At 57.5% G+C, this 57,671-nt stretch carries 49 protein-coding genes and 1 tRNA gene (2 of these 50 cut by a window edge); 21 read left to right on the forward strand and 29 right to left on the reverse strand.

The features are described from left to right. From GOX21_RS10585 to GOX21_RS10595, 3 genes are all read right to left on the reverse strand, one after another. Positions 1 to 699, reverse strand: partial view of a peptidoglycan -binding protein gene (locus tag GOX21_RS10585; protein WP_170374219.1) — the beginning only. Its footprint begins 939 nt before the window's first position; only the first 699 of its 1,638 coding nucleotides appear in the window; the start codon lies at positions 697 to 699; its stop codon lies beyond the left edge, outside the window. Positions 700 to 702: 3 nt separating this feature from the next. After that, positions 703 to 1,881, reverse strand: coding sequence for a biopolymer transporter ExbB (locus GOX21_RS10590; protein ID WP_170347812.1), 1,179 nt, complete (start codon positions 1,879 to 1,881; stop codon positions 703 to 705). A 69-nt stretch (positions 1,882 to 1,950) separates the two neighbouring features. Beyond that, positions 1,951 to 2,481, reverse strand: coding sequence for a gamma-glutamylcyclotransferase (locus tag GOX21_RS10595; protein ID WP_170374217.1), 531 nt, complete (start codon positions 2,479 to 2,481; stop codon positions 1,951 to 1,953). Positions 2,482 to 2,548: 67 nt separating this feature from the next. Here GOX21_RS10595 and GOX21_RS10600 point away from each other — a divergent pair, with 67 nt between their 5' ends. Further along, the gene (locus GOX21_RS10600; RefSeq protein ID WP_170374215.1) at positions 2,549 to 3,550 is read left to right on the forward strand and encodes a DUF2125 domain-containing protein; all 1,002 of its coding nucleotides are present in this window, start codon (positions 2,549 to 2,551) and stop codon (positions 3,548 to 3,550) included. Here GOX21_RS10600 and GOX21_RS10605 read toward each other — a convergent pair. The 4 genes from GOX21_RS10605 to GOX21_RS10620 all read right to left on the reverse strand — a co-directional run bounded on the left by GOX21_RS10605 (position 3,547) and on the right by GOX21_RS10620 (position 7,857). Next, complete coding sequence (locus tag GOX21_RS10605) at positions 3,547 to 4,377, reverse strand: extensin-like domain-containing protein (protein ID WP_170374213.1); 831 nt, start codon at positions 4,375 to 4,377, stop codon at positions 3,547 to 3,549. The two genes, GOX21_RS10600 and GOX21_RS10605, sit on opposite strands and share 4 nt — an antisense overlap. Next, on the reverse strand, positions 4,374 to 5,294 hold the full coding sequence (locus tag GOX21_RS10610; RefSeq protein WP_170374211.1) for a prephenate/arogenate dehydrogenase family protein: 921 nt from the start codon (positions 5,292 to 5,294) through the stop codon (positions 4,374 to 4,376). Before GOX21_RS10610 ends, GOX21_RS10605 begins: the two co-directional genes overlap by 4 nt. Continuing rightward, on the reverse strand, positions 5,291 to 6,376 hold the full coding sequence (gene hisC / locus GOX21_RS10615) for a histidinol-phosphate transaminase (RefSeq protein ID WP_170374209.1): 1,086 nt from the start codon (positions 6,374 to 6,376) through the stop codon (positions 5,291 to 5,293). Before hisC ends, GOX21_RS10610 begins: the two co-directional genes overlap by 4 nt. A gap of 65 nt (positions 6,377 to 6,441) precedes the next feature. After that, the gene (locus GOX21_RS10620; RefSeq protein WP_170374206.1) at positions 6,442 to 7,857 is read right to left on the reverse strand and encodes an aminotransferase class V-fold PLP-dependent enzyme; all 1,416 of its coding nucleotides are present in this window, start codon (positions 7,855 to 7,857) and stop codon (positions 6,442 to 6,444) included. 102 nt (positions 7,858 to 7,959) lie between these two features. Here GOX21_RS10620 and GOX21_RS10625 point away from each other — a divergent pair, with 102 nt between their 5' ends. After that, on the forward strand, positions 7,960 to 8,421 hold the full coding sequence (locus GOX21_RS10625) for an Lrp/AsnC family transcriptional regulator (protein WP_170347805.1): 462 nt from the start codon (positions 7,960 to 7,962) through the stop codon (positions 8,419 to 8,421). A gap of 124 nt (positions 8,422 to 8,545) precedes the next feature. Here GOX21_RS10625 and rpsD read toward each other — a convergent pair whose 3' ends face one another. The 3 genes from rpsD to GOX21_RS10640 form a co-directional block, all read right to left on the reverse strand. After that, a complete protein-coding gene (gene rpsD / locus GOX21_RS10630; protein ID WP_170374204.1) occupies positions 8,546 to 9,166 on the reverse strand; it encodes a 30S ribosomal protein S4 in 621 nt (206 codons plus the stop codon). Positions 9,167 to 9,369: 203 nt separating this feature from the next. Further along, entirely contained in the window at positions 9,370 to 9,747 is a 378-nt protein-coding gene (locus GOX21_RS10635; protein WP_170374202.1) for a hypothetical protein, read from the reverse strand. Between the two features lie 315 nt (positions 9,748 to 10,062). After that, the gene (locus GOX21_RS10640) at positions 10,063 to 12,345 is read right to left on the reverse strand and encodes an adenosylcobalamin-dependent ribonucleoside-diphosphate reductase (protein ID WP_170374200.1); all 2,283 of its coding nucleotides are present in this window, start codon (positions 12,343 to 12,345) and stop codon (positions 10,063 to 10,065) included. Between the two features lie 129 nt (positions 12,346 to 12,474). On the opposite strand from GOX21_RS10640, the gene GOX21_RS10645 reads away from it, so the two are divergent. Then, positions 12,475 to 12,906 carry a DUF1489 family protein gene (locus GOX21_RS10645; protein ID WP_170347801.1) on the forward strand — a complete coding sequence of 144 codons (432 nt, stop codon included), beginning with the start codon at positions 12,475 to 12,477 and terminating at the stop codon, positions 12,904 to 12,906. Here the strand turns inward: GOX21_RS10645 and hisG are convergent, their stop codons facing one another. The 3 genes from hisG to hisS are packed head-to-tail and all read right to left on the reverse strand — an operon-like array spanning position 12,907 to position 16,172. After that, positions 12,907 to 13,596, reverse strand: coding sequence for an ATP phosphoribosyltransferase (gene hisG, locus GOX21_RS10650; protein ID WP_170374198.1), 690 nt, complete (start codon positions 13,594 to 13,596; stop codon positions 12,907 to 12,909). It lies immediately after the preceding gene. After that, on the reverse strand, positions 13,593 to 14,681 hold the full coding sequence (locus tag GOX21_RS10655; RefSeq protein WP_170374196.1) for an ATP phosphoribosyltransferase regulatory subunit: 1,089 nt from the start codon (positions 14,679 to 14,681) through the stop codon (positions 13,593 to 13,595). The genes hisG and GOX21_RS10655 overlap by 4 nt, the downstream gene beginning before the upstream one ends. A 3-nt stretch (positions 14,682 to 14,684) precedes the next feature. After that, the gene (gene hisS / locus GOX21_RS10660; protein WP_170374194.1) at positions 14,685 to 16,172 is read right to left on the reverse strand and encodes a histidine--tRNA ligase; all 1,488 of its coding nucleotides are present in this window, start codon (positions 16,170 to 16,172) and stop codon (positions 14,685 to 14,687) included. A gap of 126 nt (positions 16,173 to 16,298) precedes the next feature. Here hisS and GOX21_RS10665 point away from each other — a divergent pair, with 126 nt between their 5' ends. After that, positions 16,299 to 16,493: a SlyX family protein gene (locus GOX21_RS10665; RefSeq protein ID WP_170360583.1), complete on the forward strand. Its 195-nt coding sequence runs from the start codon at positions 16,299 to 16,301 to the stop codon at positions 16,491 to 16,493. A gap of 105 nt (positions 16,494 to 16,598) precedes the next feature. Next, the gene (locus GOX21_RS10670) at positions 16,599 to 17,357 is read left to right on the forward strand and encodes an SDR family NAD(P)-dependent oxidoreductase (RefSeq protein ID WP_170374192.1); all 759 of its coding nucleotides are present in this window, start codon (positions 16,599 to 16,601) and stop codon (positions 17,355 to 17,357) included. 44 nt (positions 17,358 to 17,401) lie between these two features. On the opposite strand, the gene GOX21_RS10675 is transcribed toward GOX21_RS10670, so the two are convergent. The 3 genes from GOX21_RS10675 to dnaE form a co-directional block, all read right to left on the reverse strand. Then, a complete protein-coding gene (locus GOX21_RS10675; protein ID WP_170374190.1) occupies positions 17,402 to 17,770 on the reverse strand; it encodes a YmgD family protein in 369 nt (122 codons plus the stop codon). A 5-nt stretch (positions 17,771 to 17,775) separates the two neighbouring features. Further along, positions 17,776 to 17,997 carry a YMGG-like glycine zipper-containing protein gene (locus GOX21_RS10680; RefSeq protein ID WP_170347795.1) on the reverse strand — a complete coding sequence of 74 codons (222 nt, stop codon included), beginning with the start codon at positions 17,995 to 17,997 and terminating at the stop codon, positions 17,776 to 17,778. A gap of 85 nt (positions 17,998 to 18,082) precedes the next feature. Then, on the reverse strand, positions 18,083 to 21,583 hold the full coding sequence (gene dnaE / locus GOX21_RS10685; RefSeq protein ID WP_170374188.1) for a DNA polymerase III subunit alpha: 3,501 nt from the start codon (positions 21,581 to 21,583) through the stop codon (positions 18,083 to 18,085). Positions 21,584 to 21,926: 343 nt separating this feature from the next. On the opposite strand from dnaE, the gene xdhA reads away from it, so the two are divergent. From xdhA to GOX21_RS10730, 9 genes are all read left to right on the forward strand, one after another. Continuing rightward, complete coding sequence (gene xdhA, locus GOX21_RS10690) at positions 21,927 to 23,288, forward strand: xanthine dehydrogenase small subunit (RefSeq protein ID WP_170374186.1); 1,362 nt, start codon at positions 21,927 to 21,929, stop codon at positions 23,286 to 23,288. After that, a complete protein-coding gene (gene xdhB / locus GOX21_RS10695) occupies positions 23,285 to 25,699 on the forward strand; it encodes a xanthine dehydrogenase molybdopterin binding subunit (protein ID WP_170374184.1) in 2,415 nt (804 codons plus the stop codon). The genes xdhA and xdhB overlap by 4 nt, the downstream gene beginning before the upstream one ends. Continuing rightward, entirely contained in the window at positions 25,699 to 26,634 is a 936-nt protein-coding gene (xdhC, locus tag GOX21_RS10700) for a xanthine dehydrogenase accessory protein XdhC (RefSeq protein WP_170374182.1), read from the forward strand. The genes xdhB and xdhC overlap by 1 nt, the downstream gene beginning before the upstream one ends. Next, positions 26,631 to 28,148 (forward strand): ABC transporter ATP-binding protein, encoded by a 1,518-nt coding sequence (locus tag GOX21_RS10705; RefSeq protein ID WP_170347790.1) that lies wholly within the window; start codon positions 26,631 to 26,633, stop codon positions 28,146 to 28,148. Before xdhC ends, GOX21_RS10705 begins: the two co-directional genes overlap by 4 nt. 36 nt (positions 28,149 to 28,184) lie before the next feature. After that, a complete protein-coding gene (locus GOX21_RS10710) occupies positions 28,185 to 29,270 on the forward strand; it encodes an ABC transporter permease (protein ID WP_170347789.1) in 1,086 nt (361 codons plus the stop codon). Continuing rightward, positions 29,267 to 29,578: a hypothetical protein gene (locus GOX21_RS10715; protein ID WP_170347788.1), complete on the forward strand. Its 312-nt coding sequence runs from the start codon at positions 29,267 to 29,269 to the stop codon at positions 29,576 to 29,578. Before GOX21_RS10710 ends, GOX21_RS10715 begins: the two co-directional genes overlap by 4 nt. A gap of 3 nt (positions 29,579 to 29,581) precedes the next feature. Beyond that, on the forward strand, positions 29,582 to 30,502 hold the full coding sequence (locus tag GOX21_RS10720; protein WP_170374180.1) for an ABC transporter permease: 921 nt from the start codon (positions 29,582 to 29,584) through the stop codon (positions 30,500 to 30,502). A gap of 31 nt (positions 30,503 to 30,533) precedes the next feature. Beyond that, positions 30,534 to 31,607: a BMP family ABC transporter substrate-binding protein gene (locus tag GOX21_RS10725; protein WP_170347786.1), complete on the forward strand. Its 1,074-nt coding sequence runs from the start codon at positions 30,534 to 30,536 to the stop codon at positions 31,605 to 31,607. Between the two features lie 63 nt (positions 31,608 to 31,670). Continuing rightward, complete coding sequence (locus GOX21_RS10730; RefSeq protein ID WP_170374178.1) at positions 31,671 to 33,104, forward strand: MFS transporter; 1,434 nt, start codon at positions 31,671 to 31,673, stop codon at positions 33,102 to 33,104. A 19-nt stretch (positions 33,105 to 33,123) separates the two neighbouring features. Here the strand turns inward: GOX21_RS10730 and GOX21_RS10735 are convergent, their stop codons facing one another. After that, on the reverse strand, positions 33,124 to 34,356 hold the full coding sequence (locus tag GOX21_RS10735) for an HlyD family secretion protein (protein WP_170374176.1): 1,233 nt from the start codon (positions 34,354 to 34,356) through the stop codon (positions 33,124 to 33,126). Positions 34,357 to 34,359: 3 nt separating this feature from the next. Beyond that, positions 34,360 to 34,764: a hypothetical protein gene (locus tag GOX21_RS10740; RefSeq protein WP_367647892.1), complete on the reverse strand. Its 405-nt coding sequence runs from the start codon at positions 34,762 to 34,764 to the stop codon at positions 34,360 to 34,362. A 128-nt stretch (positions 34,765 to 34,892) separates the two neighbouring features. Here GOX21_RS10740 and GOX21_RS10745 point away from each other — a divergent pair, with 128 nt between their 5' ends. After that, positions 34,893 to 35,966: an NAD(P)/FAD-dependent oxidoreductase gene (locus tag GOX21_RS10745; protein ID WP_170374173.1), complete on the forward strand. Its 1,074-nt coding sequence runs from the start codon at positions 34,893 to 34,895 to the stop codon at positions 35,964 to 35,966. Beyond that, positions 35,963 to 36,616 carry a DUF938 domain-containing protein gene (locus GOX21_RS10750; RefSeq protein WP_170374171.1) on the forward strand — a complete coding sequence of 218 codons (654 nt, stop codon included), beginning with the start codon at positions 35,963 to 35,965 and terminating at the stop codon, positions 36,614 to 36,616. The genes GOX21_RS10745 and GOX21_RS10750 overlap by 4 nt, the downstream gene beginning before the upstream one ends. A 42-nt stretch (positions 36,617 to 36,658) precedes the next feature. Here GOX21_RS10750 and GOX21_RS10755 read toward each other — a convergent pair whose 3' ends face one another. The 5 genes from GOX21_RS10755 to GOX21_RS10775 form a co-directional block, all read right to left on the reverse strand. Further along, positions 36,659 to 39,166 carry a GcvT family protein gene (locus GOX21_RS10755; RefSeq protein ID WP_170374169.1) on the reverse strand — a complete coding sequence of 836 codons (2,508 nt, stop codon included), beginning with the start codon at positions 39,164 to 39,166 and terminating at the stop codon, positions 36,659 to 36,661. 136 nt (positions 39,167 to 39,302) lie between these two features. After that, on the reverse strand, positions 39,303 to 40,577 hold the full coding sequence (locus GOX21_RS10760; RefSeq protein ID WP_254428522.1) for a hypothetical protein: 1,275 nt from the start codon (positions 40,575 to 40,577) through the stop codon (positions 39,303 to 39,305). A 66-nt stretch (positions 40,578 to 40,643) separates the two neighbouring features. Further along, complete coding sequence (locus tag GOX21_RS10765; RefSeq protein ID WP_170347780.1) at positions 40,644 to 42,065, reverse strand: FAD-binding oxidoreductase; 1,422 nt, start codon at positions 42,063 to 42,065, stop codon at positions 40,644 to 40,646. A gap of 12 nt (positions 42,066 to 42,077) precedes the next feature. Beyond that, on the reverse strand, positions 42,078 to 43,871 hold the full coding sequence (gene ggt, locus GOX21_RS10770) for a gamma-glutamyltransferase (RefSeq protein ID WP_170347779.1): 1,794 nt from the start codon (positions 43,869 to 43,871) through the stop codon (positions 42,078 to 42,080). Positions 43,872 to 43,910: 39 nt separating this feature from the next. Continuing rightward, positions 43,911 to 44,897, reverse strand: a complete 987-nt coding sequence (locus tag GOX21_RS10775) for a 2-hydroxyacid dehydrogenase (RefSeq protein WP_170349330.1) — start codon at positions 44,895 to 44,897, stop codon at positions 43,911 to 43,913. A gap of 170 nt (positions 44,898 to 45,067) precedes the next feature. Here GOX21_RS10775 and GOX21_RS10780 point away from each other — a divergent pair, with 170 nt between their 5' ends. Further along, the gene (locus GOX21_RS10780) at positions 45,068 to 45,556 is read left to right on the forward strand and encodes an SH3 domain-containing protein (RefSeq protein ID WP_425081164.1); all 489 of its coding nucleotides are present in this window, start codon (positions 45,068 to 45,070) and stop codon (positions 45,554 to 45,556) included. Between the two features lie 27 nt (positions 45,557 to 45,583). Here GOX21_RS10780 and GOX21_RS10785 read toward each other — a convergent pair whose 3' ends face one another. Then, the gene (locus tag GOX21_RS10785; RefSeq protein ID WP_170374167.1) at positions 45,584 to 46,090 is read right to left on the reverse strand and encodes a ferritin; all 507 of its coding nucleotides are present in this window, start codon (positions 46,088 to 46,090) and stop codon (positions 45,584 to 45,586) included. Positions 46,091 to 46,520: 430 nt separating this feature from the next. On the opposite strand from GOX21_RS10785, the gene GOX21_RS10790 reads away from it, so the two are divergent. Next, positions 46,521 to 46,595, forward strand: a tRNA-Gln gene (locus GOX21_RS10790). A 148-nt stretch (positions 46,596 to 46,743) separates the two neighbouring features. Here the strand turns inward: GOX21_RS10790 and GOX21_RS10795 are convergent. Beyond that, positions 46,744 to 48,456: an adenylate/guanylate cyclase domain-containing protein gene (locus GOX21_RS10795; protein ID WP_170374165.1), complete on the reverse strand. Its 1,713-nt coding sequence runs from the start codon at positions 48,454 to 48,456 to the stop codon at positions 46,744 to 46,746. 938 nt (positions 48,457 to 49,394) lie between these two features. Between GOX21_RS10795 and GOX21_RS10800 the strand changes: the two genes are divergently transcribed. Next, complete coding sequence (locus GOX21_RS10800) at positions 49,395 to 51,893, forward strand: arylsulfatase (RefSeq protein WP_170374163.1); 2,499 nt, start codon at positions 49,395 to 49,397, stop codon at positions 51,891 to 51,893. 354 nt (positions 51,894 to 52,247) lie between these two features. On the opposite strand, the gene GOX21_RS10805 is transcribed toward GOX21_RS10800, so the two are convergent. From GOX21_RS10805 to GOX21_RS10820, 4 genes are all read right to left on the reverse strand, one after another. Beyond that, positions 52,248 to 53,009: an integrase gene (locus GOX21_RS10805; RefSeq protein ID WP_170374161.1), complete on the reverse strand. Its 762-nt coding sequence runs from the start codon at positions 53,007 to 53,009 to the stop codon at positions 52,248 to 52,250. Positions 53,010 to 53,059: 50 nt separating this feature from the next. Further along, positions 53,060 to 53,479, reverse strand: a complete 420-nt coding sequence (locus tag GOX21_RS10810) for a hypothetical protein (protein ID WP_170374159.1) — start codon at positions 53,477 to 53,479, stop codon at positions 53,060 to 53,062. 108 nt (positions 53,480 to 53,587) lie between these two features. After that, complete coding sequence (locus tag GOX21_RS10815; RefSeq protein ID WP_170374157.1) at positions 53,588 to 53,779, reverse strand: hypothetical protein; 192 nt, start codon at positions 53,777 to 53,779, stop codon at positions 53,588 to 53,590. Continuing rightward, the gene (locus GOX21_RS10820; RefSeq protein WP_170347773.1) at positions 53,772 to 53,945 is read right to left on the reverse strand and encodes a hypothetical protein; all 174 of its coding nucleotides are present in this window, start codon (positions 53,943 to 53,945) and stop codon (positions 53,772 to 53,774) included. The genes GOX21_RS10815 and GOX21_RS10820 overlap by 8 nt, the downstream gene beginning before the upstream one ends. A 257-nt stretch (positions 53,946 to 54,202) precedes the next feature. Here GOX21_RS10820 and GOX21_RS10825 point away from each other — a divergent pair, with 257 nt between their 5' ends. Together GOX21_RS10825 and GOX21_RS10830 are read left to right on the forward strand one after the other, a co-directional pair. Further along, positions 54,203 to 55,585 (forward strand): amidase family protein, encoded by a 1,383-nt coding sequence (locus tag GOX21_RS10825; protein WP_170374155.1) that lies wholly within the window; start codon positions 54,203 to 54,205, stop codon positions 55,583 to 55,585. A 237-nt stretch (positions 55,586 to 55,822) separates the two neighbouring features. After that, positions 55,823 to 57,671, forward strand: the 5' portion of a protein-coding gene (locus tag GOX21_RS10830) for a DUF3604 domain-containing protein (RefSeq protein WP_254428523.1). 74 nt of this gene lie beyond the right edge of the window; only the first 1,849 of its 1,923 coding nucleotides appear in the window; the start codon lies at positions 55,823 to 55,825; its stop codon lies beyond the right edge, outside the window.

The raw sequence follows: 57,671 nt of genomic DNA on the forward strand, positions 1-57,671 counted from the left end.
GGTCTCTTCAGCCTCTTTCCGCTGCGCTTCCAGCGCCAAGGTCATGGCCGTCAGTTCAGCATCCGCGTTCAGCAATCGGTTGCGCAGATTTTCGGCGGCGGCGGCCTCAGCCAGCTTGGCAGCCTCTTCGGTGCTCAGTTGTTCTTCTAGCTCAGAAATCCGCGTGGACTGCGCCGCATCGCTTTGTTCTAGATCAGCAACCAAGGCTTCCAGCGCCTCGCGTTGCGCTGCAGCCAGACGCGCGGCTTCGGTCTGTTCATCGATCTCAGCGCGGCTTTGCGCCAAGGCCAGATTCAACGCGCCCTGCTCATCAACCAACTCGGCGATTTGACCCTGTGCACGCTCCTGCTCTACCAGTAGGGCCGCGACCTGAGCCTCAAAATCGGTCAGTTGGATCTGCGCTTGCACCAGTTCGTTCTCTACCTGCGACAGAGTCGAGTTCAACACACCTAACCGCGCTTGCAACCGGCTGTTTTCCCGTTCTTCCAGCCCCAACGCTCCGGTCAGCGCCGCAACCTCATCCGACAAGGCGGTCAGTTCGTCCTCTTGCCCGGAAATAGTCTCACGCAGCACAAACTGCACGACCATGAAGATCGTCAGCACAAATGTCAGCACCATCAAAAGTCCGGTGATCGCATCCACGAAACCGGGCCAGACCGAACCTTGAAACCGTTGACCGGTGCGTCGGGACAGGGCCATGGATTACTCTCCTTCCGGAGCAGTACGCACGGCGCCTCGGGGTAAGGTCAGGGCTTTGACCAGCAATTCGATATCCTTGCGCAACTCGCTCATGCTTTCCTGACGGCCAGCCGAGATTTCTTCGAGGATGCGCAGCAACTGTACATCCATCGAACGCAGGCGCATACGGCTTTCGGCATCTATCCCGTCTCCAGCGCCCTGTTCGCGCATGTGATCCAGCAGGGCGTCCTGCCCAAGCGCAACCCGTTCCAAGGCAGCTGTCACGCCCTCGGTATCGGACTGTCGCACGTTCATTTCGCCGATCGAATCCGCCAATTGGCCCAGTTTGGACGACACCGCAGCGCGATCAGCCTCTTGCGCTGAAAACAGATCCTGCAGCGCGTTCATCTGTTCGGACATGGCATCCAATACTGGCGTCAGAACCGCCAGTTCAGCGCCACCTTCATCGCTGGCCCCGAAGCCAACGCGGGTGATCGAGGATAACCATTCCTCAAGCTCGCGGTAGAACCGGTTCTGTCCATGGCCCGCAAACAATTCCAGCAGACCAACGATCAGCGAGCCAGCCAGACCCAACAACGAAGACCCGAAAGCCACGCCCATGCCCTGCAGCTGCGATTCCAGCCCGACCATAAGGCGATTGAACACGGCCAGCCCCTCTTCACCTTCCTGCGGGTTAAGGCTGCGGATTGTGTCCACGATGGCGGGAACCGTGGTGGCCAGCCCGAAGAACGTACCCAAAAGACCCAGATAGATCAGGACGTTGGTGATATAACGGGTGATCTCACGTTCTTCCTCGACCCGTTCTGCGACTGAATCCAGAATGGACCGTGTCGAGGTTGAGCTGATCTGAGACCGCGCGCCCCGTTCGCGCAGCAGGGATGCCAACGGTGCCAGCAATTGCGGTGTGCGGGCATCTTCGCGCACAACACCGCCCACAAACGCCTCGATCCATCGGACAGAGCCGATCAGTTGGGTCACCTGAAAAAAACAGGCGAAAACACCGATGATGAACACCAAGATAATAAAGCCGTTCAGGTATGGGTTGGCCTCAATCACCGGCATCACATAGGGCAAGGCCATAAAGACGCCCAACCCGGCCAGACCTATTGCGACCAACATCATCACAATCTGTCGAATGGGATGCGAGAAATGAGGTCTCGCGCCCTGATGTGCCTGCGCCATGCGCGTGGTTCCCGGTTTTTGCCTGCTCTACGCTGAATCTAGCGAACTTATACCGGTGACGCCAAGGGTTTATGCGGTGATATCACGCACACGTTGCGCCAACCACTCAAGATCGGGGTCGCGCAGGTCGATCTCGGCCAAATGTTCGGCGGTGTTATAGAGGTATTCGGTGTTTGGCCCCCGCCCGCCGACCGCATGGGCGATTATCTGGGCCTGCTCTTCCAGAGGGATACCGCCGCAATACTGCACATGATGGGCGTCGATCACGTAAGTCACGGCATTCACAACCTCGCCGCTGTCCAGGTGCAGGTCCAGCATTTTCTCGACATAGGCCGACGAGATCAGCTCGCGCTCGCGCAATTCATGCAGGGTGCGGTCTTCGTGTCCTGCCTCAACCGCCAGAGCCAGCCCCTTGCAATTGGCGTCGGCCTGTTCGTCCAGCGCCAGAACCAGACCAGGATGGTCTTCAGTACCGCGATGGTGGATCGAGCTCATGCAAAAGGACCGCGCATAACCGTTCAGTGTGGCGCGTTCGCTGCGGGCCACCGGAAAACCCGGATTCCACAGCAGCGATCCATATCCGAAAACCCACATCGTCATAGCACTGGTCCTTGCCCGTTTGCGTCTATAAACATCAATTCCGAGGTGGGAAAAAGGGCGAACTGCCATGCGCGGTCTGATACGGGTAATCATTTTCATCGCTGTAATCTGGAGCGTCTATTGGTTCGTCGCCGGCTTCGGCCTGCGCAACGCGATCACCACATGGTTTGACAAACAGCAGGAACAGGGCTGGCAGGCTGATTTTTCAGACGTTGAAACTGCCGGGTATCCACTGAACCACATGACGCGCCTGAATAACCCGGCGCTGGCCGATCCGGTCAATGGCACCGCCTGGAGCGCGGACTGGATCGAATTCCAAAGCCCGGCAATCTGGCCTGGTAGACAAGTGCTGCGTTTTGCCGGCACACCGCAGCGCCTGTCCTATTTCGACCAGACCGCAACCATTCAGGCCACCGACCTGCAGGCCGAACTGGAACTGCAACCCGGCGTGGCGCTTATGTTGGAAAAGATGGCTCTGACTGCCGGGCCGTGGTCGATCACCGATGATTCCGAGGCTTTGGCCGGGGGCAACACATTGGCCCTTGTGATGGAACAGACCGCCACCCCCGAGGCATATGTGATCAGCGCGCAGGCAGACGGCTTCACCCCCGGCGATGACCTGCGCGAACTGATGCGTTCGGCCACTACCCTGCCGCAAGCGTTTGAAACGCTGGAGCTGGACCTGACGGCCACTTTCGACAAGGCATGGGATCGATCCGCGCTGGAACAAAGCAGACCGCAACCGGTTAAGCTGGACTTGCGCCTGGCAGAAATGAAATGGGGCGCGCTGCGCCTGTTCGCAACCGGAGAGCTGGACGTAGACCCGCAGGGCATTCCCACCGGAGAAATCGCGATCCGGGCCGAAAACTGGCGCGACATGATCGCCATGGCCAATGCAGCGGGCGCCCTGCCCGATCAGGCGGTGGACCCTGTGACCACGACACTGAATTTTCTGGCAGGGCTTGGTGGCAACCCCAATGCGTTGGACGTGCAGCTGAATTTCCGCGATGGGTTTGTCGCCTTGGGCCCTATCCCTTTAGGCCCCGCGCCGCGTCTGATCCTGCGTTAACGGCAATACGGCCCACGACGGTGACGTGCCGTATCCAGGTGGAAATGATCGCGGTGGTACCGGTCCGCATTCGGCCCCAGAACCGTGCCAAACGGACCGCACGCCCCGCGCCAGACTTTGGTCAACTGACGTTTTGACGGGTTCTTGCGCCAGCCGTTCAGAACGGTCACGACCTCTCCGTCTGCCATCTTAAAACCAGAAATGTCGATTGCCCGGCCTTTGCCATGCTCCGAAATTCTGGCCCCTTTTTGATTGTTTCGGGTCCGACAGGCGTAATGGGCAGCAATCTGAAGCTCGGCCACCGGACCGCGCCGCTTAAAGGTGGGTTTAACCGTTTTGTCGACCCATTTGTTCAATGCTATAGCCGTCCCACAATCCATCGTCGACGGGCGGCTGAGCACCACACCTGAAACCGAGGTGATTTGCACAGCATCCTTGATGCCGCAGGCCTTGATACGACCGGGCACATTTCCGACAGGCTTGCCCTGAATAGCGATATCCCCACAGACCGAAGTTTTGCGCAGTTTGCGTTTCTTGAACAACGCCTCCTGTTCCAATTCCTTGGGTCGCAGATACGGCATCAACGAGGTATCCGGCCCCAGCAACGGCAATTCCGAGGGGCGTGCCGCCACGGCCAATAATTGCGGAGACTTAGGGCGTAATGCAGGACGGGTCTTTGCGCTGGGTAGAGGGCTGGCAAAGGCAAACACCGGGGTCGCCGAAGGCCGCGCAACCGGAACCAGCGACTGTTCAGGAGGCGCCGCGTTGGACACTGTGGCGCAGACCGCCAAATATCCAATCGCAAGGAACCTCCAGCCGCGTTTCATGGGTTCGCCTTCCCCCGTCCGAAATCAGGCGCATCCGTATCCTGCCCCGCATCGATAATCCCACGCCGGATCGCGCGGGTACGAGTGAAATAGTCAAACAGATGTTCGCCATCGCCGGTGCGAATAGCACGTTGCAGCGCAAAAAGCTCCTCGGTAAAGCGCCCGAGGATTTCCAGGGTCGCGTCCTTGTTGGTCAGGAACACATCGCGCCACATGGTCGGGTCCGACGCCGCGATGCGGGTGAAGTCCCGAAAACCAGCGGCCGAATACTTGATGACCTCGCTATCGGTGACGCGGCGCAGATCGTCTGCAACCCCCACCATCGTATAGGCAATCAGGTGCGGCGCATGTGAGGTCACGGCCAGAACCAGATCGTGGTGGTCCGCGTCCATCTCATCCACATTCGCGCCCATTCCTTCCCAAAGCGCACGCAAACGGGCGATGGCGTCCGGGTCCGAACCTTCAACCGGCACCAGCAGGCTCCAGCGATTATCGAACAGTTCGGCAAACCCGGATTCGGGGCCGGAATGCTCGGTCCCTGCCAGCGGGTGCGCCGGGATGAAATGCACTCCTTCGGGAATATGGGGCGAGACCGCCTCTATCACGTGCCGCTTGACCGAGCCCACATCGGTCACTGTCGCGCCCGGTTTCAGGAGCGGTGCGATTTCTTGCGCGACCGTCCCCATTGCGCCGACGGGTACGCAAAGCACTACCAAATCCGCACCCTCAACCGCCTCTTGCACCGTGTCACAGACGCGGTCGCACAGGCCTATCCGACGGGCAGTATCGCGTGTGGCCTCGGACCGGGCATAGCCGGTGACCTCACCCGCAAGGCCCGCGCGTTTGATGGCCCAGAACATGGACGACGCAATCAGGCCCAGCCCGATCAGTGCGACGCGGTCGTATACCTGGCTCATGCGGCGCCCCCTTTGAATGCGGTGATGGCCGCAACGACACGGCGGCATGCCTCTTCATCGCCCACGGTAATCCGCAAGGCGTTGGGCAGGTTGTAACCCGCCACACGGCGCACGATCAAACCCTGCGTCTTGAGGTAATCGTCACATGCCTCGGCCTCGGCCTGATCGGTGAAACGGGCCAGTATGAAATTGGTGCAAGACGGGTCTGTAGGCACGCCAATCTTGGCAAGTTCTTCCGAAAGCCAAACGCGCAGCCGGGCGTTTTCGCCGTGACAGAAGGTCAGGTAGTCGTCGTCTTTCACCGCCGCTTCGGCCGCAGCCAACGCGGTCAGAGACAGGTTGAACGGCTGGCGCACACGATTCAGCACGTCGATGATCGATTGCGCGGCAAAGCCCCAACCGACCCGCATCCCGCCCAGCCCGTAGATCTTGGAAAACGTACGTGTCATGATGACGTTTTCGAACCGATCCACTAAAGACGCACCACCATCGAACCCATCGACGAATTCTGCATAGGCTCCGTCAATGACCATCAGACAGCTTTGCGGCAAAGCTTCGGCCAACCGCACAAGGTCCGCCTCGCCGATCATAGTCGAGGTCGGATTGCCCGGATTGGTGACAAACACGATGCGCGTTTGCTCGGTAACCGCGGCAAGGATGTTGTCCACGTCCACGTGACGATCCCGTTCCGCCACCATGACCGGCGTTGCCCCGGCCATGCGGGCGATAATCGGGTACATGGAAAACCCGTGCTCGGTGTAAATGACCTCATCCCCCGGCCCGGCATAGGCTTGCGCCACGAATTGCAGCACCTCGTCACTGCCCACACCGCAGATGATCCGCGCGGGGTCCAGCGCGTGACGTTCCCCGATCGCGGCACGCAGGCTAGCGTGGTCGGTGCTGGGATAACGATGCAAGGTCACGGCACTGTCGCGCACCGCCTCAATCGCCTTGGGGCTGGGCCCGAACGGGTTTTCGTTAGAGCTGAGCTTGATCACATGCTCGACCCCGGCCACATGCGACTGGCCGCCCTGATACAGCGCGATGTCCATAATGCCGGGTTGAGGGGTGATCTTGGTCATAAGAGGCTCCGTTAATTGGAGCCTCTCATACCCGTCTCAACGCGTTGAGAAAAGCGGCAATTCCGTCACGCCGCTTTGAAGCGGGCCGTTGCCGGGTCAGCGTTGTAGAATGGTACGAACTCTTCGGTCCGGTGGGACAGGTCATTAACACTGTCGATGATGAACTGAACGGTCTCTTCGCTCATCAAATACGAGAAGTTCAGCCGCACCCAGCCGGGTTTCTTCATCTCTTCCCCCGCGGACAGGGCCGCGTGCAATTCATCCGAGGTTGCGCGGTCGATCCCCAGAAGACGGTGCGCATATGGCCCCGCACAGGCACAGCCGCCGCGCGCCTGAATGCCATAAATATCGCTAAGCATCCGGGTGAACAGTTGCTGATGAACCGGCTGGCCAGAGTTATCCCGCACAAGGAAGGAATAGATCGGCAGGCGATGCGGGTTATCGACGCCCAGCAAGGTCAGGTTCGGGTTGTCACCCCACCCGTCCAGCGCCATACGGTTAAACTGCGCCTCTTTTTCGGCGATCTCATCAGTGCCGACAACATCCTTGACGATAAAAGCCAGCGCCGCGCGGATGTCTCCGACCACGTTGGGTGTTCCGGCCTCTTCGCGCGTGGCCAGGTCCTCGCTGTAGTCGTGCCGCCAGGGCGAAACAAAACTGACCGTGCCACCACCGGGCCAACTGGGGCATGTGCGGCGCACGGCGGTCTGATTGACGATCAGAACACCCGACGCGCCCGGCCCGCCCGGAAACTTATGCGGAGACACAACGATAGCATCCTTGCGCGCATCCTCTGGCCCCATGTCCATCGGCAGATAAGGACCACCGCCTGCGTAATCCCAGACCGAAACGGCGCCATGCGCCTTGAGCAGTCGGGTGATCGGATCCGGGTCGGTAATGATTCCGGTTACATTCGACGCAGCCGAAAACGACCCGATGATCAGATCCGATGCAGCATTGTCGATCAGAACCTGCTCCAGCGCCGCCAGATCAACCCCACCCTCTGCGGCCTCTGGAATCTCGATCACCTGTGCCTTGCTTTCACGCCACGGCAAAATGTTCGAATGATGCTCGTACGGCCCAATCAAAACGACCGGCCGGTCAGCTGCATCCACACCCAACAAGCTGACCAGCCGGTTCAGACCCGCAGTAGCGCCGGACCCGGTGAATATCACCGCGTCTTCTCCCCTCGCGCCAACGATGCGGGCAATCTCTGCACGCGCCCCGCGGCGCAACCGAGTCATGTATGAACCGCAATAGGAGGCCTCGGTGTGGCTGTTGGCATAAAAAGGCAGCACCTGTTCGGTGACAAAATCCTCAACCTGCCGCAGCGCACGGCCCGAAGCGACGTAATCCGCATAAACCAGCGGCACGTCCCCATGCAGACCCGGGATCAGAACGTTCTCTCCGATCAGCCCGTCGCGCAGGCTTGAATTGCGAGTGGTGGACAGGATGTCTGCGCGAAATTTGGACAGGGTCATGGCATAGTCTCCGTATTGCCCTACCAATGTGATTGCTTTTGCCTGAGTAAACTTCACCGTTCTTTTGATAGATTTTTAAAAATTTGTGTCATATGATCAGGAATGGCGGAAAAAATAGATCAAATTGATAAACGCATCCTGCGTGAGCTGCAAACAGACGCGACCTTGTCCCAACGCGAACTGGCCGATCGGGTCGGGCTGTCGCAGAACGCCTGTTGGCGGCGGTTGAAGGCACTGAATGAGGATGGCGTGATCACCGGCTCAACTGCACGGATTGCCCGCGAGAAGTTGGGGCTAAGCCTTGTGGTTTTTGTTATGCTGCGCACCCGGCATCACTCGGCCGACTGGTTGCAAGCATTTCGCAGCCACGTACTGACCATCCCCGAAGTGGTGGATTTCCACCGGATTGGTGGCGACTATGACTATCAATTGAAGGTCGTGACCGAGGACATGGCGTCATATGACAAGGTCTATCAGCGCCTGATCGAAAAAGTCGAGCTGGACAGCGTGACCTCGTATTTCGCGATGGAAGCAATCGCCGAAGGTCGCCCCTTGCCGATCTGATCCGCTTTTTCATCTGGCCAAAAATACCTCGAGGGAGTCGCGCATCGACTGGGGCAGAGCCCCTACAAACAAAAAAAGACCGCGCTGAAAGCGCGGCCCTTTAAATTTTGCGTCTCGGCGAAGATTAGTTCTTCGCGTAGAATTCGACGACCAGGTTCGGCTCCATCATGACCGGGTACGGCACATCGCCCAGACCCGGTGCGCGCACGAAAGTCGCGGTCATTTTCGAGTGGTCTGCGTCGATGTAGTCAGGCACATCACGCTCGGCCAAAGCAACAGCCTCCAGAACAACAGTCAGTTGCTTGGACTTGTCACGCACTTCGATTACGTCGCCTTCTTTGACGCGGTAGCTGGGGATGTTGACCCGCTTGCCGTTCACTTTGACGTGTCCGTGGTTCACGAACTGACGTGCAGCAAACACGGTCGGCACGAACTTGGCGCGGTAAACAACAGCGTCCAGACGGCGCTCCAGCAGACCGATCAGGTTTTCACCAGTATCACCGTTCACACGGACGGCTTCTGCGTAGATGCGGCGGAACTGTTTCTCGGTCAGGTCGCCATAGTAGCCTTTCAGCTTCTGCTTGGCGCGCAGCTGCAGACCGAAGTCCGACAGTTTACCCTTGCGGCGCTGACCGTGCTGGCCGGGGCCGTATTCGCGGCGGTTGACCGGGGATTTCGGACGACCCCAGATGTTTTCGCCCATCCGGCGGTCGATTTTGTGCTTGGCAGACGTGCGTTTGGTCACGGCTGATCTCCTTCTTAAGGTCGAGGTCCAGACGGACCACTATGAAGGGCGTTGTCCTCTTGAGGTTTCCCCCATGACAGGCATCCCCTTGCGGGGGCCACCAACACCAATGAAGCCGCGCTTATATCCGCGAAACCGGCAGAGTCAACACACCATGCCATGCTACATTGGAATTTCCATTGAATTCGAGGTTTACCTGCGGATCAGTCAGCTCTGCGTCCGACAGAAACCGCCCTCTGCTGATCTTGATCATCCAGGACCGGAGTGGATCGGGATGGGAACGCTATGACAGTCTCATCCATCCCGGTTGCTTCGTTCCCTTGGCCCGCAGATTCGGCGAATTCACTAATCCAGAAATCCTGATCCCGCTCTGGGCAATCCCCTTCGAAGACCAGCATCGGGGCTGATTCGCCAGCAACTGGGAACAACGCCGCTGTGAAAGTTTGCGCACCGTTGGTCAACACAAGCAGGCCACTCGCTTCCTCTGAAAGGTTTTGAACATGCACGCAATGGCTCAGCGTCGCTAAGTCGGAACCAATGTCTTCGGCTCCTTCCAGCATCTGCACAGAGGAATTCTTCAAAAATCGTGCCTGTCCGCGCCACGACCAGGCAGCTCCGACGCTCAAAAAGGACAAGGGCGCTGCCTCAAGTCCATCGATTTCCGTTTGCCTCCAAAAAATGGCTATACGACCGCTTTGTCCGGTTCTCATATTACCGCCTGTACCCTTAAACCCATCACTGCGTACTGGGCTACCCTTATCAACGTAAATTAAGGCGGAAAAGAGACGTTAATGTAATGTTAACGAAATTGTGGCCTTTGAGATTCAACTATTGACTTCTGGCGGGGTATTTTCCCGCCAGAATCGATCAACTTTTGTTGATTTAGGATTTCTAACTCAGCCACACTTGGAATGCCCACAACTGCGGCAGGTCATGCAACCTTCGATCATCACCATATCGAATTGACCACAGGACGGGCAGGCTTTGCCGCGTGGCGCATCCATATTGACCACCTGCGCCTGAGGGTCGGATTTCAGCCCCATGCCTTCCCCTTCAAGAAAGCCGATATTGATCAGGTGCTGCTCGATCACGCCACCAATCGCGGCCAGGATCGACGGGATGTATTTGCCCTGAACCCAGGCTCCGCCGCGCGGGTCAAACACAGCCTTCAACTCTTCGACCACAAAGGACACATCCCCGCCCCGCCGGAACACAGCCGAGATCATCCGGGTTAGCGCCAGCGTCCAAGCGTAGTGTTCCATGTTCTTCGAGTTGATGAACACCTCGAACGGGCGACGCCGACCGCCGATGACAATGTCATTGATGGTCAGATAGATCGCGTGCTCGCTATCGGGCCACTTCAGTTTATAGGTCGACCCCTCCAACGCCTGCGGACGATCCAAAGGCTCGGACATGTACACGACTTCGCCTCCATCGACCTCATGCGGCGCAGCGGCGCTTTCGCCCGGCGCAGTGTCGGCACTTTCCGAAACGGTCAGCACCGACCCGGTCACGTCATTCGGTCGATAGGTGGTGCAGCCTTTGCACCCCTGATCCCACGCCTGCATGTAAACATCCTTGAACGCGTCAAAGCTGATGTCCTCGGGGCAGTTGATCGTCTTGGAAATCGAACTGTCGATCCATTTCTGCGCCGCGGCCTGCATCTTGACGTGATCGGACGGTGGTAGCGTCTGCGCATTGACGAAATAGTCGGGCAATTCCGCGTCCCCGAACTTGTCACGCCACATCTGCACGGCATAGTCCACCACCTCTTCCTCGGTGCGCGAGCCGTCTTTCTGCAGAACTTTGCGCGTATAGGCATAAGCAAAGACCGGCTCGATTCCCGATGACACGTTCCCAGCGTAAAGGGAAATCGTCCCTGTGGGCGCAATCGAGGTCAGCAATGCATTGCGGATGCCATGTTCACGGATCGCATCGCGCACATCCTCGTCCATTTGCTGCATCGTGCCGCTGGCCAGGAATTTCTCGGCATCGAACAAGGGGAACGCCCCTTTTTCCTTCGCCAAGTCCACCGACGCCAGATACGCGGCGCGGGCGATCGCGTGCAGCCAGCGCTCGGTCTGACGCGCCGCCTCGTCCGAGCCATAGCGCAGGCCCTTCATCAACAATGCATCGGCCAGACCTGTCACACCCAGCCCGATGCGGCGTTTGGCTTGCGCTTCGGCCGCCTGCTCCGGCAGCGGGAATTTCGACGCGTCGACCACATTGTCCATCATGCGTACGGCGGTGGCGACCAGATCCTGCAATGCGGCCTCATCCAGGTGTGCCGCATCCTCAAAAGGTTCAGCTACCAATCGCGCAAGGTTGATCGAGCCCAGCAGACACGCGCCATATGGCGGCAGGGGCTGTTCACCACATGGGTTGGTGGCGGCGATTGTTTCCACATAGCTCAGGTTGTTGGCCTGGTTGATGCGGTCGATGAAGATCACGCCCGGCTCGGCATAGTCATAGGTGGCCTGCATGATCTTGTTCCACAGATCGCGCGCCTGAACGGTGTGATAGACCTTTTCACCAAAGACCAGATCCCACGGGCCGTCGGCTTTGACGGCTTCCATGAAAGGGTCGGTCACCAGCACCGACATATTAAACATGCGCAGGCGGGCCGGGTCGGATTTGGCTGTGATAAACTGTTCGATATCTGGGTGATCGCAGCGCATGGTGGCCATCATCGCACCCCTGCGCGAACCCGCCGACATGATAGTGCGGCACATCGCGTCCCACACATCCATGAACGACAACGGCCCCGAGGCATCGGCGGCCACCCCATGCACATCAGCCCCACGCGGGCGGATGGTCGAGAAATCATAGCCGATCCCCCCACCCTGCTGCATGGTCAACGCAGCCTCTTTCAGCATGTCAAAGATACCGCCCATGCTGTCGGGAACGGTTCCCATGACAAAACAGTTGAACAGGGTCACCTGCCGTGCAGTACCTGCGCCCGCAGTGATACGACCTGCGGGCAGGTATTTGAAATCTTCCAGCGCTTCAAAGAACTTATCTTCCCAATGCCCCTGATCTTTTTCCACTCGTGCCAAATCGCGGGCAATGCGCCGCCAGCTGTCTTCGACTGTCTGGTCGATCGGTGTGCCATCCGCCTGTTTGAAGCGGTATTTCATGTCCCAGATCTGCTCGGCGATGGGGGCGGCAAAGCGGCTCATTGGTGATTCCCTGTACTGAAAGAGGTATCCAGACTATCCTAAATCACACGTCCACCACAACACCTTGATGACGCCGGTCATCAGGCTACAATATAAAGGTGGGCCTTGGGACGACTCTGTGGGAAAGCTGTGGATAAGTACGTAAACCTGATAAAACTCTCGGTCGGATCGGAAAGTGTAGACACGCTGATCGCGTGGCAGGACAGCCGTAAACCGCTGTACGAGGATGGTTGCCCGCGCCATGTCACCCGCATGTGGCCCAAGCGCGAGGCCGAGATTTTGAACGGCGGGTCAATTTATTGGGTGATCAAGGGTGTAATCCAATGCCGTCAGCGCATTCTGCGGCTGGATGAGGTGCGCGGTGAGGACGGCATCCGCCGTTGCGCCATCGTGCTTGATCCAGAGGTGCACCGTACGCAAACCGCTCTGAAGCGCCCGTTTCAGGGTTGGCGCTATTTGAAACCCGAAGACACCCCTGCCGATCTGCCACAAGGGCGCGAGCAGGACGACGCCCTGCCCGATGATTTGAACCGCGCGCTGGCCGAAATCGGAGTGCTTTGATCAGGTCAGTTGATCCAGTAACTTGGATAGAACCGCTTTGTCATCGGCTGAATAGTTGGGCACCCTGCTGCGCCACAGCGTCGCCTGCGACCGTAAGATCACTCCGTCCGACAGAATCTTCAGGTGATTTGCCCGCAGTGTTTCACCGGTCGAAGTGATATCCGCAATCGCCTCGGCCGTTTCGTTCATCACCGTGCCCTCGGTCGCACCCTGACTGTCGACCAGGGTGTAATCGGCGACGCCCGCATCGGTCAGAAACTCGCGCACCAGCCGGTGGTACTTGGTGGCAATCCTCAGCCGATGGCCATGGGTCTTGCGAAAGGCCGCTGCAGCAGCGTCCAAATCGTCCAGCGTGTCGACATCCACCCAGCAGGCCGGTGTCGCAATGATCAGGTCAGCCTTACCGAAGCCCAGCTGTGACACCTCTTCCACCTGCTGTTCCCAGCGCGGCAGCTTTTCCTGCACCAGATCAATACCGGTCACGCCCAGATGAATGCGCCCAGCCGCCAGTTCGCGCGGAATTTCCCCTGCAGACAGCAGAATCAGTGATACGCCCTCAATCCCTTCGACCTTACCGGCATATTCCCGATCCGAACCACTGCGCGACAGGGTAATGCCGCGCTTTTCAAACCACGAGAAGGTTTTCTCCATCAACCGGCCCTTCGAGGGCACGCCCAGTTTCAGGCTCATTGCGCGCCCTCCTCGATTTCCAGGATCAGGTCAGGGCGCAGCACGCCACCCACAGCAGGGATTTCAGCACCATTGCCCAATTGCCGGGTCAGCGCATCATACCGCCCGCCCGTGGCAACCGGAGGCAGGTCCGGGCGTCCCTCGGCATAAAAGCCAAAGACGAACCCGTCGTAATATTCCATGGAAGTACGGCCATAGGCTGCTTCGAAGTCCAGCCGCTCGACATCGACGCCACGCGCCTGCAATGCGGCCACGCGTGTCTCAAGACGGTCCAGCGCCGGGGTAATCTGCGGCAGGTCTACCGCCACATCGCGCAGTTGCTCTAACGCAAAAGGCATGGTTTCGCGCACGTTGAGCAAAGTTTCCAACCCGCCTAGTTCGCTGTCGGAAATCGGCGGGATGTCGCGGTCTTCGCGCAAGGCTTCGATCCGCGCCTCAATCTCGCTTGCGCGGCGTTTGCCGATCATCGGCACATCAATGGCCAGCGGGTCCTGGGAATCCAGCAAGGCATTACGGCCTTCTGGCACCGGCTTGCGCCCTGCAAACCGATCCAGCAGATTGCGGAAACGACGCGGATGCCACAGGTGCCGCATCAGGGCGGCCTTGCGGCGATCCGTGGTGCGCAGGCCCTGAACCGCAGCCATCAGGATACCAATATCGCCGGTCGCCGCACGCAACGGCAGCCCGCGCAGCTGAAGGGCGAACAGCGAAAAAACCTCGGCATCTGCGCCCGAGGGATCATCGCGGTCAAAGACCTCGTACCCCACCTGAATGTATTCGTTTGACCGATCCGGGTCGTGCTCCTGACGGCGGAACACCTCACCGGAATAAGTATAGCGCGCGGGTTCAGCCCCATCGCTCATGTGCATCTGCACGACTGGCAGCGTGAAATCTGGGCGCAGCATCTGCTCGCCGCGCAGCGCATCCGAGGTCACATAGGCGCGGGCACGGATATCTTCGCCATAGAGGTCCAGCAGCGTTTCGGCTGGTTGCAACAGGGGCGGGTCGACGACCTGTGCGCCAGCGGCCTCGAACCGGACCCGCATCATCGCGGCGCGGGCTTGTATCTGGGAACGGTTAGCCATGGATCAGTCCTGACTGTCCAGAATTTCGCGCACCTTGGCGACCAGATCGCCACGCGGCACTTCAAACTGGCTTGGGCGTTCTTTCCATTCCTCCAGCGTGGCGCTTTCGGCGATCTTCGCACCCAGGATCAGGTCTTTGATCTGTACGATGCCATTGGCCTTTTCATCGCCGCCTTCAATCACCGCGATCGGAGAGTTCCTCTTATCCGCATATTTCAGCTGATTGCCAAAGTTCTTGGGATTGCCCAGATAGACCTCGGCCCGGATGCCAGCATTGCGCAGCTCGGCCACCATGGTCTGATAGTCGGCCATCCGATCCCGGTCCATGACAGTCACAACGACGGGGCCTGTCGCCTGCGCAGCGATCCGACCCTTTTCGCGCAACGCGGCCAGCAAACGGTCGACACCGATGGAAATACCGGTCGCAGGCACTTCCTGCCCGGTAAATCGCTTGACCAGATCGTCATAGCGACCACCGCCAGAGACCGACCCGAACTGCCGCTTGCGGCCTTTCTCGTCGAAAATCTCAAAGGTCAGTTCGGCCTCATACACCGGCCCGGTATAGTAACCGAGGCCACGAACGACTGAAGGGTCAATCTCGATCCGATCCGCACCGTAGCCGCCCGCATCCAGCAACGCGCCGATCTGTTCCAGTTCGGCAATACCATCGGCACCGATCTTGCTGTCACCGACAGCAGCACGCAGGTTGGCCAATGTCCCAGCGGTGTCTGCGTCTTTCGAAGTCAGGAAAGCAATCACTGGTTCGGCCTGATCGTCGCTGAGGCCCACGCCGTCGATAAACGCCCCCGAGGCATCCAGACGGCCTTTGGTCAGCAACTCGCGCACGCCCTGCTCACCCACCTTGTCGAACTTGTCGATCGTGCGCAGGACATTGTCGCGGGCAGCAGCGTCTTCGCCCAGTCCCATCGCCTCAAGCACGCCGTTCAGAACTTTGCGGTTGTTGACCCGTACCAAGTAGTCGCCGCGCGGGATGCCCACGGTTTCCAGCGTGTCCGACAACATGGCGCAAATCTCGGCATCGGCCGCCATCGAGGCCGTACCCACAGTATCCGCGTCACACTGGTAAAACTGACGATAGCGTCCCGGACCCGGCTTTTCGTTGCGCCAGACCGGGCCCATCGCATAGCGGCGATAAGGTGTCGGTAGATCATTGCGGTGCTGCGCATAGACTCGGGCCAGTGGCGCGGTCAGGTCATAGCGCAGGGCCATCCAGTCGCCCTTGTCATTCTCGTCCACTTCCTGCCACGCGAACACACCCTCGTTCGGGCGATCCACGTCGGGAAGAAACTTGCCCAGCGCCTCAACGGTCTCAACCGCGCTGCTCTCTAAGGCATCAAAACCATATCGATGATAGACGTCCGCAATAGCCCGCAGCATCTCGGTGCGCTGCGTGACTTCCTGGCCGAAATAGTCGCGGAACCCTTTTGGCGTTACTGCCTTGGGGCGGGGCTGTTTCTTGGGCTTGGCCATGTGGGGCGTCCTTGGGCGTTTAGTGTTCCGCGCGCGGTCTATCTCATGGCCCGCATCGGGGCAAGGCGCGCTTTCGCTGGCCTTGGGCCTCACGTGTCGCTATGACCGGCAAAGAAGGAGTCCCCTATGCAGCATCTGGAAGAGCAGATCGCCCATCTGACCCGCACGGTCGAAGAACTAAACACGGTTGTCACCCGCCAGCAATCCGAGATCGACCGCCTGACCCGCCGGGTCGAGATGCTGATGCGTCGCGAAAGCGAACGGGCGCAGGAAGGATCAGGTGGTGTTGTGTTCGGAGACGAACGTCCGCCGCATTATTGAGCGCTTTTTGTGTACCACCTTTATCAAGAGGCTGAAGTTCTATTTCTTCAGTCTCATTGGTGAAACGGGTTGCATTCACAGCAACCAAATAACCGGAGAAATTTAATGGTCAAAAAACTCGCTCTGGTTACCGGTGCCGCGCGCGGTATTGGGCTGGCTACCTCAAGACTGTTTCTCCAGGACGGGTGGCACGTGGCGATGGTCGATCGTGATGCGGAAGCATTGACCGAGGCGGCGAGCAATCTTGATGGCACGATGCCGATTGTTGCCGATGTTTCAGATCCAGATCAGGTGGACGATACAATACAGGCCGTTATGTCGAATTTTGGACGAATTGACGCCGTGGTGAACAATGCGGGTATCGCCGATTTTGGACCAATCGAGCAACACGACTTTGCGGTGTGGCGCCGCGTCATGGAAACCAATCTTGACGGTGTGTTTCTGGTTTCACAGGCTTCAACTCCAGCCCTTCGCGAAAGCCGGGGCTCTATTGTCAATATCGCCTCGATCTCGGGACTGCGGGCCAGCACCCTACGTGTTGCGTACGGCACTTCAAAAGCTGGCGTCATCCACCTGACCAAACAGCAAGCCGCAGAATTGGGAGAATACGGGATTCGAGCCAATTGCGTCTGTCCCGGCCCGGTTCGTACCAAGCTGGCGATGGCCGTTCACACACCCGAAATCATCAACGCGTATCATGACGCCATTCCGCTGAACCGTTATGGTTCGGAAGAAGAGATCGCTCAGGTGATCTTATTTCTTTGCTCGGACAAGGCCAGCTATGTAACTGGCCAAGTGATTGCGTCCGATGGCGGGTTCGAGAGCACTGGCGTCGGGCTGCCCGCACTGCGGTCACCCGACTGAATTCTCAATCCTGAAATCTGGTCAGAGATATGGAAAACCGTTGATCACAGACCCAGCGTTGTTTTCACTGCGTTGTCGACCACCCCGCCCAAGAGGGCATGCTTATCCGCGGCGCAGCCTTCCGACAGTGCGGCTATGAAAGCTTCACGCAGTTGGGCCTTTTCTTCGTCCGTGGTCGCGTGATCTTCGATATTGATCTGGCGATTATAGAGGGACAGAGCCGTCATCTTACCAACAACCTCTACAACAAAGGCTTCATCCCCGTCCGCCTCCTCGGCAATCGAGGCGCAGGTATAGTGCATCACAGGCAATGCGTCCTGCACCATCTGTTCAGCCGCATCATCGGCCATCGCCACGCTCGGAGACACCAGGATTGCGGCGCAAACAAGCATTCTGAATCTAACAAACCGCATCACAATCACTTCCAGTTATGTCCGATAATGGCCCCGGCCACACCACCGATGGCTGCACCCTTGCCGTCGCCGATCAACGCGCCCACGCCCGCGCCGATCAAAGCGCCTTCGATCGTTTGCTTTTTCTTCTTGTCATCCTTGTCATCTGCCAGCGACCCGGACGCCACCGCCAGTGACGCAGCGGCTGCCAATGCAAATGTTCTGAACCCAATAGCTGTAATTGCCATAGCTGTGCCCTCCTGTGACACACCCCGAAACGGGGCATAAGTCCAGCCTAGCGGCGCAAAAACACTGTGGCAACAAAAGGGTGGGTCAGATTTCCTCGACCATGGTGACGCCATCCAAAGATTTAATGGCCCCCTTGATCTGCGGATTGATTGGGAAATCCTGTCCCAGATCCATCTCAACATCCCCCGGCAGACCGGGATCCAGCAGACAGATGTGGATCGGCCCTTTGGCCGCGCGCTTGGCTGCACCAGCCGCGTCTTCTAGAACCTTGGCGACCGTCGGAAGCACCTCGGGGACGTCAACAAATATTCGCAACCCCGTTGCGCCTGCTTCGGCAACTACAGAATCAACCGGCCCAACAGAATTCGCAAGCAACTTGAGCTGATCGGATTCCATTTCGGCTTTGACGGTCAGCACCACTTGCGATCCGGTCTCTAGAAACTCGCGCGATTTCTCCAGGGTTTCCGAGAACAGCGTGACCTCGTACGCCCCACTTGGATCAGACAATTGCGCAAAAGCAAAGCGGTTGCCCTTGGCCGATTTGCGTTCCTGACGCCCAGACACCACACCGGCCATCTTGGCAATAAACGGACCCGAGCGCGCCTGTTCCGTCACCTCATCCAATGTCATGACCTTCTTGCGTTTCAGCGCGGGCATGTAGTCGTCCAGCGGGTGACCGGACAGATAGAAACCGATGGCTTTGAACTCTTCGCTCAGGCGTTCTGCAGGCAGCCAGTCCGGCGTCTGCGACAGGCGGGGTTCGGGTAGATCATCGCCAGCCTCACCGAACAATGATACCTGGTTCGAGTTCTTTTGGTCGTGGATCGCCGCCGAGTATTGTACCAGCGGATCAAGGCTTTCGAACACACGGCGGCGGTTTTTATCAAGCTGGTCGAATGCCCCGGCCCGCGCCAGCATTTCAAGCGGGCGTTTGCCGACTTTCTTCAGGTCCACCCGGCGGGCAAAGTCGAACAGGTTGACGAATGGCTTGTCGCCGCGGCCATCAACCACGAGGGTCATGGCCTCGGCGCCCACGTTCTTGAGCGCGCCCAGCGCATAGACCAACTGCCCGTCGACTACATCAAAGGTTGACAGAGATCGGTTCACGCAGGGCGGCACGTAGGGCAGCTCTAACCCCTTGCGAACCTCTTCGAAATACACGGCCAGTTTGTCGGTCAGATGGATATCGCAGTTCATGACACCCGCCATGAACTCGACCGGGTGGTTCGCCTTTAGCCAACCGGTTTGATAGCTGACCACTGCATAAGCGGCAGCGTGAGATTTGTTGAAACCATAGTTGGCGAATTTTTCCAACAGGTCGAAAACCTCAGAGGCTTTCTTGGCATCCACGCCATTCTCACCCGCGCCCTTTTCGAATTTGGGGCGTTCGGCATCCATCGCCTCTTTGATCTTCTTACCCATCGCGCGGCGCAACAGGTCCGCGCCACCAAGGCTGTACCCAGCCATCACCTGCGCGATCTGCATCACTTGTTCCTGATAGACGATGATGCCTTGGGTTTCCTCAAGGATGTGGTCGATCAGAGGATGTACGGATTCAATCTTGCGAAGCCCATTCTTGACCTCGCAGTAGGTGGGGATGTTCTCCATTGGCCCCGGGCGATAGAGCGCCACAAGCGCCACGATATCCTCAATACACGTGGGCTTCATGCGTTTCAGCGCATCCATCATACCCGACGATTCCACCTGGAACACCGCCACCGTCTTGGCGGCTGAATAGAGCTTATACGTCGCTTCGTCATCCAGCGGGATAGCGTTGATCTGGTTTTCGGCCCCCTCGGCGGGCTCATACAGTTCCGTGCTATCGGCGGCGATGTGCAGGGGTCGACCGGATTTGAAGATCAGATCCATCGCATTCTGGATTACGGTCAGGGTTTTCAGACCCAAGAAGTCGAACTTGACGAGACCGGCCTGTTCCACCCATTTCATATTGAATTGGGTTGCAGGCATATCCGAGCGCGGATCTTGATACAGTGGCACCAGCGCGTCCAGCGGACGGTCCCCAATCACTACCCCCGCCGCGTGGGTCGAGGCGTTCCGCAACAGACCCTCGACCTGCTGGCCATAGGTAAGCAGCCGGTCCACGACCTCTTCACTGCGGGCCTCTTCGCGCAGGCGGGGTTCGTCTTTCAACGCTTTTTCGATGGAGACGGGTTTGACACCCTCGACCGGGATCATCTTGGACAGACGATCCACCTGGCCATAGGGCATCTGTAACACTCGCCCGATATCGCGCACGGCGGCCTTGGACAGCAAGGCACCAAAAGTGATGATCTGCCCCACCTTATCGCGGCCGTATTTCTGCTGCACGTAGCGGATCACTTCTTCACGGCGGTCCATACAAAAGTCGATATCGAAGTCGGGCATTGAAACCCGTTCGGGGTTCAGGAACCGTTCGAACAGCAGTGAATAACGTAGCGGATCAAGGTCCGTGATCGTCAGAGCATAAGCCACCAGCGAGCCCGCACCCGAACCCCGCCCCGGCCCCACCGGAATGTCTTCGTCTTTCGCCCATTGGATAAAGTCAGCAACGATCAGGAAATAGCCGGGAAACCCCATGCCTTCGATGATGTCCAATTCGAAATCCAACCGTTCCTGATATTCCTCGGGCGTCACCGCATGCGGGATAACTACCAGACGTTTTTGCAGACCTTCATTGGCGATGCGGCGCAGTTCGGCGACCTCGTCATCGGCGAATTTCGGCAGGATCGGGTCGCGGCGATAGGCCATGAAGGCGCACCGTTTGGCGATTTCCACCGTATTCTCGATCGCCTCGGGCAAATCGGCAAACAATGTCACCATTTCCTGCTGCGACTTGAAGTAATGCTGCGCAGTCAGACGGCGGCGTCCGTCCTGCTGATCGACATACGCCCCTTCCGAAATACAGATCAGCGCATCATGGGCCTCGTACATGTCCGAAGTGGGAAAAAAGACATCATTGGTGGCGACCAGCGGCAGGTTCTTGGCATAGGCCATTTCGACATGCCCACGCTCGGTCAGGTGTTCGGCCTCGGGCTGGCCACCCTCACCCGGATGGCGTTGCAACTCGATGTAAAGACGATCAGGGAACATGCCCGCCAGCCGATCCACCAAAGCCTCAGCCGCCGGGCGTTGGCCTTGCTGCAGCAACATACCCACCGGCCCGTCCGGCCCACCTGTCAGGCAGATCAGGCCGTCCGAGTGCTGTGCCAGTTCTTCCAAGGTGACCTGCGGAAGCTGTCCGCCCTTGTCCACGTAAAGACAGGAACTCAGCTTCATCAGGTTCTCATATCCGACCTCGGACTGCGCCAGCAGCACCAGCGGAGCCGGGATTTTCGGCTTTTCACCTGGCTGCGCATGCACATAGGTCAGATCAACCTGGCACCCCATAATCGGTTGCACCCCTGCCCCGCTTGCGGTGACCGAAAACTCCAAAGCCGAAAACATGCTGTTGGTGTCGGTCACGGCGACGGCTGGCATCTCCATTTTTTCGCATAATGCGGGCAGTTTTTTCAGCCGTACGGCGCCTTCCAGCAGGGAATATTCGGTGTGAACGCGGAGGTGAATGAATCGTGTGGTGCTGCTCATACCGCCTACGCTATCCCAGCCAGCGGCGCGGCAAAAGCGGGAACCGATGCTTTTGAAAGCTTAAAAAATCAAAACCGATTGTTCGGTTTTTACAGAAGGTGCTTCGGGCAGAAATTCGTTGGATTGACAGAAAACACTTTAATTTCAGATGCCTGAATATTACAGAAACCCGGTGTTTTTTCGCAAAACGGTCCTAATGGTACATCATATAAGCAGTTTTTCTTGCCAGATAACCTGCCCTGTTTCTAACATCTAATGGCAAGCTTTCCGCCCGCCACTCTTTCTACGTCGCATCGAAGGAGGGCCACAGGGGCGCAACCGGGTAAGGCGACGGGTTTCTCGAATGGATATCACGTTTCTTCTGAACGGAGAGACAGTGGAACTGGCGGATGTCAATCCGACAGCGACCCTGCTGGATTGGCTGCGCGAGGATCGGGGCCTGACCGGCACCAAGGAAGGCTGCAACGAAGGTGATTGCGGGGCTTGCACCGTCATGGTCACGGATGAAGGCGGCGCCAAGGCGCTGAATTCCTGCATCCTGTTTTTACCGCAACTGCACGGCAAAGCGGTTCGTACCGTCGAAGGTGCAAGTGGCCCAAATGGCGAAGCCCATCCGGTGCAGCAGGCCATGGTTGATCTGCATGGATCGCAATGCGGCTTTTGCACCCCCGGTTTCGTGATGTCGATGGTGGCCAGCCATTCGAGCGGCGCAAAGGAACATGACACGCAGTTGGCGGGGAACCTTTGTCGCTGCACCGGATACGCCCCGATCATTCGGGCAGCAAAAGCCGCCGAAGAACACCCCGTGCCCGTTTGGGTCAAGGACAAACCTGGTTCTACATCTGCCACGATGCCCATGCTGCCGGGCTCCTCTGACGAATTGGCCGCGGTCTATGCCGAACACCCAGATGCCATTTTGGTCGCGGGCGCAACCGATGTAGGGCTGTGGGTCACCAAGCAATTGCGCGATCTTGATCCGGTGATCTTCCTGAATCGCTGTGACGATCTGAAAGACATTACAATAGCGGACGATGAAATTCGTTTTGGGGCCATGGTCGATATGAACCGCATGGGCGAGGCGCTGACCGATCTGCACCCCTCGTACGCCGAGATGATCCGCCGTTATGCCAGCGTTCAGGTGCGCCACGCGGCCACCGTCGGCGGCAACATCGCCAATGGCTCCCCAATCGGGGACAACCCGCCCGCGCTGATTGCCCTGAACGCCACCCTGCATCTGCGCAAGGGCAACGACCGCCGTTCGATACCGCTGGAGGAGTTCTTCATCGACTACGGCAAACAGGACCGCACCCCCGGCGAGTTTGTCGAGGCCGTCAGCTTCCCCCGTCAGGCGGATCGCCTGAAGGCTTATAAGATCAGCAAACGGTTCGATCAGGATATCTCGGCCGTGTGTGGCTGTTTCAACATCACCGTTTCAGATGGTGTCGTCGACCAGGCGCGCATCGCCTTTGGCGGCATGGCCGGCGTCCCAAAACGCGCCACTCAAGTCGAGGCCGCGTTGAACGGCAATCCATGGACACGTGAAACGGTTCATACTGCGATGCTGGCCTTTGACGATGACTTCACACCAATGACGGATATGCGCGCCTCGGCCACCTATCGGCTTGAGACGGCCAAGGCGCTGCTGGAAAGGTATTACCTTGAAGATCAGGGCCACGTGACCAACGTGCTGGAGGTGTCGGCATGAGCGTGACAAAACCCCTCCCCCACGACGCAGCACCGCTTCATGTGTCCGGCACCGCCCGCTACGTAGATGATATTCCGACGCCCAAGGGAACGCTGTATCTGGCGTTCGGTATGAGCCCGATTGCCAAGGGCAAGATCACCGCGATGGATTTGTCCGCGGTCAAAGCAGCCGAAGGCGTCGAGATGGTCATGACGGCCGATGACCTGCCTTTTGCCAACGATGTCTCGCCCTCGATCCATGATGAGCCGCTGCTGTCTGACGGCACCGTTCACTATATCGGCCAGCCCGTTTTTCTGGTGGTCGCCACCAGCCATCTGGCCGCCCGCAAGGCTGCACGGCTGGGCAAGATCGACTATGACGAAGAAACCCCAATCCTGACGGTCGAAGAGGCGCTTGCTGCCAATAGCCGGTTCGAGGAAGGCCCGCGCATTTATGCCAAGGGCGACGCGGATGCGGCTATCGCGGGCGCGACCCATGTGATCGACGGGGGCTTTGAGCTCGGCGGGCAGGAACATTTCTATCTGGAGGGTCAGGCCGCCCTGGCCGTGCCGAACGAAGGTGCGGATATGCTGGTGCATTCCTCGACCCAGCACCCGACCGAGATTCAGCACAAGGTTGCCGACGCTCTAGGAGTTCCAATGCACGCCGTCCGGGTCGAAACCCGCCGCATGGGCGGAGGGTTCGGCGGCAAGGAAAGCCAGGGCAACGCGCTGGCCGTGGCCTGTGCCATTGCCGCGCGTGTAACCGGCAAGGCCTGCAAGATGCGCTATGACCGCGACGATGACATGGTCATCACCGGCAAGCGCCATGCGTTCCGGATTTCGTATCGCGCAGGCTTTGATGAGCATGGCCATATTCAGGGCGTGTCCTTCCTGCAATACGCCATCTGCGGCTGGGCACAGGACCTGTCCCTGCCGGTCGCTGACCGTGCCATGCTGCATTCGGACAATGCCTATCTGCTGCCTAATGCGCGGATTGAAAGCCACCGGCTGAAAACCAACACCCAATCCGCCACCGCCTACCGCGGATTTGGCGGCCCGCAGGGCATGATCGCGATTGAACGGGTCATGGACCACGCCGCTTATGAATTGGGTCTGGACCCGGTCGAGCTGCGCCGCCGGAACTATTACGACCCTGCCCATCCGCCAACCATGGAACCTGAACATCTGGCGAAGCGTCCGTTGGAACGCGTCGATCCGCATGAGGATCTGACAAGCCTTGGCGCTGTTGAGCAGGTTGAGACCGCTCCGCCCGTGCGCCCGGTGCCGGAAGGCGGCAATACAACGCCCTACGGCATGGAAGTCACCGATTTCGAACTGCATGGCATGACCGAAGCGCTGCTGAAATCCAGCGACTATGCCGCGCGCAAGACGGCGATCGCGGCGTGGAACGCCGAAAACAGCGTGATCAAGAAAGGCATCGCCTTCTCTCCGGTGAAATTCGGGATTTCCTTCACGCTGACCCACCTGAACCAGGCGGGTGCGCTGGTGCATGTGTATCAGGACGGTTCGGTCCACTTGAACCATGGCGGCACAGAAATGGGCCAGGGCCTGTTCCAGAAAGTCGCGCAGGTTGCGGCCTCGCGCTTTGGCATTCCGCTCGAGTTGGTAAAGATCACCGCCACAGACACGGCCAAGGTGCCGAATACCTCTGCCACGGCCGCGTCTTCGGGCAGTGACCTGAACGGCATGGCGGTGAAGGCCGCGTGCGACACGATCCGCGATCGGATGGCCGACTATCTGGCCGAACGGCATCAGGCTGATCCGTCCAGCGTTACCTTCACGGATGGCCACGTCTCGGTCGGCGAAGAACGCTATACCTTCGCCGAAGCCGCTGCATTGGCGTATCAAGGGCGCATCAGTCTGTCGGCAACCGGGTTCTACAAGACGCCTAAGATCGAATGGGACCGGATCAAGGGTCGGGGCCGCCCGTTTTACTACTTTGCTTATGGTGCTTCGATCACCGAGGTTGCCGTCGACACATTGACCGGAGAGAACCGCATTCTGCGCACCGACATCCTGCATGATGCGGGTGCATCGCTGAACCCGGCACTGGATATCGGGCAGGTAGAAGGTGGCTATGTGCAAGGCGCAGGCTGGCTGACGACCGAAGAACTGGTCTGGGACGACAAGGGCAACCTGCGCACGCATGCGCCGTCTACATACAAAATCCCCGCCTGTTCGGACCGACCCGACATTTTCAACGTCGCACTCTGGGACGGACAGAACCGCGAAGACACGATCTATCGCTCAAAAGCGGTGGGTGAGCCGCCCTTTATGTTGGGAATTTCCGCCTGGCTGGCACTGTCCAACGCGGTGGCGGCTTGTGGAGACAGCTATCCGGCACTGGATGCGCCTGCCACGGCCGAAGAAGTCTGGCGCGGCGTCCAAAGGGTGAAGGGAGGCATCTGATGGGATTCGACCTGGAGGCTTTGAGGGAGGCGGTCAAAACCCATGGGAAAGTAACTCGGGTGGTCATCGCGGCGATCAAAGGGTCGTCCCCACGCGAAGTTGGGGCCGCTATGCTGGTTTGGAAGGATGGGCAAAGCGGTACAATCGGGGGTGGCGTACTTGAATACGAAGCAGCCCAGGCCGCACGAACCCAAATCGTATCCTCGCGCCTGACGCATCATGCGCTTGGTCCAGACATGGGGCAGTGCTGCGGCGGCGCGGTCTCGTTGTTTAGCGAAGTCTTTGACGCCAACGCGGTGGACGCTCTGGACGATACGGTCATCGCAAGAACGGCAGCGGGAGGTGACATGCCCCTGTCCGTCAAACGCCTGCTGGCGGCTGCGCGCGGTCAGGGTATCGCGCCCGATCCGCAACTGATCGACGGCTGGATGGTTGAACCGGTACACAAACCGGCCCGCAATCTGTGGATCTGGGGTGCAGGTCATGTCGGCCGTGCACTTGTGGATGTGCTCGCACCACTGCCCGATCTGGCAATCACATGGGTCGACACTGCACCTGAGCGTTTTCCGAACACGGTTCCAAACGGAGTAACAGTGGTTCCGGTCGCAAAACCGGCCGAGTTGGTGCGCCACGCGCCGACCAATGCCGAACATCTTGTGCTGACTTATTCACACAATCTGGACCTGGAGCTGTGCAACCGGCTGCTTTCACACGATTTCCGCTTTGCGGGGCTGATCGGCTCGGCTACGAAATGGGCGCGATTCCGGTCCAGGCTGGCGGCGCTGGGGCATATACCCGAACGAATTAACCGGATCACCTGCCCAATCGGCGACCCCGGTTTGGGCAAACACCCGCAAATGATCGCCGTTGGCGTTGCAGCAGACCTGCTGCGTCCCGCCCGGCAGAACGAATTGAAGAAGGACCTGAGCGCGTGACCACTCCACTGCTAAGCTTACAAGGTTTGACCAAGGCCTATCCAGGCGTCGTGGCCAATGATCAGGTGTCCTTTGACATCGGTGAGGGTGAAGTTCACGCCCTGCTGGGCGAAAACGGCGCGGGTAAATCCACGCTGGTGAAAATGATCTATGGGCTGGTGAAGCCCGACAGCGGAACAATGCTGCTGCGCGGTCAGGCGTTTGCGCCACCGGAACCCCGCGCCGCACGAGCCGACGGGATCGCGATGGTGTTCCAGCACTTCTCGCTGTTTGACGCGCTGAACGTGGCCGAAAATATCGCGCTGGGGATGGAGAACCCGCCGCCGATGGGCGATCTGGCCTCGCGTATCCGCGAAGTGTCGGAAACCTATGGCCTGCCGCTGGACCCGTTCCGCACCGTTGGCGATCTATCCGCGGGCGAGCGTCAGCGGGTCGAGATCATCCGCTGCCTGTTGCAGGACCCCAAGCTGCTGATCATGGACGAGCCGACCTCGGTTCTGACCCCGCAAGAGGTTGAGATCCTGTTCGAAACACTGAACAAATTGCGGTCCGAGGGCACCTCGATCCTGTATATCTCTCACAAGCTGGAAGAAATTCGCACGCTTTGCGACCACGCCACCATTTTGCGTCTGGGCAAGAACGTAGGTGAGTGTGTGCCCTCTGAAACCTCGGCGCGGGACATGGCCGAGATGATGGTCGGCTCGACCTTGCAGACACCGGAACGCTCGGGGCGTGAATTTGGCGAGGTAGCGCTGGATGTAAGCGGGCTGTCGGTTCCGTCGCCCTCGGAATTTGGCACGGCTTTGAAGAACGTTCACATGACAGTCCGTAAGGGCGAGGTTCTGGGGGTCGGCGGTGTGGCTGGCAACGGTCAGGATGAACTGCTGGGCGTCCTGTCCGGTGAAATCCAGACAACAGCAGATGCCATCAAGTTTAACGGCCAGCCGATCGGCAAGCTGGGGCCGACGGCCCGACGCAAGCTGGGCGTGCTGACCGCGCCCGAAGAACGGCTGGGCCATGCAGCGGCCCCGGACATGAGCCTGACCGAAAACGCTTTGCTGACCGGTTCGGTGCGCGAAGGTTTGGAAAGCAACGGCTTTCTGAAGTGGTCAGAAACCAAAAGTTTCGCCGAGAAAATCATCAGCGCCTTCGACGTCCGCACGCCGGGCCCCGAAAATGCGGCGCGGTCATTATCAGGCGGCAACCTGCAGAAATTCGTGATCGGACGCGAGGTGTTGCAGAACCCTGACGTTCTGGTGGTGAACCAGCCCACCTGGGGCGTGGACGCGGCGGCTGCAGCCTCGATCCGGCAGTCCATTCTGGACCTGGCGGCCAAAGGAACCGCAGTCATCTGCATTAGCCAAGATCTAGATGAATTAATGGAAATCTCGGACAGCTTTGCCGCCCTCAACGAAGGGCGTCTGAGCGCGCCGCGCCCAACCACCGGCCTGACCGTGGATGAGATTGGCCTGATGATGGGCGGCGCACATGGCATGGAGGTGGCCCATGTCTAATCCATTACAAAAGAATGAAATCAGGGGGATGAGCGGATGATTGTGTTGGAGAAACGGCCGCAGCCGTCCAAGGCGTGGTCTTATGCCACCCCGCTGGTGGCGGTGTTGGCAACGATGGTGTTTGGCGGCATTCTGTTCGCCATTCTGGGTAAGAACCCGATCGAAGCAATCGGCACTATTTTCTGGGAACCTCTGTTCGGAGAATTCGCCTTTTATTACCGTCCGCAATTGCTGGTGAAAGGGGCACCTCTGGTGCTGATCGCCATTGGCCTATCGCTGGGTTTCCGCGCCGGTATCTGGAATATCGGGGCCGAGGGTCAATACATCATGGGTGCCATCTTTGGGGCCGGTGCGGGCTTGGCCTTCTATCCGCTAGAGGCGTTTTACGTCTTTCCGATCATGGTGATCGCTGGCGCGCTTGGCGGTTGGTTGTGGGCATCCATTCCGGCCTTTCTAAAGGTCCGCTTCGGCACCAATGAAATACTTGTTTCGCTGATGCTGGTGTACGTGGCCGAACAGATGCTGGCCTCGGTCTCGCTGGGCCTGCTGAAAAACCCTGAAGGCTTCGGCTTTCCCGGCTCGCGTAACCTGCAATCCTATGAAAGCGCACATAATGCGGAACTGATCGCGGGGTCCGGGATGCACTGGGGTGTCGTGACCGCGCTGATCGCGGTGATCTTTGCCTATGTCCTGCTGAACCGACACATGTTGGGCTTCCACATCCGGCTGACCGGAGAAGCCCCTCGCGCGGCAAAGTTTGCAGGCGTGAACCCGGCACGTCTGATCCTGTTCTGTCTGGGTCTGTCCGGTGCGCTGGCAGGGCTTGCTGGGATGTTCGAAGTGTCCGGCCCATCGGGTGTGGTCAGCATCGACTTTAACGTCGGCTATGGCTTTACCGCGATCATCGTGGCCTTTCTGGGCCGCCTGCATCCGGTGGGTATCCTGCTGGCCGGTGGCCTGATGGCGCTGACTTATATCGGCGGTGAAATCGCGCAGTCTCAGCTGGGCCTGCCCGCCGCTGCCATTCAAGTGTTCCAGGGAATGCTTCTGTTCTTCCTGCTGGCTTTCGACCTTTTGACCAACTACCGCATCCGTGCGGCCCATAGCGAGGTAGCGTTATGAATGCCTTAGTCAGCGCCATTCAAACAGATCGCCGCGCGATGATTATTCACGTAGGTCTCGGACTGCTCTTTCCAATATTCATGGGATGCGTCCTGCTTTTAACCGATATGGCAACGAACAGTTTCGACACGGCTCGGGTAGTCGCCGGATTGCTGATTGTCGTCCTGTTTCACCCCATGAACAAACTCGCAGAGCGCCTAAGCGGTCCTTGGCCCGAACGGTTTGGTTTCTTAACCCGGCTTGCCCCGATGTTTGTGTGTCTTGCGGCAAGCGCTGCGTCTGTTTTCCTCTTTCTGGTCAAGGAGTGACCCATGGACCTTGGCGAAATTAATCCCGTACTTCTGATCGCGTCACTAATGGTGGCTGCAACCCCGCTGCTGCTGGCTGCAATCGGAGAGCTGGTGGTCGAGAAAGCAGGCGTCCTGAACCTTGGCGTCGAGGGTATGATGATCGTGGGTGCAATCAGCGGATTTGCGATCTCGGTCGAAACCGGCTCACCCTGGCTGGGGTTCATTGCGGCGGCCATCGGCGGCGCCGTACTGTCGCTACTGTTTGTGCTGCTGACACAGTTCGCGCTAGCCAATCAGGTTGCAAGTGGTTTGGCCCTAACCCTGTTTGGCCTGGGTTTCAGCGCCCTTCTGGGCCAAAGCTATGTAGGTATCAAGCCGCCCAGCATGGGTGACATCCACATCCCGGTGATCAGCGATATCCCGGTGATCGGCCCGATCCTGTTCCAGCATGACCCGATCCTGTATGTCGGTATCGCACTAACAGCCGCCGTGTGGGCCGTTCTGAAATACACTCGCGTCGGTTTGATCCTGCGCGCGGTGGGTGAAAACCACGATGCGGCTCACGCCTTGGGTTACAAGGTTATCAAGATCCGCATCATGGCGATCCTGTTCGGTGGCGCATGCGCGGGCCTCGGCGGAGCCTATATCAGCCTGATCCGCGTCCCGCAGTGGACCGAGGGCATGACGGCCGGTGTCGGCTGGATCGCCCTGGCGCTGGTGGTCTTCGCCAGCTGGAAGCCATGGCGCGCCTTGCTGGGAGCCTATTTGTTCGGCGGAATCACGGTGTTGCAGCTTAATTTGCAGGCGGCGGGCGTTGCCATTCCAGTCGAGTATCTGGCAATGTCGCCCTATATCATCACGATCCTTGTGCTTGTGATCCTTTCGGCCGACAAGAGCAGCGCACCTGCCTCACTAGGCCGGATCTTCCATGCCTCACACTAGGGGCCAATTAAACCAACTTGGGGAGTAACACATGAAATTCACATCACTTTTGGCAAGCGCCGCCATGGCGCTGGGTCTGGCGACAAGCGCCATGGCCGAAGACAAAACCAAAGTCGGTTTCGTCTATGTCGGCCCCGTCGGCGACGGCGGCTGGACCTATGAACACGACAAGGGCCGTCTGGCGGTCGAAGAGCATTTCGGTGACAAGGTTGAAACCGTGTTCGTTGAATCGGTGCCCGAAGGCCCGGACGCTGAACGTGTGATGACTCAGATGGCGCTGGAAGGGGCTGACCTGATCTTTACCACTTCGTTCGGCTATATGGACCCGACCATCAACGTGGCCAAGAAATTCCCGAACGTGAAGTTCGAGCATGCGACTGGCTACAAGACCGCCGACAACGTCTCGGTCTATTCTGCTCGCTTTTATGAAGGTCGTGCCGTTCAGGGCCACATCGCCGGTAAAATGACCGAGTCGAACATCGTCGGCTATATTGGTTCCTACCCGATCCCCGAAGTGATCCGCGGCATCAACTCGGCCTATATTCACGCCAAGAAGGTGAACCCGGATGTCGAGTTCAAGATTGTCTGGGCTTACACTTGGTTCGATCCCGCAAAAGAAGCGGACGCCGCCACCGTTCTGATCGAACAGGGCGCCGACGTGATCCTGCAGCACACTGACTCGACCGCGCCGCAGGCGGCCGCGCAAGAGGCAGGCAACGTAATCACTTTCGGGCAGGCCTCGGACATGAGCGAATACGCCCCCAAGCCGCGCGTATCCTCGATCATCGACAACTGGGCGCCATACTACATCGCGCGCACTCAGGCTGTTATGGATGGGTCGTGGGAAACCGTGAACACCTGGGACGGCATCAAAGAAGGCATGGTTGAGATTGGCGAAATCTCGGACGCGGTTCCTGCCGAAGTGAAAGAAGAAGCGCTGGCGATGAAGGCCGCCATGGCCGCAGGTGAATACCACCCCTTCACGGGTCCGCTGAAAAAGCAGGACGGCAGCGACTGGCTGGCCGAAGGCGAAACCGCCGATGACGGTACACTGGCAGGGATGAACTTCTACGTCGAAGGGCTGGAAGGCGACATTCCGCAGTAAACCTAACAACACTCACACCGAAGGGCTGGCCATTTGGCTGGCCCTTTTTTGTTGGAGTGCGCCTTGACGAACGGGTCGGCACCAGACCTGATGGGGCCGGTGATCCATCAACGGTGGGACGAAAAACCGATGCAAACCAAGGCACAAGATCGCAGCCGCTGGTGGATACTTGGCGCGATGGGGGCCATTCTTGGCGTCATATTGCTGGATGAAACAGTCGTCAGTGTCGCGTTGCCCACCATCCGGGCCGAACTAACTCTGTCGCGGTTGGATGCGCATTGGGTGGTCAATATTTACCTTTTGGTGTTGGCCTGTTTTGCCGGCGCTGCGGGACGATTGGGCGACATTTTGGGCATCCGGGTTTTGCTGAGCGTGGGCCTTTTAATCTTTGGTCTATCCTCAGCGTTGGGAGGGTTTGCCGAGAGCGGCCTGGCGCTGCTGACGGCCCGCGCGGTTCAGGGCGTTGGTGCTGCGCTGATCTTTCCCCTGTCGATGGTGGTGCTGATCCAATCCTTCGATGAAAAGGAACGCGGTCTTGCCCTTGGTCTGTACGGCGGCATCGGAACAGTCTTTCTGTCACTGGGGCCACTGGTCGGAGGCATATTGACCGAATACTTGTCGTGGCGCTGGATTTTCTGGGTCAACCCGCCAATTGTATTGGCTGTTGCCGCGATTGCCTGGGCCTACTGGCGTGATCCACCACACCAGCCTGAGCTTGGGTTTGACTGGAAGGGTCTGTTGCTGCTGGTGCCGGGTCTGGCTGCGCTGGTGTTCGGGATCATGGAGGGGCCAGATCGGGGCTGGACCCAGCCCGAGGTGATTATGGCGCTTCTTGCAGGCTTCGTAGCGCTGGCCCTATTTGTCCGGGTCGAACAACGCATTCAAACGCCACTGATTGCAATATCACTATTTGCAAAGCCGGGTTTCGCGGCCTCGAACATGATCCTGTTCACTGCGCAGTTCGGTAAGATTGCCCTGTTTGTGTTCGGCGCGTCGTATTTTCAAACCAAACTTGGCTTTTCACCGCTGGCCGCCGGGGCCGCCCTTTTGCCAATCGCGTTTCCGCAGATCTTCGTGGCCCCATTGGCCGGTAAGGTGGCCGACAGGTTTGGCACGCGCGGCCCATCGCTGACGGGCATAGCGTTGGGGACACTGGCCATCGTGCTGGTTGCGTTGGGAATGCACCTGGAAGTCACGGCGCCGATCTTCGCTGGCTATGTTTTGTGGGGGTGTTGCGTACCGTTCCTGTTTGTCCCGCCCCGACGGACCATCATGCTTGCCGTGCCACAGGATCTGCACGGGCAGGCCAGCGGGATATCCATGACGTTTCAACTGTTGGGTGGCACGGTCGGCATGGCCTTGGGCAGTTCCGTCTATGCCCTCAGCAACTCATACACCATGGTATTTGGCTTTGTGGCAGGCTTCGCAGCCTGCGTTCTGGCCTATTCTTATGCCTCACTGACCGAGGCGAAAATACCCGGCCGCGCAACTAAGTGACGGCGCGGCCGGGGTTGGTTTAATGACCGGTCAAAACCAACGTATTCACCGGCATCAGGATTAGACGCAGGCGCAGGCCCGCAGCGTGAACAACGCCAATCGTGTCGATCACATGCAGCGTTGCAGATTTCCAGAAACCCAAATCCTCATGCTCTAGCCGTTCGTGGTTATCGGTATAGACATTGGCCAGACAGTTGCTGCCCGGCGGGATGTCATCGGCCATGCTTTTATAAAGCGGCTCCATATACACCAGGATTGATCCGGGATTGGTATTGGCCTGCACATCCCGCAGCTCATCCGAAGGGCGAATTTGGCCCGAGGGGATAACATCCTGCACCTCAACCACGACCATCGGGATCACGGTGAACGGCTTGGTCATACAACCCAGCTCTCCAATCATTCCTGGCTTGATAACCTGAGCGGACATTTGGTTGAAAGCGGCCTGAAACCGATCATGGCCCGAGTGTGACGGCACCAAGATACCTGCCGGACGCAACAGAGGGCTGACATAGTCGCCGACCTGCAGGCCAAACTGTTCAATCCGGCCAGTGACCCCGGCGCTGATCACGGTTTTGTCCAGCTCGGTCAAGGCAGCGTCCAGCTGAGCGTTGGCGCTGGCCAGTTGAGCGGGGATCAACTCCTCGATCTGCTGCACGACTGCTGCGCGCTGTGACTCGGCGGCCCGCAATTGTGCCTCACGCTCGGCCACCAGGTTTTCCAGCCGGTCAATCTCGGCCAGACGCACGGCGCTGGACCCTTCGTCCCGCAGCGTGGTGTTGCGTTCAAGATCTTCAAGCGACTGATCCAACGCAGCGCGTGCCCCGGCGATGCCAGCCTCAGCCTCAGCCAGATCGGTCTGCGCCACCCTGAGCGATGCCTGAACCTGCGCTATATCGGCGTGCGCGGCCTCGACCATGGCTCTCTGTGTGAAATCCTCGATCCGGAAGATCGGCTGTCCAGCGGTCACCGTTTCGTTGTTGCGCACATAAACCTCGGACACACGCCCGCCCAGTTGCGGCAGGATTGTCACGGTGCGGAAATACGAGGCCGCGGTTTTGCTGGCGGGATGAAAATAAAACAGCGTAGTGATCACCGTCAGCGCCAGAATGGCGCAAGTGGTCAGACCCCAGCGCAGTTCGTACCACATGGTGAACAGCGTGATTTCATGCCCGATCCGCTTACCCTGAACGTAACGGCGAAACAGATAGTCGGGCAGCACCGTCACCAGCGCGCACATCAATGTCTCAAGCATATTCTAATGCTCCTGCTGCGCGGTGGGTTCGGTGGGTTGGGCCGGTGCGGGGCCTTCGGGGTGTTGATTGCCCAAAGATCGGATTGCATCCGCAATGGCTCTGAGTGGAGCGGCCACATCGGGGAACTGGAACCCAGCCACCAGAATGGCGGCGACCCAGAACAACCCGTTATGGGTGAACAGCGCCAGCAAGGCCAGTATCCCGACCAACTGGAACTGAGGGTGGTTGGATTCGTGCGCTATCTTTTCGGGGATCGAATGCAGGGTGAAATATCCAACCCCGATCAGAACAATCACCAAAACGGTAAACACAAACATGAACGTTAAAAGAAAATCACTGCCGTCCGCCTGGGTCACGTAGGACGGAATATGCCCCGTGGCCATCGGGTGTAGATCTGCGGTACTCACCCTGCCCTCCTGTTATTGCTTGTTACTTCTTTGGATGGGTTGATGCGCAAATTCAAGCCTGCTTAGAGTTCCAGACAGGTTAGGACGATCGGTTTCGCCATAATGGGTACGCGGTGAAAAGGGGACATATGATTGATTTTCTTGTCATAGGCGGCGGTATCGCCGGTCTGAGCGCCGGGGCACGCCTGTCATATCACGGTCGGGTAACAGTACTCGAGGCTGAGGATGCGTTGGGCTATCACGCGTCTGGCCGGTCCGCCGCGTTGTTCGAGGAAAACTATGGTCCGCCCTCCGTCGTTGCGCTGAACAGGGCCAGTGCCGCGTTTATGCGAGCTGAAAACGGCGGGTATCTGACGCCCCGCGATCTGATGTTGGTTGGTCGAAAGGATCAGGCCGATGTCTTTGAACGGGACGTCCATGATCTGAATATGCAGTTGATCCCAACGGCGCAGGCGCTGGCACGTGTGCCAATCCTGAACCCAGACACTCTTGGGTTCGCAGCGCTTAGCATTGGGGCATTTGATATCGACACGGACCGGTTGCTGCAGGATTTCGCCCGCACCATTCGCGGCAATGACGGTGACGTGGTGACCAAGGCCAGGGTCACCGCCATTTGCAAGGATGGGCGCTGGGTCGTCGAGGCTGGGGAAGTCTTTGAAGCCCGCATCCTGATCAATGCTGCCGGCCCTTGGGTTGACGAGATCGCCGTGATGGCGGGGATTGCACCGATCGGAATAATTCCGAAACGCAGGTCGATGGCGCGGCTGCCTGCCCCCGGCGGGCATGACCTGAGCGGCTGGCCGATGATGTTGGGCGCGGGTGAGACATGGTATGCCAAGCCAGATGCGGGCAAGCTGCTGGTCTCCCCGTGCGAGGCCGACCCCGTACCACCGCAGGATGCCTACGCCGATGACATGGTGTTGGCTGAGGGGCTGGCCCGGTACGAAGAGATGGTGACCGAACCCGTCACCCGGGTTGAGGCAAACTGGGCCGGGCTACGCAGCTTCGCGCCGGATGGAACTTTGGTATTGGGGCCCGATCCGTCTGATCCGTCCTTTGTCTGGTCTGCGGGTCAGGGTGGCTATGGGTTCCAGACCTCTCCGGCGGCTTCGCAACTGGTTGCTGATCTGACGACCGGCGCGACATCTGAACTGGACCCTGAAACCATAGCGGCCCTCAGCCCGAAAAGGTTGCGTCGATGAGCAAAAGAACCCTCCCCTCCAACGCCAGCGTTGCCACCGAAGGTCAGGACGGGCGGCTTGTCGCCCCTGCCGCGACCCGCAATGCCGAAGCTTTGTGTGACCTACTGGCTCAATGGACCCCCAAGGCAGGCCGGGCGCTGGAAATTGCCAGCGGCACCGGCCAGCATGTCAGCGCATTCGCCCAGTGCCTGCCAAACCTCATCTGGCAACCGACCGAAGTCGAGGTCGAGCGGATAACCAGCATCAAAGCCTATGCCGCCGATCTGCCCAACGTTGTGGACGCAGTGGCTTTGGACGCCACAGCGCAAGGTTGGCACACCGAGTTCGCCGGTCAGGACCTGATCGTCCTGATCAATCTGGTGCATCTGATCAGCTGGCCGGAAACACAAATGCTGGTGACCGAAACCGCGCAGGCGTTGGCCCCCAAGGGGAGGTTTATCCTGTACGGACCATTCAAACGTTCGGGGCAATTGACCAGCGATGGCGACCAACGCTTTCATGATGCGCTTGTCCAGCAGGATGCTGAGATCGGGTATAAGGATGACGATGACATTGCAGCGCTGATGCGCGACCAGAACCTAACCATTGTCGAAATCGTTGAGATGCCTGCAAACAACCTGGCCTTTATTGCAGAAAAGCCCGGCCAATAGTAAAACAGGCGGCACCTTCGCGCCGCCTGTTCTCTGTCCGAATTAACCGTCCTTGCGGATGGTTTCGTTTTTCGGGTCGTAGGGGCTGTCGCAGGTCACGACCGCATCCCAAAGCTTGTCCTGAATTTTAACCTTCAGCTTGGTGCCTTCGACTGCCATTTCAGGTTTCACGTAGCCCATACCGATGGACTTTTCGAACGCCACCGAGTAGCCGCCCGAAGTCAGACGGCCCACACGCTCGCCTTCTGGCGTATACAGCGCCTCGCGGCCCCACGGGTCGGCATCGTCCGGTCCGTCGATCAACAAAGTGCAGCACTTCACACGCACGCCGGTTTCTTCCAGCTTGGCCTTGCCGTGGAAGTCCTTTGACAGGTCGACAAAACGCGGCAGGTCAGCTTCCAGCGGGGTCGCGTCGCGGCCCAGTTCGGTTCCAAAGGCGCGATAGGATTTCTCCTGACGCAACCAGTTCTGGGCGCGCGCGCCAACCAGCTTCATACCGTGCTTCTCACCCGCTTTTTCCAGCAAGTCGAACAGGTAGTTCTGCATCTCGATCGGGTGGTGCAGTTCCCAGCCCAGTTCACCGGTATAGGCCACGCGGATCGCGTTGACCGGGCACATGCCCAGTTCGATCTGACGGGCCGACAGCCACGGGAAACGCTTGTTGGACAGCGCGGTTTCCGGATCGGCGTCCTTGATGAGCTCTTTCAGAACGTCACGCGACTTGGGTCCGGCGATGGCGAAGACGCCCCACTGGGTGGTTACGTCCTGGATTTCGATGTAGCCGAACTCTTCCATCTTGTCCTCAGCCGCCTTACGCAGATAGTCGGCGTCATATTCGGTCCAAGCGCCGGCTGAGACGATGTAATAGTTATTCTCGCCATTGCGGACGATGGTGTATTCGGTTCGGGTGGTGCCATGCGAGGTCAGCGCGTAGGTCAGGTTGATACGACCAACTTTGGGCAGCTTGTTGCAGGTGAACCAGTCCAGAAACTGGGTGGCACCGGGGCCTTTGACGACATGCTTGGTAAACGCGGATGCATCGACCAGACCCACGCCTTCACGGATCGCTTTGGCCTCTTCGACGGCGTATTGCCACCAGCCACCACGACGGAACGAACGGCTTTCCTTATCAAAGTTATCTGGTGCATCGGTGGGACCGAAGTAGTTCGGACGTTCCCATCCGTTAACCCAACCGAACTGCGCGCCGCGTGCTTTCTGACGGTCGTAGGCCGGAACAGTCCGCAGCGGACGGCAGGCTTCACGCTCTTCATCCGGGTGGTGCAGGATGTAGACGTGCTCATAGCATTCTTCGTTCTTGCGGGCCGCGAACTCGGTGGTCATCCAGTTACTGCTGTAGCGTTTGGGGTCCAGCGAGGCCATGTCGATCTCGGCTTCGCCATCCACCATCATCTGTGCCAGATAGTAGCCGGTGCCGCCTGCAGCCGTGATGCCAAAGCTGAAGCCCTCAGCCAGCCACATGTTGCGTAGGCCCGGAGCCGGACCAACCAGCGGGTTGCCGTCGGGGGTATAGCAGATCGGGCCGTTGAAATCGTCTTTCAGACCAGACTCGGCACAGGATGGCACACGCTCGGCCATTGCCATGTACTGATCAGCAATCCGGTCCAGATCCAGCGGGAACAGGTCCGCGCGGAAGCTGTCCGGCACGCCGTGTTCGAACTGCGCAGGCGCGCCGTGTTCGTAGATACCCAGAATCCAGCCGCCACGTTCCTCGCGGGCGTAAGATTCGTTGTCAGCATCGCGGACAACAGGGTGTTCGGGGTTGCCAGCTTCGCGCCATTTGACCAGCTCGGGGTCTTTGTCCATGACGATAAAGGTGTGCTCGACCGGGATCGCAGGCATTTTGATGCCCAGCATCTTGGCCGTGCGCTGCGCGTGGTTTCCGGAAGCGGTGACGACATGCTCGGCAGTGATAACAACCTGCTCATCCGAAGGAATGAGGTTGCCGCCCTTCTCGACCATCTTAGTGCAGGTGACTTCCCAGTGGGTACCGTTCCAGTGGAACGCATCGGCTTGCATCTTGCGGACGATATCGACGCCGCGTTGACGCGCGCCTTTGGCCATCGCCTGCGTCACGTCGGCAGGGTTAATGTAGCCGTCTTCAGTGTGGTAAATCGCACCTTTCAGGTCCGACGTCTCGATCAGCGGCCAGCGTTCCTTGATCTGGTCCGGGGTCAGCCATTCATATGCAACGTCGCAGGTCTCGGCGGTGGACGCATACAGCATGTATTCGTCCATACGTTCTTGCGTTTGGGCCATGCGCAGGTTGCCGACCACAGCAAACCCTGCGTTCAGACCGGTTTCTTCCTCAAGCGTCTTGTAGAAGTCGACCGAGTACTTGTGGATGTGAGTTGTCGCGTAGGACATGTTGAACAACGGCAGCAGGCCAGCGGCGTGCCAGGTCGAGCCGGACGTCAGCTCATCCCGTTCAATCAACATCACATCATCCCAACCCGCTTTGGCCAGATGATAGGCAATCGAGGTCCCAACGGCGCCGCCGCCAACAACCAATGCTTTGACTTGGGTTTTCATAACCGGGCGTCTCCCCTTGAATTCAGTTGACACCATATGGCGCATTTGAAGCACCCGGCGCGACATTCATCCGACCAGTGAGAGAAAAAAAACGACCCGCTACCGTAAACAGACTGCGGAATCATCGTGATTGGCGTTATTGCCCCGAGGCTGAACACCGCTTGATGCTGCCAACCTGCGCGCAGGACGTCCCCAGCCCGCCCTTATGCACGCGCACTGGTTGCGAGTTTTTTTTCGGGGCCGATTTCACTGCCGTATCCTTGTACTTGGGCGCTGCAAAGGCTGGCAGCTTGTTTTTCAGCCTGTTGAAAAACCCCGATCCTTCGGCCTGGTCCTCTTCTGCCAAAGCCGCCTGGCGCTGATCAGAGTCCAACAGCAGTTTTTGGGCCCGACCATACCCGATTTGCAGGATGTCCTGATTTTCGAATACCTCACCCCCGGTAATATCCATGATGCCATCGCTGTTGAAATCCGACGCCGTCAACGAATTGACCATCATCGCCGTGACATCCAGATTCTTGAGCTTTTCATCGGTGGTCTTTTCCTGAACCAACTGCATTTCCTTATACAGCTGATCCATCTTTTCGGCGACCTCTGGCTGGCGGTCTTGCTGGACCGAAACACCCTGCCCCACCACAAGCGACGGATAAGTCAGTAAAGTGTTAAGGGCGGCATAATCGACGGCCTCCAAAAGCTCTAGAATCGTGGCGTCATCGGCATTAGTGCCCATCCGGATCACAACCTCTTCGTCAATCCCGATCCGCCCGATGATCCTGCGATAATCCACCGCTTCAGTGGGATTGGTCAGGTCCTGAGTGATTTCCATGAATGCGACACCGTCAATCACCGCAAAACCCTGTTTGATCGCGGTATGCGACATGAAATTTTGCTGCCGCGAAAGGGCCATGCCCGCCAGCGAGTTACGCGCCGATTTTGGTTTGAGGCTGATGTCGAACCAGACGACCTCATCACCTTTGGCATATACCAGCCCGGTTTCGCTCAGCTTGCGCGCGATCCCTTTCTTGCCGCCTTTCACCAGACGCATCAGTTCAGCCGTACCAGATACCGAACTGATCAGGGGAATCGGAGCATAATTCGAAAGCACCGTATCGACGGGCGCGCTGTCCATCTGGGTCAGCTCAAATTGTGCCCATCCGGCGCTGGCTGCTGGCAGATAAGACTTGGCCCCGGCTTTCCAGCGTTTTTTCCGGTTACGTTCGACGGCTTTGGCCTCACGCTCTTCCTGTTGTTGCGTAAAACGTTGCTTGATCGATTCGACATAAACACTGACGGACAAAGTACCTTCGTGCTTTTTGCCCTGTTGGTAATAATCAAGGCCCGCAATAGTCGATATTACGACCACCATAAAACCAAAAATCCGCAAAATGCCCATCTGAGATTCCAAAATCAATCGCTGCTCATTTTTGCGAAAGATAGAATGGAATTTGGGCAGCCTTGTGGCTTTCAGCCCGAAATTTTAACGATGGTCGAAATCCGCATTCGACAGGATTTTCCCCGGGTTCATGATGTTGTCCGGGTCGAGTGCTTTTTTGATTGCATCCATATAGCTGACCGCCGCGCCCAGTTCCTTGATCAGATAGGGTCGCTTGCCCTGCCCGATTCCATGCTCACCGGTACACGTGCCCTCCATCGAGATGGCCAGATCGTTCAGCCAACCGACAAACCCATCCGCCCGCGCCACCTCATCGGCGTTGTCCATGTCGATCAACAGCAGAGTGTGAAAATTCCCGTCCCCCACATGCCCCACGATCGGTGCCATCAGGTCCAGTTCCTTGGCCTTGTCCCGGGTCGTGGTGACGCATTCCGCCAGGCGCGAGATCGGAACGCAGACATCGGTGGAAATCCCCCGCGCACCGGGGCGCAATTGCAGACTGGCCCAGTACATATCATGCCGGGCCTGCCACAGCTTGTTGCGCTCTTCCGTTGTTGAGGTGGCGGCGAAATCCATAACACCGAACTCGTCGGCGATCTGACCAAAGGTTTCGGCCTGCTCCACCGCGCCGGATTCCGATCCGTGGAATTCCAACAGCAGCAAAGGCGTTTCCGGCAGGTTAAGCCCAGAATAGGCGTTGGCTGCCTTGACTGACAGTTCGTCCAACAGCTCGATCCGGGCCACGGGCACGCCGTATTGGATCGTCATCATCACCGCCTGACAGGCCGCATCAACTGTTGGAAAGGAGCACCGGGCCGAGGTGATCGCCTCGGGGATGCCCTGCAGGCGCAGGGTGAGTTCGGTGATTATGCCCAGCGTGCCCTCGGCCCCAATCAGCAAGCGGGTCAGGTCATACCCGGCCGAGGATTTCCGCGCCCTGTGGCCGGTGCGGATGATCTGACCATCAGGCATGACCGCTTCAAGGCTTAGGATATTGTCCTTCATCGTGCCATAGCGCACCGCGTTGGTGCCCGAGGCCCGCGTTGCCGCCATCCCGCCCAGCGATGCATTGGCACCGGGGTCAATGGGAAAGAACAGGCCCTGATCGCGCAGATGGGTATTCAGGTCTTCTCGCGTCACCCCTGGTTGCACGACGCAATCCAGATCACCTGCATGCACGGCCAACACCTGATCCATCTGGCCCAGGTCGACCGAGATTCCACCCGCCGGGGCGTTCACATGCCCTTCCAGCGATGTGCCGGTGCCAAAGGCGATCACCGGCACCTTGTGCTGGGCACAGGTTTTGACAATCTCGGATACTTCCGCGGTCGAACGGGGGAAAACCACCGCGTCCGGAACCTGATTGTTGATCCAGGTCGTCGTGTGGCCATGCTGTTCTCGGACCGTCTCGCCAGTTTGCAGGCGATCACCAAACCTCTGCTTTAGAATACTGACAGCCGTTTCAATCCCGGCCTCGTTTCGCGGCAACGCTGCTGCCTGCACCATGTAATCTTCCTTTTATTCGCCCAGCGCAATGCCTTCGCGGCGCGGATCGGCACCGCCGGTCAGGACCTCTCCGATTTCGATCGCATGCAGGCCCGACGTCAGATCGCGCGGGTTCACCTCGAACCCCAATTCGATCAGCTGGTCCGAGAACCCTTCGGCCGCGGTGCCCAGCTCTACATCATAGGTGCCAAAGCGATTAACCAGATGCGGCAGTGACAACGCCTGTTGCACATCCATATCCCAATCAGCCCAGGCGATAATCGACTTGGCGACATAGCCAATGATACGGCTTCCACCCGGTGATCCGATGGCCAATACCGGTTTGCCATCTTGCATGACTATCGTCGGGCTCATCGAAGAACGAGGCCGCTTGCCGGGCTCTAACCGGTTAGCAATCGGAACACCATCGCTGTGGGTTTTGAACGAGAAATCGGTCAACTCGTTATTCAGCAGGAACCCGTTGGTCATCAACCGTGAGCCGAACCCGTTTTCAATCGTCGTGGTCATCGACAGCACATTGCCATATTGGTCGACAATCGAGATATGCGAGGTCGAGGGCAACTCGAGCGAAACATCATCCGCCCAGTTCGACGCGTGATCGAACTCTGGATTGCCCGGGGTCGCTTCGATCAACGCGCCCTCGCCGCCCAGCAGTTGCCCGCGTTCAGACAGATAGGAGGGATCGACCAGACCCTGCGTGGGCATCGGTACATAGTCGTGATCGGCCATGTAACGGCCGCGATCCGCAAAGGCCAAACGCGACGCATCGCCGATCAACCGCCAAGCATTCGCATCCTCGGGGCCCATCGCGGTCAGATCATACCCGTCTAGCATGCCAAGGATCTGACCGACCGTCAGCGCCCCGGATGAGGGCGGCCCCATGCCGCAAACCTCATAAACACGATAGGCAGCGCAGACCGGTTCGCGTTCAATCACCTGATACAGCGCCAGATCTACGCCGGACAGAACTCCGGGATTTCCGGGCGCTCCGCGCACCGTGCTGACGATGCCGGCGGCGATTTCACCGCCGTAGAACCCGGCCGACCCTTCACTGGCCAAAACACGCAACGTGTTCGCATAGTCCGGGTTCATCAGGCGCTGACCTTGCTGCAAAGGCGTACCACCGGGCAGGAAGTATTCAGCCGTCACAGGAAAACGCGATAACCTCTCAGCATCTGCCTCGACCAAAGTTGCCAATCGCGGAGATACAAGGAACCCTTCATCCGCCAGCGTGATGCCATCCTGAAACAGGCTAGGCCACGGGCTGCGACCCCAACGCCGGTGCGCCTCTTCCAGCAACGCTGGCGTACCGGGCGTACCGACTGACAGCCCCCCCACCACGGCATCGTAGAATTGCAAGGGCTCACCATTCTCATCGTGGAATAGGCGGTGGTTCGCTTCCAGCGGAGCCGTCTCGCGCCCATCCAGCGTGGTCAACTTGCCAGTTGCCGCGTCGTACCAAACCAGAAACGCGCCGCCGCCAAGGCCCGAGGATTGAGGCTCGACCAACCCCAGCACGACCTGCACCGCGACCATGGCATCCGCCGCAGACCCTCCGGCCCGCAGAACCTTGGCTCCGGCCTCAACGGCCAACGGGTTCGCCGCAGCAACCATCCAGTTCTGCGAAGTCACGGGCTGACCGGCCAACTTCGCCTCAAGCGAGGCAATCACTTCGTCGGTCAGGCCCTGAACCTGCCCGTCCGAGGCACCCTCGGGTGCTACCGCATCCGCTGTTTCCTGCGCAAAGGACGCCCCGCCAATGGTCAACGCCGTCACAAACAATCCTGAAATCAGATTTCGTCGCATCGTATCCTCCTGAAAAATTGTTCCTTCGGCGCGGCTGCGTCACAACATGGATGGCACAACCTGATCCGGCGGGCGATGCCCGTCTTCGAAGGTCTTGATATTAATAATAACTTTTTCACCCATCTCGATCCGCCCTTCCAACGTGGCCGATCCCATATGAGGCAGCAAAACAACATTGGGCAATTGCCGCAAACGCGGGTTTACCTGGGTGCCATGTTCGTAAACATCCAACCCTGCGCCTGCAATATCACCCGATCGGATCAGACGCGTCAGCGCATTCTCGTCAATCACTTCACCCCGAGAGGTGTTGATGACAACCGCCGAGGGCTTCAGCAACTTTAACCGACGCGCGTTCATCAGATGAAAGGTCGACGGGGTCGACGGGCAATGAATTGAAAGAACATCCATCCGAGCGACCATCTGGTCTAGGCTTTCCCAATAGGTGGCTTCCAACTCGTCTTCGACCTCAGGGCGTAGGCGACGACGATTGTGGTAATGCACCTGCATTCCAAAGACACGGGCACGGCGGGCCACGGCCTGGCCGATCCGACCCATGCCCAGAATGCCAAGGCGTCGACCACCGATCCGCCCACCCAACAGCGCGGTCGGCGCCCAGCCGGTCCAATCTCCCCGTTGCATCACACCGACCCCCTCGGGAAAACGCCGTGTGACCGCTAGGATCAATGCCATGGTCATATCGGCCGTATCGTCTGTCAGCACACCGGGGGTGTTGGAAACAAGAATGCCCCTCTGTCGTGCCGTCGACACATCAATATTGTCGACACCGGCCCCGTAATTGGCGATCAAGCGCAGGTTTTCGCCCGCCTGCCCCAGCAAACCGCCATCAATTGTGTCGGTCACCGTTGGAACAAGGACATCTGCACTCTGAACTGCTGCGACCAGCTCTTCGCGCGACATGGGGGTGTCATCCTCGCGCAGCTGGACGTCGAACAACTCGCTCAGTCTGGTTTCCACTGCCTCGGGCAACCGTCGCGTTACAACAACACTCAGACGTTCTCTTGGCACTTTCGCCCTCCCATCGCTTTGCAAACCTTCGCGCGCCATGGCATCGTGGCGCAGGATAAGGCGGGGCACAAGAACCCCAACGCATTGAGACGACCTTTTTTCGGAACCAAATCAACAGGCACAAGAGCAGGCAGTCAGTGAGTGGTTTTCTATCGGTAAAACGCCGCCTTCTGGTGGTTTTGTCCGTATTTCTGTTTGTGCTGGGCACTTTGGCTGCCAGCGCACAGGATGCCCGCGGCCCTGTGACCAACCTGCCATTGCCAAGATATGTTTCGATGAAGGCCGCCGAGGGCAATGTTCGGCGTGGTCCTTCGTTAACACATCGAATCGACTGGGTGTTCAAACGGCGCGGCATGCCGCTGCAAATCACGGCTGAATACGGCAATTGGCGCAAGGTTCAGGACCGTGACGGTGCCGGCGGATGGGTTCACTATGCCCTACTGTCCGGCGTGCGGACCGTATTGATCGAATCCGAAATGCTGCCTGTCTATGCCAGCCCCGACCCAAATGCGCAGATCAGTGCCCAATTCGAATCCGGGGTGGTGGCGCGCCTAGGTAGTTGCAGCCTGGACTGGTGCCAAATCTCTGCTGGCGGTTACCGCGGCTGGGCCCGGAAATCGAGCCTATGGGGAGTCGACCCCTCTGAAATCCGCGAGTAACGGGGGCGACCGCAGCCGTCCCGTCGCCTATTCCGTAGCCTGGGTGGGTCGCGTGCCCATATCCTTGTCCAACAGCAACAGGTTCCACCGATCGCCATTGGCCGCCTTGGTCTTGTCCAGAATCTTGCCAAACAAGTCTTCTTCTTCGTTCTGTTCGGACAAAAACCAGTTCAGCATGTTTTGCGTGCTGTATTCCTTGACCCCGTGCGCCAGTTCAAACAGCGCATTGATCTGACCTGTGACCTTTTCTTCATTGGCAAGCGCATATTCCAGTGCCTCGACTGGCGAGTCATAGTCCATCTTGGGTGTGTCGATACCCTCCAGCTCGATTCTCCCGCCGCGCTGCGCCAAAAAATCGAAGATACGCATGGCATGTGTTTGTTCTTCATCCGAGTGGCCGCGGAACCACTGCGCGAATCCTGGCAGGTCCTGCGATTCAAAATATGCGGCCATGGCAAGGTAGATATAGGATGCCTGAAGCTCACTGTTGATCTGACGGTTCAGTGCTTCTGCGACATTCGGGTTCAGCTTCATCTTCGTCTCCTGTAACGCGGGGTACCAGTGCATTTGCATTGCTACGTATTTTCTAGAAATCCTGCAACCTGATTGGTTGTTTTTATAATTTAATTTCAATATTTTAGACGCCATTTTCTGCGAATGAAAGGCGTTTGCAATTCCGGGGTGAATTTCCGGGTCAATGTGTTTCCCAGCTTCAAAATGCTGCTCAGAGCGTGGGTGAAAGACCCGCCGCCCCTCGGACAGAAAGGCCGTGTTCGACGGTTTCTGACCTTTCCCATTGGCTTTGTGACCAATAAATTCTTTTCCAGATAGGCAATCCATGACCGGAAATTTCACCAATTTGGATCGTCGGGAGCGTGGCAAAAAAATTTTGCTCCAAGTCAGTTTTTTTCACTCGAAAGCCCTTGAACCCACCAACCAACAATCGTAGACAGCGCCTCACCGATGGGGTGTAGCCAAGTGGTAAGGCAGCGGTTTTTGGTACCGTGTATCGTAGGTTCGAATCCTACCACCCCAGCCAGTTCATCGGAACATGGAACAGCGACAGGCACTTGGGGCTAAACCCTCCGAGAAATGCCCCCGTTTGTGCCCCAGTGGTTTCGGGTGCTCTGACGTCCTCTGACCTCGCCAATTAAAGTTCAAGCGTTCATCACAACGCGACTGGTTACTTATTGTGGTAAACCTGCTTTTAACCAACCCTCACGCCAATTGTTTGCACAAGATGGAACAGTGAATATTGGTAATTGAGTCTGCACTGAGGTTACGGTCAGCCCTGGGCGCAACGCCTGAAGATCCGCAACCGCTTCGCGAGCCGCATCATCATCGGTGAGGTGTCCTAGAGCAGCAATCAGCATGAGATGACTCATTACGAAGTTTGAACGCACAGATAAGGCATCTCGGCAAGCCTTAACCGATTCCTCGTAGCGCCCAAGATGAAAGAGTGCGCTTGCCTGAGCAATGTAAGCAGCATGGCGCAACGGATCGTGCGGGCTCAGGTCGACAGACTGAATCGCGTGACTTAGTGCCTCCTCCGGCCGATCAAGAAGAAAAAGGTTGATGGATGCCAGCATGTGAACTGTTGCTGCGTTTGGGTTTTGCTCGAGAGCTTGTTTGAAAGCAACGCGCGCGCGTGGCAAGTCCCGCGCCAGCATTGAGATTGAATGCGCAGCATACGCCAGCGCGATCCCGTCTGCACGTTCACTCAGCAGTACCCGCTCGGCTGCCTTTACGGCCTCTTTCGGCCCTTCGCCAATAGGCTCAAGCCCTTGAACCATTCGTTGAATATGCAACCAAGCCAACAAACCTGATGCGGACGCATAGTCTGGGTCACGATCCAATGCGAGGGTCGTCAAACGTATGGCCTCTCGGTTGTCTTCATCCGTTAAAAGATGGAAATGCGACTGCGCTCGAAGGTAAAGTTCGTAAGCTTCCAAATTATCAGTAGGTTTTGCACGCGCACGGTTGGTTTCCGCGTGCCTTAGAGATGGCTCAATCGCCGTTACGACCTCCAGCGTGACTTTGTCTTGAAGGTCGAAAATATCATCAAGCACGCCGTCGAAGCGATCTGCCCAGAGATGGCTGCCGTTTTGCGCATCAATCAACTGCCCCGTAATGCGGACGCGTTGACCAGCTCGTCTGACTGAACCCTCGAGAACATAGCGCACTCCCAGTATGCGACCGACTTCGCGTATATCCGTGTTTTTGCCTTTGAAAGTGAAGGACGAATTTCGGGCCACAACCATCAGCCAGCGGAAACGAGACAATTCTGTGATGATGTCTTCGGTGATGCCGTCCGCAAAGAATTCCTGTTCGGGATCACCAGACATATTGTCGAATGGAAGCACTGCAATCCCAGGTCTGACATCTGTCGTTGGTGACAGATTGGCTGAAGTGCCCTTGGGCCAGCACCAAACACCGATGCGGCGCGTGATGTTTTTGAGTTCTGTCTGCTCGCCGCCGTCGAATTTGGACGCGTCGCCTCGGTCAAGACTGTTGTGAGACGTGTCCGATATCAAAACCTGACCCGGCTCGGCCATAGCTTCGAGACGAGCAGCGACATTTATTCCATCACCAAAAATGTCATCACCTTCGGTGACAACCTCGCCGGTATGGATGCCAATTCGAAGCTTGATATTGTCTGGTTTCTGCGCCGACTGTATTGCAATGGCGCAATCTGCAGCGTCTGATGTGGACTTAAACTCGGCGATCCAACCATCGCCCAAGCTTTTGATCATTGTCCCGCCATGGGCTTTCAGCATCAATTGGAGCGTATCTTCACGGAATGATCTGAGCGCACTAATCGTACCTTCACGGTCATGATCCATCAGTGCTGAGTAGCCGACAATGTCCGCCGCAAGCACTGTGGTAAGACGTCTGTCCATTCGTTCCCCCGTTTTAAGGAACTTAACGCGACACTCAACATCTGTCAGCCCGACAAGGTCGCCTTTGGGGTCAGCGTTCGAAATCTTGAGGTGCTCCCAAACCCCGTTCCACGCTGATGCTCGCCCCAGATGCGGTCGATCAAGGCGGCGACCTCTAGGTGATCCGACTAACGGTAATCGTCGATCGGTCGCGAGTGCCATGGTTCCTCTATCTCCCCCATAACCTCCTCTTCCCTCTTTGTATTATGGATCAGGAACGAGGATACTCGGTTCTCTCTATCCTCCGGTTTCTATTCATTACTTATACCTATTCCCCACCCCCATAGAACTCCTGCTAGAGGTTAGGAAAGATGAGAGGTCAGAGGGTATCAGTACACCCGAAACCACTGGGGCATAAACGGGGACATTTCTCGACGAGTTCAGCTCCAACTGCCTGTCGTCGTTCCATGTTCTGAAGAGCTGGCTGGGGTGGTAGGAATCCTTGCCAACCGATGAAACCTAAGAGCTTTTCCAACCGGTGGCCGAAACTGGGGCGGTTCCGGGGGCATTTCGGGAGGGAACACGGGACATGCCTGACTGCTAGAGAAGTCGTTAACCCGTGCTGACAAGTGCTGACGAGACCGCTAGATAACCGTTCACTGGCGCTGACTGGACCGCTGACGACTGGTTCCGGGTGCTGACGGGTGGTCGCTGGTGCTAGCTGGTTGGGGCTGTTGAGTGGCGGAGCGCTCGTTCAATCCAAGTGCTGCGAACGACTGGTCTGAGCCCATAGCGGTCGCAAAAAAATTTCCGTGCCAAGGAAATCTAGTGCTACACATAGAACATTCTTGAATATGAATATCACTACGGGATTTGGTCTAGCGCGGCACTAAAACCCGAAACCGACGGAAATAAGGTTGACCGCAATCCCGTGTGTCAATGTGGAGGGAGGGTTAGAAATGCCTGCAACCAATAGATTGAAGCTAACTGTAGCAGTATTGGTCTCATTCGTTTCCACTACCGAAATGGCGCTATCCCAATCGCAAGTGGGCTCTCCAGACGGAACCACCACAATTGATGGCAGGCAATTGCCTCCGGAACCTCCGGTGTTTGGGGGAAAAATTGAGGAGCAAGCGACCAATTCAACCCCTTGGTGGCCGCCGCGTGTCGTGCCACCTGAGAACGCGCCAAATATCCTCCTCATCATGTTGGATGATGCTGGGTATGGTATTCCTAGTACTTTTGGCGGCGTCATCCCGACTGATACGATGGATGAATTGGCAAAAGAGGGTTTGAGTTTTACGAATATCTATTCGACCGCACTTTGTTCACCGACCAGGGCAGCCTTGATGACAGGCCGCAATCATCACTCGGTCGGGTTCGGAGTGATTTCGGAATCTTCGACCGGGTATCCCGGCTACAACAGTATTATTCCAGACAACAAAGCCACTATCGGGAGGATACTTTCAGACAATGGCTACGCCACTTCATGGTTTGGAAAAAATCATAACACCCCAGCATTCGCGGCGAGCCAGGCTGGTCCATTTGACAAATGGCCGACTGGTTTAGGTTTCGAATACTTTTATGGGTTTGTTGGTGGAGACGCGAACCAATGGCAGCCGAACTTATATCGAAACACCACCCCGATTTACCCGTTTGATGGTGATCCTGAGTGGAACCTGATTACCGGAATGGCCGACGATGCGATTGACCACATTTCGCGGTTGCACCAAATCGAGCCAAGTAAACCTTTCTTTGTCAAATATGTGCCCGGTGCAACGCATGCGCCGCACCACCCGACCAAAGAGTGGGTCGAGAAGATCGAGGCGATGAACCTGTTTGATGGCGGGTACGAAGCACTTAGGCAGACAATTTTTGAGAACCAGAAAAAGTTGGGGCTTGTCCCGCAAGATGCAACACTGTCGCCTTGGCCCGCAGACAAAATCAAGCCGTGGGATCAATTGACGGACGACGAGAAAAAACTCTTCGTTCGACAGGTAGAGGTTTTCGCCGCCTATGCGGCCTATACCGACCATGAGATAGGTCGCGTCATCGACGCAATTGAGGACCTCGGTAAACGTGACAACACGCTGATCTTCTACATCAACGGTGACAATGGCACCTCGGCTGAGGGCGGGCCGATGGGGACACCGAACGAGGTGGCTTGGTTCAACGGTATCGCAGAGATGCCCGCAAAAACGCAGTTGCAATGGTACGATGTTTGGGGAACCGAAGAGACTTACAACCACATGTCGGCAGGATGGTCCTGGGCTTTTGATACTCCGTTCGATTACTTCAAGCAGAATGCAAACAGGCTTGGCGGCATCCGACAGAACATGGTGGTGTCATGGCCTGACGGAATCGCAGACAAAGGCGGTCAGCGAGATCAGTTCATGCATGTAATCGACGTCGTGCCGACGATCCTAGAAGTCACCGGAATTGATGCACCGTTGGAAGTCGACGGGATTGTTCAATCTCCAATTGAAGGCACCAGCTTTGCATATACTTTCGATGAGAAAAACAAGGATGCACCGAGCCGTCACCGAACTCAGTACTTTGAAATGATGGGACAATGGGCTTTGTATCACGAAGGTTGGTTACTGAGCACCAAAGTAAACCGGATGCCATGGGAAACGCCGAAGACGCCCAACCCTGACCCTTTGAACAATCAAGTGCTCGAGCTTTACGATCTAACCACGGATATGAATCAAAGAAATGATCTGGCGGCGCAGCACCCAGAGAAGATCGAAGAACTGAAGGCTATATTTATAGAAGAAGCAAATAAGTATCAGGTCTTCCCGATGGATGCCTCGGTCACGTCCAGAATTTCATTGCCTCGGCCAAGCATTGCAGCGGGACGAAACGAGTTCGTTTATGTCCGGCCAATGACTGGGGTTCCTCAGGGAGATTCCCCAAGTATTCTTAACAGCTCGTACACCATTACAGCAGAGATAGATGTGCCCGAAGGCGGTGCTGAAGGCATGATTTTGACATCAGGCGGCCGCTTTGCCGGTTATGGTTTCTACCTACTTGATGGCAAGCCAGTCTTTCTCTGGAATATGTTGAATCTCGAACGGATCAAATGGGAAGGCAAAGAAGCCTTGGCACCCGGAAAGCACACTCTGGAGTTTGACTTCAAATATGACGGCCTCGGACCAGAAACCCTCGCATATGGAAGCACCAGTGGTTTAGGTCAGGGTGGCACCGGGACGCTGAAAGTCGATGGCGAAGTCGTAGCAACCCAAAAGATGAAGAACACTATTCCCACCACCCTTCAGTGGGACGAGGCGTTTGACATAGGTTCTGATACATTGACTGGCGTTAACGACGACGACTACCAACCACCGTTCCCACTAACCGCGAAACTGGAAAAGCTAACGATAAAAATCGACCGGCCCCAGTTGAGTCAAGCCGACATTCAAAAGCTCGAAGACGCGATGCAAAGAGCAAGTGACTAGTTGGCTCACAGGGTTGAGAGGTTGCCTACTTGCTTGAGTCGGGCAGTGGAAAACCGGATGATATATTTGTCCGCTTCGTCCGCAGAACGGTCATTCAGCCAACCCTCAACCAACGCCCGCTTCTGAAAAAGAAAACAAAGTGAGCTTCCCCGGCAACCCGCTAAGGGCCGCCGAGGGTTAGTTGTCAGGGTGGTCTTCGGTGGACGATATAGTCAGCCAGCCACTGCCAGTAGGCTTCCGCATCCCGGAATCCTTGAGCCCGAGCCGCCAGATTTTCCGCTGCCTTACGGGTGCAACCGCCATCGTATTCGGCAATTGCTGCTCGTTCCTCGAACGCGTCAATGTCCGGGAAGGTCATGTCGGGAGTTGGATCTGATCGACGATCGACCGACGCTGCTCATCACTGATGCCAGCCGAGTAGATGCCATAGGTGATCCCGTTCTCTGACCGTGCCGATTGGTGGCCGACCAGAGATGCCGTGAAATGCTCAGGAACACTTGTTCGCTCGCACTGGGTGATGAACCACTTGCGGGTCGAGTGAAACACCAGTCCCGGTCGATCCAGATCCAGCCGTCGTCTCAGTCTCGCGAATCCCTTGGTGATGTGCGCCACGGTCAGGTCAGGAAACAGAGGGCCGGATGAAGGCAGTTGACGGAACGTCTCATCCAGCTCCGGATGGACCGGAACCAGTCGCTCCGCCGCGTCGGTCTTCATCAGTCGTAGTTGGTTAGGTTGGACATGAACGAAGCAACCGAGATTGCCCTTGGTCACTAGGTCTTCCCGAAGCAACCCCACCGCTTCCCCCGCTCGCATTCCTGTCAACAGACAGGTCAGCAGGACCGGATGCAGGCCTCGGTCCCTGGCTCCCCGCAACCGCGACACTTCATCGTCAGTCGGAACTGCATAGGGTTGAGGACGTATCTTCCGGGCGAACAGAACGGTTCGGAAGGGGTTAACTTCCAGATGCCCCTCATAAACAACCCAGTCGAGGAAGTGATTGACCTGCGACCAGATACGCCGCTGGGTTCTGGCCGTTATGGTCACCGACCCACGAGACGAGTACGCGACCAGTTGGTCCAGGGTCAGCCCACAGGTTCCTTCCGACTTGCCGATCATCGGAGACAGTTGGGCTATTGCGGACAGGAAGTCCCGCCCGTCATCCCGTGTCAGACTGCAAACAGACTGGCCACCAAAGCGACTAGTGAATACCCGACAGAGTATCGGACCGATTTGAACCCGCTGGGTCGTAGTTCGTTACTGCGCTTGTTCAGATAGGCCCGGCTCAGGTCACGAACCGGCACTTTCACCGGCGCTGATGGCCTGATGAGCTTAGACCGCTCGAGATTGCATCCAGAGTCCTCCAAAGTGGCCCGGAGACGGACGAGAGACGACTCCGGTTGATCGACCCAATCAGGAACGCCAGCGGTGTTCTCCGGTGCAGAGAGGACGTCTTCTGCCTGCGACCCAACCTGTTCCACCAGCGTCTCGAACCGCGCATTGACTTCCGCGGCTCGGACACGGGCGGTGTTACGATCTCCGGTCTTGAGGCTCTGCTTCAACGCCTGAGCGCCCAGCGCGAGAGCCACGTCAACTGGTTAGTTGCGTCTATACAGCCACGAATGGCCCTTCAGATCGGCATAGCGAATATGAGCAGACATAGGTCTCCTCCTTTCAGATTTAGGATTGGGATGGGTTCAGGTGTCTGAGACGATCCGCAGGATAATCTCTAGGGTCGGCTCGCCGTAAGAACCAGCCAGTGGGCCGGTGACAGCAAAGCCGGTCACGCAGTCTTCAAACACCTCATCCACGCGGAACAGATGTTCAGGAACGTCATCGAAGGCCCGGACGACCACGACGTCGCCGGGGTTTAGCTCCAGTTCAGTCATCGTCGCCTCCATGTCTCCACGTCCAGAGAACCGCCAGCAGAACCAGCGCCGAGACAGCGGGATGAGACCGAGCAACCACCCAGAGCATCGTCGTCAGGACAGCCTTGGGCGGTGGGTGCAAAAGAAAACCCCCGACGAGAACGCCGAGGGCAGACAGGTACTTCATGGATCAAACTCCTGCAGTTGCTTCTTTATTTAGATGCAGGAAGTTGCTCGGTTTTTAGGGGAGCGGATATTCAAGAATTCTGGACGAGTTTCCGTCAGGCGAACGAAGTTGCCGTTTGCAGCATTCGCAAAAACCTAGCCCATTCTATGAAGCATCTACGCGTTTGAGTGAATTCCCGTCGAACAGTTTGGTGCTGACCGGAGAATCGACGAATAGAAACTTCAGACGCATTCATAACTTTGGTACGTATTCAGCAGATGTCCGGCTCTATTGTTGAAAAAGCAAATCAGGTTCGCAGCGGATCGCTCTCGGCGGTTTCGCTCGTCGAGCAGGCGTTTGATGAGATGGCTTCCAACAGTGAAATCAACGCTTTCATTTCATATGACCGGGACAAGGCCTTGGCAGACGCGAGGCGGGTGGATCTGTTGATTGGCTCTGGCGGCAACACCGGGCGATTGGCGGGTATACCGCTCGCTATCAAGGACAATATCGATGTTGAAGGGTATCGGACCACAGCAGGCACCCCGAGTATCAATTATGTTGCCTCGAAGTCGGCCCCGATTGTCTCCCGCCTGACATCCGAGGGTGCAATTGTTATTGGCAAAGCGAACATGCACGAACTTGCCTTTGGGGTGACGTCTAACAACGCAGCGTTTGGTGCCGTTCGAAACCCCGCCGATCTTACCCGCATCCCGGGCGGGTCATCAGGTGGAACCGCTGCAGCGATTGCGTCCGGGATCGTTTTGGGTGGGCTCGGAACCGATACCGCGGGTTCGATCAGGGTTCCCGCCGCACTGACAGGCGTGGCTGGGTTTCGACCCTCGACGTCGCTGATAGATATGAACGGCATTGTCCCTTCTGTCCCGACGTTTGACGTTGCAGGCCCCATGGCGACAACCGTTGGAGACGTTGCGTATCTGTTTTCAATTATGACTCATCAAACAATGCCTGAACCTCGTGACCTGCGAGGTCTGCGCCTGGGTTTAGTAAAAGACTACATGGTGAACCTTTCGCCCCATGTGTCTCGCGCTGTCAGCGATGCTTTCGCAAAACTCGAACAGGCTGGCGTTACCCTGATCGAAGTCGAAATATCGCCGATAAGCGCGGCATCTTTCGAAGTGGGGTTCTCCGCTGGTTTTTACGAAATGAAAAATGCAATGGCTGCTTGTCTGGCGCAAAAGCAACCAAACACAACATTGCAGGACATGGTCGACAAGATCGCTAGCAAGGACGTCAAGATCACGTATGTCAATTCGGTCTTGGGTGACGACGCGCCATCAGAGACTACTTATCGTGAGGCAATCGCCAGGATTGATGGGATCAGACAGATTTATCTAAGGCTGTTTGAGGAATTTGGACTCGATGCCCTGATCTTTCCGACTGCACCACTTGAAGCCCCCCCAATTGAGGGATCTGATGCGGCCGTTTTCCTGAACGGTGAATATGTGCCTATATTGCCTGTTTTCATGCGAAACGTTGCTGCAACCGGGGTCTATGGTGCTCCGGGAATATCAATCCCCCTGAGTGCATCAGAAAGGGATCATCTACCTGTGGGGTTGGAACTTGACGGGCGCCCGGAGGCTGACCTCGATCTGCTTAGTATTGCGAAAGCGGTTGAAGCTGCTCTGTTGAGTGCCTAAGATTTTGGAGAACAGAAAACGTGTTCGTAACCTTGTACCCACCCACTTAACATCCTTGATGATCTGTTATTCGCTCCTCAGCAAAGACGCAAAAGGGCTCACACCGGTCAACCGACGCTTTCTATCGGGCTTGTGGTCTGTCCCGACATGACCAGCGCCGGCTGTGCGGACTTAGCAAACCTTCAAACTCAGTCGAAATAACTTCCCGAGCAGAGTTATGCTATGGTGCCTTCAATTATGGAGGAAAAATTGTTTCGCTATGTTTTGCCGGCAGCTCTCATTCTGGGGAGCCCAGTCCTAGCTCAGGATGCAATAAATCCGTCAGGCCTTTCAGGCCCTTCCGGTCGACCTTATTCACCTTACGCCGAACGTGCGTATCCAACTCAAGTCTATTTTGGTGACACTCACGTTCACACTGGTCTTTCCGGGGATGCTGGTGGGGGCGGTACGCGCCTCATGCCTCATGATGCCTATCGGTTTGCGCATGGCGAAGAAGTTGTGTCGAACACGGGGCAACCTGTAAAGTTGTCGAGGCCTCTCGATTTCTTCATAATTACAGATCATTCGGATGCTATGGGTGCGATTACCGATATCATCGGAGGTGCTCCCAATATCTTGGCAGATGAGCAAGGCAGATATTTCCATGAAGAATTCAATAAGGGCGGAGAAGCCGCTCTAGCGGCTGCGCTTGAGCTTACAGCCGCGTTTGCGCAAGGACAGGTTTCCCCTGCGCTGAACTATCAACCAGGCAACCCTGCGTATGCCCGTGTTTGGGACGAAATTATCGATGCCGCGGAAGAGTACAATGATCCGGGCGTGTTCAGCACCTTTATTGCCTATGAATGGACATCTCTCGTCGCAGGGAACAATTTGCACCGAAATGTGATCTTTCGCGATGGCCCTGAGCTCACAAGACAGATACTGCCTTATACAACAACGCCACCTGTGGGCTCACCTAACCCTCGTGATCTTTGGAAGTGGTTGGAGAACTATGAACAAACGACAGGCGGGCGTGTTCTTGCTATTCCACATAATGGGAACTTGTCTAACGGCTGGATGTTCCCGTTAGTCGATGACTTCGCGGATGGTGTGCCGTTAGACCCCGCATACGCAGAAGCGCGAAACAAATGGGAAAGACTATACGAACCAACGCAGATTAAGGGAGATGGTGAGGCCCACCCGTTCCTATCACCTGACGATGAATTTGCTGACTTCGAAACATGGGATTACGGCAATCTGGATGCTTCGGTTCCGAAAGAGCCAGAAATGTTGCCCGGTGAATACGCTCGATCCGGGTTACTTCGAGGCTTATCTTTGGAAAAGGCTTTGGGAGTAAACCCTTTCAAGTTTGGCCTGGGTGGGGCTAGTGACACACACACAGGTTTAACGGCTCCAGATAACGACAATTTCTTCGGGAAGTTTACCGGTTACGAGCCCAGCGAAGAGCGCAGCCAACATGTCAGTAAGACCTATGCTGACGGGACTGTTGCGCTGCTTTCGTCGCAATACATTACTGGTGGTTTGACAGCTGTGTGGGCGCAGGAGAATTCCCGAGAAGCCATTTGGGATGCGATGCATCGGCGTGAAACCTACGCAACTACAGGACCTCGAATGCGCGTCCGTATGTTCGGAGGATTTTCTTTTGCCGAAGAAGATGCCCTACGGCGCGACTTGGCGCTTGTGGGATACAGCAAAGGGGTGCCGATGGGTGGTGATCTTTACCCCGGTGAAGGCGCACCTTCCTTTCTAGTATATGCGCTTCGTGATCCGATGGGAGCAAACCTGGATCGAATCCAGATCATAAAGGGCTGGTTAGATGCAGATGGAGAGCAACGGGAAAAAGTCTACGACGTGGCCTGGTCTGGTTCCCGCGAACCAGATGCCGCTGGCAAGTTGCCGTCGGTAGGCACCACAGTGGACCTTTCTATCCCCTCGTGGACCAACAAAATTGGAGCCTCTGAGCTGGGAACCGTGTGGGAAGACCCGGATTTCGATCCCTCGGAAAGCGCATTTTATTATGCCCGGGTTATGGAAATTCCGACCCCTCGCTGGACGGCGTATGATGCAGTGAAGTTCGGAATAGACA

This window comes from Ruegeria atlantica (assembly GCF_013032005.1).
Taxonomy (GTDB): domain Bacteria; phylum Pseudomonadota; class Alphaproteobacteria; order Rhodobacterales; family Rhodobacteraceae; genus Ruegeria; species Ruegeria atlantica_A.

Coding starts and splice junctions, on each gene's coding strand:
- GOX21_RS10715 (WP_170347788.1), top strand. CDS start 29,267: ATGAATGCCTTAGTCAGCGCCATTCAAACAGATCGCCGCGCGATGATT.
- xdhC (WP_170374182.1), top strand. CDS start 25,699: ATGGGATTCGACCTGGAGGCTTTGAGGGAGGCGGTCAAAACCCATGGG.
- GOX21_RS10590 (WP_170347812.1), bottom strand. CDS start 1,881: ATGGCGCAGGCACATCAGGGCGCGAGACCTCATTTCTCGCATCCCATT.
- GOX21_RS10720 (WP_170374180.1), top strand. CDS start 29,582: ATGGACCTTGGCGAAATTAATCCCGTACTTCTGATCGCGTCACTAATG.
- GOX21_RS10800 (WP_170374163.1), top strand. CDS start 49,395: ATGCCTGCAACCAATAGATTGAAGCTAACTGTAGCAGTATTGGTCTCA.
- GOX21_RS10675 (WP_170374190.1), bottom strand. CDS start 17,770: ATGCGGTTTGTTAGATTCAGAATGCTTGTTTGCGCCGCAATCCTGGTG.
- GOX21_RS10620 (WP_170374206.1), bottom strand. CDS start 7,857: ATGACCCTGTCCAAATTTCGCGCAGACATCCTGTCCACCACTCGCAAT.
- GOX21_RS10625 (WP_170347805.1), top strand. CDS start 7,960: ATGGCGGAAAAAATAGATCAAATTGATAAACGCATCCTGCGTGAGCTG.
- xdhB (WP_170374184.1), top strand. CDS start 23,285: ATGAGCGTGACAAAACCCCTCCCCCACGACGCAGCACCGCTTCATGTG.
- GOX21_RS10795 (WP_170374165.1), bottom strand. CDS start 48,456: ATGGACAGACGTCTTACCACAGTGCTTGCGGCGGACATTGTCGGCTAC.
- GOX21_RS10735 (WP_170374176.1), bottom strand. CDS start 34,356: ATGCTTGAGACATTGATGTGCGCGCTGGTGACGGTGCTGCCCGACTAT.
- GOX21_RS10640 (WP_170374200.1), bottom strand. CDS start 12,345: ATGAGCCGCTTTGCCGCCCCCATCGCCGAGCAGATCTGGGACATGAAA.
- hisC (WP_170374209.1), bottom strand. CDS start 6,376: ATGACCAAGATCACCCCTCAACCCGGCATTATGGACATCGCGCTGTAT.
- dnaE (WP_170374188.1), bottom strand. CDS start 21,583: ATGAGCAGCACCACACGATTCATTCACCTCCGCGTTCACACCGAATAT.
- GOX21_RS10665 (WP_170360583.1), top strand. CDS start 16,299: ATGCAGCATCTGGAAGAGCAGATCGCCCATCTGACCCGCACGGTCGAA.
- GOX21_RS10710 (WP_170347789.1), top strand. CDS start 28,185: ATGATTGTGTTGGAGAAACGGCCGCAGCCGTCCAAGGCGTGGTCTTAT.
- GOX21_RS10815 (WP_170374157.1), bottom strand. CDS start 53,779: ATGACTGAACTGGAGCTAAACCCCGGCGACGTCGTGGTCGTCCGGGCC.
- GOX21_RS10680 (WP_170347795.1), bottom strand. CDS start 17,997: ATGGCAATTACAGCTATTGGGTTCAGAACATTTGCATTGGCAGCCGCT.
- hisG (WP_170374198.1), bottom strand. CDS start 13,596: ATGAGCCTGAAACTGGGCGTGCCCTCGAAGGGCCGGTTGATGGAGAAA.
- GOX21_RS10745 (WP_170374173.1), top strand. CDS start 34,893: ATGATTGATTTTCTTGTCATAGGCGGCGGTATCGCCGGTCTGAGCGCC.
- GOX21_RS10725 (WP_170347786.1), top strand. CDS start 30,534: ATGAAATTCACATCACTTTTGGCAAGCGCCGCCATGGCGCTGGGTCTG.
- GOX21_RS10805 (WP_170374161.1), bottom strand. CDS start 53,009: ATGATCGGCAAGTCGGAAGGAACCTGTGGGCTGACCCTGGACCAACTG.
- GOX21_RS10750 (WP_170374171.1), top strand. CDS start 35,963: ATGAGCAAAAGAACCCTCCCCTCCAACGCCAGCGTTGCCACCGAAGGT.
- GOX21_RS10610 (WP_170374211.1), bottom strand. CDS start 5,294: ATGAGCCAGGTATACGACCGCGTCGCACTGATCGGGCTGGGCCTGATT.
- GOX21_RS10765 (WP_170347780.1), bottom strand. CDS start 42,065: ATGGTGCAGGCAGCAGCGTTGCCGCGAAACGAGGCCGGGATTGAAACG.
- GOX21_RS10755 (WP_170374169.1), bottom strand. CDS start 39,166: ATGAAAACCCAAGTCAAAGCATTGGTTGTTGGCGGCGGCGCCGTTGGG.
- ggt (WP_170347779.1), bottom strand. CDS start 43,871: ATGCGACGAAATCTGATTTCAGGATTGTTTGTGACGGCGTTGACCATT.
- GOX21_RS10825 (WP_170374155.1), top strand. CDS start 54,203: ATGTCCGGCTCTATTGTTGAAAAAGCAAATCAGGTTCGCAGCGGATCG.
- GOX21_RS10600 (WP_170374215.1), top strand. CDS start 2,549: ATGCGCGGTCTGATACGGGTAATCATTTTCATCGCTGTAATCTGGAGC.
- hisS (WP_170374194.1), bottom strand. CDS start 16,172: ATGGCCAAGCCCAAGAAACAGCCCCGCCCCAAGGCAGTAACGCCAAAA.
- GOX21_RS10670 (WP_170374192.1), top strand. CDS start 16,599: ATGGTCAAAAAACTCGCTCTGGTTACCGGTGCCGCGCGCGGTATTGGG.
- GOX21_RS10655 (WP_170374196.1), bottom strand. CDS start 14,681: ATGGCTAACCGTTCCCAGATACAAGCCCGCGCCGCGATGATGCGGGTC.
- GOX21_RS10785 (WP_170374167.1), bottom strand. CDS start 46,090: ATGAAGCTGAACCCGAATGTCGCAGAAGCACTGAACCGTCAGATCAAC.
- GOX21_RS10605 (WP_170374213.1), bottom strand. CDS start 4,377: ATGAAACGCGGCTGGAGGTTCCTTGCGATTGGATATTTGGCGGTCTGC.
- xdhA (WP_170374186.1), top strand. CDS start 21,927: ATGGATATCACGTTTCTTCTGAACGGAGAGACAGTGGAACTGGCGGAT.
- GOX21_RS10820 (WP_170347773.1), bottom strand. CDS start 53,945: ATGAAGTACCTGTCTGCCCTCGGCGTTCTCGTCGGGGGTTTTCTTTTG.
- GOX21_RS10595 (WP_170374217.1), bottom strand. CDS start 2,481: ATGACGATGTGGGTTTTCGGATATGGATCGCTGCTGTGGAATCCGGGT.